Source organism: Streptomyces sp. AP-93 (assembly GCF_022808175.1).
In the GTDB taxonomy this organism is placed as follows: Bacteria; Actinomycetota; Actinomycetes; order Streptomycetales; family Streptomycetaceae; genus Streptomyces.
Window position 1 is genome coordinate 1 of record NZ_JALGBX010000007.1, and the last position, 56,613, is coordinate 56,613.

The window sequence follows — 56,613 nt, forward strand, 5'->3', positions numbered from 1 at the left end:
GCCAGAAGCAGCGCGGAGGACGTGCCGGAGATGTCCACCGCCCAGTGGACGTTGTAGGCCAGGGCCAGGATCTCGCCCAGCGCGGTCAGGATCGCCGACTCGTCGTTGTCAATCTTCTTCGACCACAGCGTCGCGCCGGTCTCGTCGACCACCGCTGCCCAGTGGTGGCCCTTGCCGGCGTCGATGCCGGCCCAGACCCGGGCCTGTCGCTCGTTCACTTGCCCCTCCTCGTTCGGCACAGCCTGCCCTTGGCCCGAGGAACACCCCGCTGTCATCTCCGTAATCAGCGACCGAAGCGCACATCTCAATCAGCAGTCAGGGCGCCCCGGAGAGCCGGACGGCCACTCCAGGGAAGCCACTGAAGGCAAGGACCCATAAGCCACATCCGGCCCTCCCGGGCCACCCAACAACTTACGGAGAGCCCATGCCCCGCACCGCCCTGCGCATCTGCCCCCTGTGTGAAGCCACTTGCGGCCTCACGCTCACCATCGAAGGCACCACCGTCACCGGGGCCCGGGGGGACCGCGACGACGTGTTCAGCCGCGGTTTCATCTGCCCCAAGGGTGCCGCCTTCGGTGGCCTCGACGCCGACCCCGACCGGCTGCGGACCCCCCTCGTGCGACGCGACGGCCGCCTCCGCGAGGCCACCTGGGAGAAGGCCTACCAGGCCATCGCCGATGCGGTCCCCGCCCTCGTGCGGGAGTACGGGCCCCAGTCCGTCGGCGTCGTCCTCGGCAATCCCAACGTCCACACCATGGCCGGCCAGCTCTACCCTCCGCTGCTCCTCAAGGCCCTCGGCACCCGCAACCTCTTCACTGCCAGCACCCTCGACCAGATGCCCAAACACGTCTCCAGCGGGCTGCTCTTCGGGGATCCCTTCGCCATCCCCGTCCCGGACCTCGACCGCACGGACTTCCTCCTGCTCCTGGGAGCGAACCCGGTCGAGTCCAACGGCTCCCTGTGCACCGCACCCGACTTCCCCGGCCGGCTCAAGGCGCTGCGCGCACGGGGCGGGACCCTCGTCGTCGTCGACCCGCGCCGCACCCGCACCGCCAAGCTCGCCGACCGCCACCTCGCGCCGCGCCCCGGCAGCGACGCGCTGCTGCTCGCCGCCCTGGCCCACACGCTGCTCGCCGAGGAGCTGACCGATCCGGGCGTGCTCGCGGAACACACGCAGGGAATCGGGGAACTCGCCGAAGCGCTCGGTAGTTTCACTCCTGAGGCCGTTTCTCCCTCCTGCGACCTCACGGCCGAAGAGATCCGCGACCTCGCCCGCGATCTCGCGGCCGCGCCGACCGCCGCCGTCTACGGGCGGATCGGCAGCTGCACCGTCGAGTACGGCACGCTCGCCAGCTGGCTGGTCGACGTGCTGAACATCCTGACCGGCAATCTCGACCGGCCGGGCGGGGCCCTGTTCCCGTTGTCCGCGACCGACCGCGCACCCCGGCCGGCCGGACCCGGCAAGGGCTTCAGCCTCGGGCGCTGGCACAGCCGGGTCAGCGGCCACCCCGAGGCCAAGGCCGAACTGCCCATGGCCGCGCTGGCGGAGGAGATCGAGACCCCGGGGAAGGGGCGGATCCGGGCCCTGGTCTCCATCGCGGCGAACCCCGTGCTGTCCGCCCCCGACGGCCGGCGCCTCGACGCGGCCCTGGCCGGGCTCGACTTCATGGTCAGCATCGATCCCTACCTCAACGAGACGTCACGCCACGCCCATGTCGTCCTGCCTCCCGCGCGGCCCTCGCAGAGCGCCCACTTCGACTTCTCCTTCAACACCTTCGCCATCCGCAACCAGGTCCGCTATTCACCGCCCGCCGTCCCGCTCGAAGACGGGCGCCTGGACGAGTGCGAGATCCACGCCCGTCTCGTACTCGCCGTCTCCGGCATGCACGGAACCGATCCGGTCGCCGTGGACGACCTGGCCATCGGGGCCACCCTCGCCAGGGAGTGCGCCGACCCGGACTCTCCCCTGCGCGGACAGGATCCGGCGCGCCTCGCCGGGCTGCTCGCGGGCGGCAGCGGCCCCGAGCGCCGCCTCGACCTGATGCTCCGGCTCGGCCCCTACGGAGACCGGTTCGGCGCGGCTCCGTCCCTGCCGGGAAGCGCCGCTACGGAGACCAGCGCGGGCCCGCCCGACGGCGCGGCGGTACCGGGCCCGGGCCCCGCCCCCGCCGCTGCCCCTGCCGCCGCTGCCCCTGCCCCCGGCGGCCTCGGGCTGGAGCTGCTGCGCGCGCACCCGCACGGAATCGACCTGGGCCCGCTGCAGTCCCGGCTCCCGGGCCTGCTGAGGACGCGCAGCGGCAGGATCGAGCTCCTGCCGGACCCGATCGCGGCCGAACTCCCCAGGCTGCGCAGGGCACTCGCCGACCGCCCCGCCGCCCTGGTGCTCGTGGGCCGCCGCCACCTGCGGTCCAACAACAGCTGGTTGCACAACGTTCCGGCCCTCACCGGAGGTTCCAACCGCTGCACCCTCCAGGTCCATCCGGACGACGCCGCCCGGCTCGGCCTCACCGACGGGCACCCGGCCCGGATCACCGCCGACGGCGGCAGCCTGGAGGTTCCCGTCGAGGTCACCGACACCGTCCGCGCCGGAGTCGTGAGCCTCCCGCACGGCTGGGGCCACGACCGCCCGGGCACCCGTCTCTCCGTGGCCGCGGCCGTGCCCGGAGCCAACGTCAACCAGCTCCTCGACGGCACCCGGCTCGACCCGCTCTCCGGTACGGCCGTGCTCAACGGCTTCCCCGTCGAACTGACACCCATCCCCTGAGCTGGGGTTTTGCTCGTATTGCTCACGCGTAGACGTCTTGTTGGCCCCCTGAGGAGGCACCTAGGTTCCCCCCATGCTGACCTTCCTCGGCTTCGCCATGATCGCGACCTTCCTGGTCCTGATCATGCTGAAGAAAATGTCGCCCATCGCGGCGCTCGTCCTCATCCCCGCACTCTTCTGCGTGTTCGCCGGACAGGGCGCGCAGCTCGGCGGCTACGTCATCGACGGAGTCGGCAAGCTCGCGCCGACCGCCGCCATGCTGATGTTCGCCATCGTCTACTTCGGCGTGATGATCGACGTCGGCCTCTTCGACCCGATCGTGCGCGGCATCCTGCGCTTCTGCAGGGCCGACCCGATGCGCGTCGTGGTCGGCACCGCCGTCCTCGCCGCCATCGTCTCGCTCGACGGCGACGGCTCGACCACCTTCATGATCACCGTTTCGGCGATGTACCCGCTCTACAAGCGCCTCGGCATGAGCCTGGTGGTGATGACCGGAGTCGCGGCCACCGCCAACGGCGTCATGAACACCCTGCCCTGGGGCGGCCCCACGGCCCGCGCCGCCACCGCGCTCAAGCTCGATGCCGCCGACATCTTCGTACCGATGATCCCCGCGCTCGCGGTGGGCCTGCTCTTCGTCTTCGCCCTGGCCTACGTCCTCGGCCTCAAGGAACGCCGCCGCCTCGGCCTGCTGACCCTCCCTGCCGACACCGAGCGGTCGGCGGACCCGGCCGAGGAACTCCTGGTCGCGGCCGGCAAGGGCCCGGCCGCCGCCGGGAGCACGCGCACCCCCTCCGCCGGCTCCGCCCCGACCGAGGCGTCCAACGGTTCCGAGACGTCCTCCGGCTCCGAGACGTCCACCGGTACCGCCGGCTCCGAGGCGTCCACCGGTGCCGAGGCGTCCACCGGCTCCGAGGCGTCCACCGGCTCCGAGGCGTCCACCCCGTCCATCCCGTCCGCCCGGTCCACGGGACCCACCCCGCCCGCCCCCTCCGAGGACGGCTTCCAGGGCCTCGACCCGCACCGCTCGACGCTGCGTCCCCGCCTCTACTGGTTCAACGCGGGCCTCACCGTCGCCCTGCTCACCGCCATGATCATGGAACTGCTCCCGATCCCGGTGCTCTTCCTCCTCGGGGCCGCCCTCGCCCTCACCGTCAACTTCCCCCACATGCCGGACCAGAAGGCCCGGATCGGCGCCCACGCCGAGAACGTCCTGAACGTCGCCGGAATGGTCTTCGCCGCCGCCGTCTTCACCGGCGTCCTCACCGGTACCGGCATGGTCAAGCACATGGCCGACTGGCTCGTCGGCGCCATCCCCGAGGGCATGGGCCCGCACATGGCCCTGGTCACCGGCCTGCTCAGCCTGCCCCTCACCTACTTCATGTCCAACGACGGCTTCTACTTCGGCGTCCTGCCGGTCCTCGCCGAGGCCGGCGCCGCCCACGGGGTCTCCCCGCTCGAAATCGCCCGCGCCTCCCTGGTCGGGCAGGCCCTGCACATGTCGAGCCCGCTCGTTCCGGCCGTCTACGTCCTCGTCGGCATGGCCAAGGTCGAGTTCGGCGACCACACCCGGTTCACCGTGAAATGGGCGGCCCTGACCTCCCTGGTGGTCCTGGCGGCAGGGATGCTTTTCGGCATCATCTGACCCCGTACGCCCCTGGCGCGCACAAAACTACCGACGCTAGTTTGTAGGGTGGTTGGCGACGTCGGGTCAGATACGGCGACCGCACGTCACGCGTCATCGTTCACAGGTACAGACGTTCAGACGTCCATAGGTCGACAGGTCCACGCGCCCGCGCGTGCTCGGGAGGATTGCCATGAAGGCCCACGACGGGATGTACATCGGCGGCGAGTGGCGGGCGGCCCTCGGCCGCGACCGCATCGAGGTCCTCAACCCGGCCGACGAGCGGCCCATCGCCTCGGTCCCGGCCGGAACGCCCGAGGACGTGGACGCGGCCGTACGCGCGGCCCGCGCGGCCTTCCCGGCCTGGGCGGCCACTGCTCCGGCCGAGCGGGCCGCCCTCATCGGGTCCCTGCGCGACGTGCTGGTCGCCCGCAAGGGGGAGATAGCCGAGACGATCACCGCTGAGCTGGGCTCGCCGCTGGGGTTCTCGGAGATGGTCCACGTCGGGGCGCCGATCGCCGTGGCCTCCTCCTACGCCGAGCTCGGGGCCTCGTACGCCTTCGAGGAGCGGATCGGGAACTCGACCGTACTGCTGGAGCCGGTCGGCGTCGTCGGGGCGATCACCCCCTGGAACTACCCGCTGCACCAGATCGTTGCCAAGGTGGCACCCGCTCTCGCCGCAGGCTGCACCCTCGTCCTCAAGCCCGCTGAGGACACCCCGCTGACCGCACAGCTCTTCGCCGAAGCCGTGCACGAGGCGGGGATCCCCGCCGGGGTCTTCAACCTGGTGACCGGCACCGGCCCGGTCGCCGGCCAGGCCCTGGCCGCGCACGAGGGAGTCGACCTCGTCTCCTTCACCGGATCCACCGCCGTCGGCAAGCAGATCGGCGCCACGGCCGGCGCCGCCGTCAAGCGGGTCGCCCTGGAACTGGGCGGAAAATCGGCCAATGTCATCCTGCCCGGCGCCGACCTCGCCAAGGCCGTCGCCGCGGGCGTGGGTCACGTCATGAACAACTCCGGCCAGAGCTGCAACGCGCTCACCCGCATGCTCGTCCACCGGGACGACTACGAGGAGGCGGTCTCCCTCGCGGCCGCCGCCGCGGGCAAGTACGCCTCCGGCGACCCCCTCGACCCGGGCACCCGCATCGGCCCGGTCGTCAGCGCGAAGCAGCGCGACCGCGTCCGCGGCTTCATCACCAAGGGCGTGGAAGAGGGCGCGCGCCTCGTCGCGGGCGGGCCCGAGGCGCCGCACGCGCAGGGGTACTTCATCGCCCCGACCGTGTTCGCCGACGTCACGCCCGACATGACCATCGCCCAGGAAGAGATCTTCGGCCCGGTGCTGTCGATCCTTTCCTACGGAGACCAGGACGAGGCCCTGGCCATCGCGAACGGCACCGACTACGGGCTGGGCGGGGCGGTCTGGGCGGCTGACGAGGAGACGGCGGTGGCCTTCGCCCGCCTGATGGACACCGGCCAGGTGGACATCAACGGCGGCCGCTTCAACCCGCTCGCGCCCTTCGGCGGGTACAAGAAGTCGGGCGTGGGCCGCGAACTGGGCCCGCACGGCCTCGCCGAGTACCTGCAGACCAAGTCCCTGCAGTTCTAGCCCGGCAGGCCCGCAGCCCGGCAGGCCCGCAGCCCGGCAGCCCGGCAGGCCCGCAGCCCGGCCGGCCCGTCGGTACGTAGCCCCACAGCCCCACGACCCCGCAACCCCGCACACACGGAGACGACGATCATGGTCCGCGCCGCCATCCTGCCCGCCGTCGGAGCCCCCCTGGAGATACGGGACATCGTGCTGCCCGAACCCGGCCCCGGCCAGGTCCGGGTGCGGCTCGCCGCCGCCGGGGTCTGCCACTCCGACCTCTCCCTCACCAACGGCACCATGCGGGTCCCCGTACCCGCCGTCCTCGGCCACGAGGGCGCGGGCACGGTCCTCGCCGTCGGCGAAGGGGTCACCCACGTCGCGCCCGGCGACGGGGTGGTGCTCAACTGGGCCCCGTCCTGCGGGCAGTGCCACCACTGCTCGATCGGCGAGGTATGGCTCTGCGCCAAGGCGCTCACCGGGGTCGGAGCGGTCTACGCCCACGATGCCCGGGGTGTCGAGCTGCACCCCGGGCTGAACGTGGCCGCCTTCGCCGAGGAGACGGTCGTCGCGGCCAACTGCGTCCTGCCCGCCCCCGCCGGGATCCCGCTCCCCGAGGCCGCACTGCTCGGCTGCGCGGTCCTCACCGGCTACGGAGCCGTCCACCACAGCGCCCAGGTACGCCCCGGCGAGTCGGTGGCCGTCTTCGGAGTCGGCGGCGTGGGTCTGGCCGCCCTCCAGGCGGCCCGGATCGCGACGGCCGGCCCGATCGTGGCCGTGGACGTCTCCCCGGACAAGGAGGAACTGGCCCGGGCGGCCGGCGCCACGGAGTTCCTGCTCGCCTCCGAGACCACCGCCAAGGACATCCGCGCCCTCACCGGCGGTCACGGCGCGGACGTGGCCGTCGAGTGCGCCGGCCGGGCCGCGAGCATCCGCGGCGCCTGGGAGTCCACCCGGCGCGGCGGCCGTACGACGGTCGTCGGCATCGGGGGCAAGGAGCAGCAGGTCGCCTTCAACGCCCTGGAGATCTTCCACTTCGCCCGCACCCTCACCGGCTGCGTCTACGGCAACAGCGACCCCGCCCGCGACCTCCCGGTGATCGCCGCCCACGTTCGCGCGGGCCGGCTCGACCTCGGAGCCCTGGTCACCGACCGGATCACCCTCGACGGCATCCCGGCGGCCTTCGACGCGATGCTGGCGGGCAAGGGCGGCCGGTCGCTGGTGATCTTCTAGCGGCCTGCCCGCCCGCCTGCCCGCCCGCCCGTCTGCCTGTCGCCCGTCCGTCCGGGAGGCCCGCGCCCTGCGGGCCTCCTTTCAGGCCGAGTTCGGCCGCGTCCGGCCGAGTTGGGCAGAATCAGGCGGCGTCAGGCAGCGGCAGGCAGCGGCAGGCGGCGTCACGCCGTCTCCCGCAGGGCCGCGTACTGGAGGGCCAGGCCGTCCAGCAGCGCCGCCAGGCCCGTCTCGAAGGCGCCCTCGTCCACCTCGCGCTGGCGCTCCGCCAGCAGGTGGGCCTGGCCCAGGTGCGGGTAGTCCGACGGGTCGTATGCCGTCTCGTCGTCCACGAAACCCCGGGCGAAGGAACCCACCGCCGAGCCGAGGATGAAGTACCGCATCAGCGCCCCGATCCGGGTCGCCTGCGCGGGCGGCCAGCCGGCCGCGGTCATCGCGCCGAAGACGGCGTCGGCCACCCGCAGTCCGGCGGGCCTGCGGCCCGGTCCGCGCGCCAGCACCGGCACGATGTTCGGATGGTCGGACAGCGCGGCCCGGTAGGAGTGTGCCCAGTCGCGCAGCGCGACCTGCCACTCCCGGCCGTCCCCCGCCGCGAACATCGACAGGTCGACCCGCGCGCTCACCGCGTCCGCGACCGCGTCCAGGATCTCGTCCTTCGTGCGGAAGTGGTTGTACAGCGAAGGCCCGCTGACCCCCAGCGCCGCCGCCAGCCGCCGCGTCGAGACGGCCTCCAGCCCCTCGCCGTCCACCAGCGCGCCCGCCGCCTCGACGATGAGCGATCTGCTGAGGAGGGGCTTGCGCGGTCTGGCCATGCGCCACATAGTAAGGCCTGCCGGATTTAAACTAGCGGTGGTAGTTAGCGCCCGACGTACCCGCTCACGCCCCCGCCGCCGCCCCCCGCCCGATCCCGCCCCGCCCGATCCCACCCCGCCCGGAGGTGCCCGGTGAATCTGGAACTCAGCGAGGAGCAGTCCGCCGTCCGCGATCTCGCCCGCGCGTTCACCGAGCGCGAGATCGCTCCGTACGCCGCCGAGTGGGACCGCGCCGAGAGCGTGGACCGGGCCGTCGTGAAGAAGCTCGGCTCCGTCGGCTTCCTCGGCCTGACCGTCCCCGAGGAGTACGGCGGCTCCGGCGGAGACCACCTCTCCTACGTCCTGGTCACCGAGGAACTCGGCCGCGGGGACTCCGCCGTGCGCGGCATCGTCTCCGTCTCCCTGGGCCTGGTCGCCAAGACCGTCGCCGCCTGGGGGAGCGAGGAGCAGAAGCGCGCCTGGCTGCCCCGCCTGTGCTCCGGCGAGGCCCTCGGCTGCTTCGGGCTCACCGAGCCCGGCACCGGCTCCGACGCCGCCGCCCTCACCACCCGCGCCCGGCGCGAGGGTGACGCGTACGTGATCAGCGGCAGCAAGATGTTCATCACCAACGGCACCTGGGCCGACGTGGTCCTGCTCTTCGCCCGCACGAACGAGGAGCCCGGCCACCGCGGAATCTCCGCGTTCCTCGTGCCCGCCGACGCCCCGGGCCTGACCCGCCGCGAGATCCACGGCAAGCTGGGCCTGCGCGGCCAGGCCACCGCCGAACTCGCCCTCGACGGCGTGCGCGTGCCCGCCTCCGCGATGCTCGGCCCCGAGGGGAAGGGCTTCTCCGTCGCCATGTCGGCCCTCGCCAAGGGCCGGATGTCCGTCGCCGCGGGCTGTGTCGGCATCGCCCAGGCCGCGCTGGACGCGGCCGTCTCCTACGCGGCCGAGCGCGAGCAGTTCGGCAAGCCGATCGCCCACCATCAGCTGGTCCAGGAGCTGATCGCCGACATCTCCGTCGACGTGGACGCGGCCCGGCTGCTGACCTGGCGGGTCGCCGATCTGATCGACCGCGGACTTCCCTTCGCCACCGAGTCCTCCACCGCCAAGCTCTTCGCCTCCGAGGCGGCCGTCCGCGCCGCGAGCAACGCCCTCCAGGTGCACGGCGGTTACGGCTACATCGACGAGTACCCGGCCGGCAAGCTGCTGCGCGACGCCCGCGTGATGACCCTGTACGAGGGCACCAGCCAGATCCAGAAGCTGCTCATCGGCCGTGCCCGTACAGGGGTTTCGGCATTCTGAGTACGTACGTGAGTACGCGCACGGATGTGCGGGCGCCCGGCCCGCCCGAAGCTGGACCCATGAACGAGACACAGGTCAAGCAGCAGAACACGGGGGCCTATTACGGCCAGGCCGTCGCCTCCTTCGGTGTCGCCATCGGCGCGGTCTCCCTGGGGATCTACAACATGGAGGCCGACGGCTGGGTCCGCGCCTTCCTCGGCATCGCGGTCCTCTACCTCACCACCTCGGCCTTCACCCTCGCCAAGGTGATCCGTGACCGCCAGGAGGTCACCCAGATCGTCAGCCGGGTCGACCAGGCCCGGATGGAGAAGATCATGACGAGCTACGACCCCTTCGCCACCCCGAAGCAGCCCGCCCCCCAGGATCGCTAAGCGCTTGCTCACCCTCCGGTAGGCTGTTCATTCCTACAAGTCGAAGAGGGTGAGCGAGCGATGGACAGCGTGGAGGAGATCGGCGGCTACCGGCCGTGGTCGGAGGTCACTCCCGACGCCGCGCGGCGGCTGCTCGTCGCCGCCGTGGAGGCCTTCGCGGAGCGCGGGTACCACGCCACCACCACGCGGGACATCGCGGGGCGGGCCGGCATGAGCCCGGCCGCGCTTTACATCCACTACAAGACCAAGGAAGAGCTGCTCCACCGGATCAGCCGGATCGGCCACGACAAGGCCCTGGAGATCCTGGACACCGCCGCCTCCGGCCCCGGCAGTGCCGCCGAGCGGCTCGACGCGGCCGTACGGTCCTTCGTGCGGTGGCACGCGGCGCATCACACCACCGCGCGCGTGGTCCAGTACGAGCTCGATGCTCTCGCTCCGGAGCACCGCTCCGACATCGTGGCCCTGCGCCGGCGGAGCGACGCGGCCATCCGCCGCATCCTCGCCGACGGCGTCGCGGCCGGGGAGTTCTTCGTCCCGGACGTCCCCGGTACCACGCTCGCCGTCCTGTCGCTCTGCATCGACGTGGCTCGCTGGTTCAGTGCGGACGGCCGCCGCACGCCCGACGAGGTCGGCGCGCTCTACGCCGGCCTCGTGCTCCGCATGGTGGGCGCGAGCCCCGACGAGGCCGCCGCCGCGCGAGCGGCGGGCGCCGCGCCTCGGAAGTAGTTCAGAAGTAGTAGCGGGACACCGACTCCGCCACGCACACGGGCTTCTCGCCGCCCTCGCGCTCGACGGTCACGGTGGCGGACACCTGGACGCCGCCGCCTGCCTCCACGACCTCGGTGATCAGCGCGGTCGCGCGCAGCCGCGACCCGACCGGCACCGGCGCCGGGAAACGCACCTTGTCGACCCCGTAGTTGATGCCCATCCGCATGCCCTCGACCCGCATGATCTGCGGCACCAGGCTCGGCAGCAGCGACAGCGTGAGGTATCCGTGCGCGATCGTGGAACCGAAGGGTCCGGACGCCGCCCGCTCCGGGTCCACGTGGATCCACTGGTGGTCCCCGGTGGCGTCCGCGAAGAGGTCGATCCGCTTCTGGTCCACCTCCAGCCAGTTGCTCGGGCCGAGCGGTGCGCCGATCCCGGCGGTGAGCTCCTCGGCGGACGTGAAGATCCTCGGCTCGGACATACCCGTACCTCTCCCTGGCGAATAAGCGCTTGCTCAGCATGCTGGCGCCGCCATGGATCTGTCAACGACTGTCAACAGCTGCCGGCGACTGCCGGCGACTGCCGGCGACTGCCAACGAACGCCGACGACGTGCCCGCCTCCGAATCCCGGCCCCGCCGATTACCCTCGGTGGTGTGCCGCAGATTCCCGAGAAGGTCCATGAGCTCACCGTCGGCCAGCTGTCCGCCCGCAGCGGCGCGGCCGTCTCCGCACTCCACTTCTACGAGGCCAAGGGCCTGATCAGCAGCCGCCGCACCTCCGGCAACCAGCGCCGCTACACCCGCGACGCGCTGCGCCGCGTGGCGTTCGTGCGGGCCGCCCAGCGCGTCGGCATCCCGCTCGCCAGCATTCGCGACGCACTGGCCCAACTCCCCGAAGGCCGCACCCCCAACCGCGAGGACTGGGCCCGGCTTTCCGAGAGCTGGCGTGCCGAGCTCGATCACCGCATAGCCCAACTCGGGCGCCTGCGCGATCATTTGACCGACTGCATCGGCTGCGGATGCCTCTCCCTGGAGAACTGCGCGCTCTCCAACCCGGACGACGTCTTCGGCGAACGCCTCACCGGTTCCCGGCTGTGACCTCCCGCGCGCGGGCCGCCGCCGCGACCAGTTCGGCGTTCGACCGCGCGGCCCGCCCGTCCGGCAGGTGCAGCACGTCTCCTACGCCGATCCGCGCCCCGGTGCCATACCGCGCGGCCAGCCGCAGCGCCGGCCAGGCCGCCGCCTCCCGCCCGAACAGCAGCACCGGCACCGGCGGCAGCCGGCGCAGCAGCTCGGCGACCGGCCCCGGGTCGGCGGAGCCCAGCTCGGCCACCAGCCGGACCCGCGCGGGGTCCCGTACCGGCCAGGCGAGAAACCGCGCAAGCGGCCCCGCCGCCCCGCCTACCCGAACCGCCCCGCCTACCGGGACTGCCCCGCCGACCGGGAGCGCCCCGCCTACCGGGAGCGCCCCGCCGACCGGGACTGCCCCGCCTACCGGGACTGCCCCGCCGACCGGGACTGCCCCGCCGACCGGGAGCGCCCCGCCGACCGGGAGCGCCCCGCCGACCGGGAGCGCCCCGCCCACCGGGACCGCCCCACCCACCCGGAGCGCCCCGCCGACCGGGACCGCCCCGCCCACCGGGACCTCCGCGTCCACCGCCGGCCCGCGCTCCAGCAGCGCCTCGGCGAGCTCCCGCGCTCCCGGCTCCGCGAACCGCACCACCGCCCGGTCGGGCAGCACCGTCCAGCTCCGCACCCGCGCCAGCCGCCCCGCGTGATCCGGCTCGGCCCCCGCGCCCACGGCCACGGAGACCGCCACCCCGCCGCCGGGCCCGGGACCGCCCCTGCCCCCGCCCCCGAGGCCCGCGTCGCGCAGGGCCTCCAGCAGCGGCCCGACCACCCGGGGCGAGAGGCTCTCGCGCCCGCACGGGGTGCGCGGATGGACCAGCACCTCCCGGGCCCCGGCGGCCACCGCCGCCAGTGCGGCGTCCACCAGGTCCTCGGGGCTCATCGGGACGGCCACGCCGTCGGCGGCGCCCCGGGAACCGTTCAGCGACACCACCAGAGTCGGCTCCACGCCGCCCCCGCTCACGCCGCCCCCGCCAGATCGGCCCCCTGCAGCGCCGTGTCCGCGAGCGCCGGTCTCGGCACCACGATTCCGCAGCCCGCGCACACCGGCCCGTCCCACGCCCACCCGGCGCCGCCCGAGGCCCCGGCGGGCCCGCCACCGGTCGCACCAGTCCCACCAGCCCCACCGGCCCCGTCCGCCCGGCGGCCCGGCCCCACGGCCGAAGCCCGGGCCGCCGCCGCGGCCGCCGGCGCCGGCCAGTGCAGCTCCCGGGCCCCGCACACCGGACACCCCGTCCCCGGCTCCGACTCCAGCGCCTCCACCAGCCGTCTGAGCACCTCGCCCAGCGCCCCCTGCGGCCGCACGCCCGGATCGGCGCACCGCACCACCGCGTCCCCGCTGCCGCTCCACGCCCACTCGGGCCGGCGCAGCCCGTCGTGCTTCTCGCGCCGCCGGCGCTCCGCGAACTGCCGTTCGTACTCCAGCCAGACCGCCCGCGCCTCCTCCAGCTCCTCCAGCGCGGCCACCAGCCGCGACGGGTCCGCCGCCCGGTCCTCGGGGCCGATGCCGTGCCGGTCGCACAGGTGCCACCAGGTCGCGCGGTGCCCGTACGGGGCGAACCGCTCCAGGCAGCGGCGCAGAGAATGGCGCCGCAGGGCCCTGTCGTTGCGTGCGTCGCGCACCTGATGGGCCAGACTCCGGAATCCCGCCATCACACCTTCACCTCCGCCGAGCGCCCAGCACCGGGCGCCGTGCCCGCCGCGCTGTGTTCCCCACAGGACCGGCGCCGTGTGCCCAACATGCCCGGCCCGGTGCGGGCGCATGCGGGGGCGGTCGAGGCGTGCGGGTGGCACATGGCCGGAACTCAGCGCCCCATGCGCCCCGCGACCACCACCAGCCGGGCCAGCTCCTCGTGGCAGATGTCGCTGTGCGCCCCCGAGGGGGCCCCGCCGCGCCGGACCACGGAGCCCGCGTCCACGCTCACGCAGCCCGCGGCGGGCAGGCCGCCCCGCAGCGCCGCGTCCAGCGTCAGCCGCGGGGTTCCCGGTACCCCCTGTACCCCGTCGTGCCCGATCGCGCCCCACCGCTCGTCGAAACCCAGCAGACCGGCCGAATCGCCGGCCATTCGGGAGGCCAGCGGATAGAACACCTTGAGGGAGGAGTCGTAGGGGGAGTGGCAGGCCGTCAGCGGCCCGTCGATCCTGCCCTGCAGTCCGCGCAGGGCGCCCCCGCGTCCCCGGTCGTGCGGCAGGCTGTCGGCGAACGCGTAGTGGGAGAAGGCCCCTTGGAGGATGGTCAGGGACTTCACGTTCCGCGCCCCGGACGGCAGCCCGCGCAGTGCGAAGGAGACCACCCGGCCGCCGAAGCTGTGCCCGATGAGGTGCACCCGCAGGGCCGGGCGGCGGCCGGCCAGCTCCGCCAGCAGCGGCCCGAGGCCGTGCTCGCCGACCACCCCGGCCCTCGCCTTCATCTGGTAGTACGTGGCCTGGCGCAGTACCTCCTTGGCGCCGTTCCACAGCGTCCGCATCCCGCCGCCGGCCGAGAAGCCGTGACCGGGGGAGTCCCCGGCGCCCGGCCGCTCCCCGGGGAACGTGGCGCCCGCCTCGGCCAGGGCCTCGGTGAACTCCCGGCACACCCGCAGGACGTCCCCGCTGAGGAAGTCCGGCACCTCGCGCGGGGCGAAGGCGGCCGCCAGATCGTCCCCGGTGCCCACCCCGTCCACCCCGGCCAGCTCCCGTACGAGCGCGCCGAACTCGGTGAAGTCCCCCTCCCGCGTGGGCCGTTCCTCGAGCAGCTCGGCGATCCGGTCCAGCTCCGCCGCCCGGCCCGGCCAGAAGGCGCCGAGGGCCTGCCGGGTGGCCGGATCCAGGGCCGTTCCGTGGCCCGGCTCCCCCGCACCCCCGACGCCCCCCGCGCCCGCGCCCGCACCCGCGCCCACGGTCCCTGCTCCGCCCAGCGCGACGCCACGCGCGTCGAAGTCGGGTATCGGCTCGTCCGAGAACCGGATCGAGGGCCACACCACCCCCACGTACCCCAGCCGCACCCCGGTCCCCACCAGATCCGCGAAGGGGGCGTAGAACCGGTCGAAGAGCCGGATCGCGGTGGACCGGTCGGAATTCCATCCGTGGGCGAAGACCAGCAGGTCCGTGGCCTCGATCCCGAAGACCGCCTCCCGCGCCCCCGGGCCCGCGTCGCCCTGCGCGTCGAAGGTCAGCTCCACGTACGGCCGGGCCCCGATCCCCACCGCCGTTCCCGTCGCTGCCGCAGGCACCGCCCCGCCGATGTGCACCATGACGCCCCCCTCCACGCCGTGTCTCCCTGCCCGCAGCATCCTGCGGAACAGGCCGCCCGGCCAGCCCCTGTGCACCAGCCGGTTCACGGGTACAGCAGGTACTCCTCCCGTACCGCCGCGAACCCCGCCAGGCCCGCCGCCCAGTCGCCCGCGATCTCTTCCACACCCGCCCCCGCGTCGACCATCCGCCGGACCCGGTCCGAGCCCGTCAGCCGGTCGATCCACTGGTCGGAGCGCCATGCGAAGCCGCTCCACACCCGCCGCGCGGTGACCAGCAGCCCGATCCCGGCCCGTACGGGATCGAAGGCCTCCCGGTCGTGGACGAGCAGCCGGACCCCGCCGCAGGTCTTGCCGGCGTGCTTGGAGAAGGACGGCGTGAAATAGGCCTCCCGGAACCACACCCCGGGCAGCTCCAGCGCGTTCGCCGCCTGTGCCCACCGCCGGTCCACCCCCTCCGCGCCGACCAGCTCGAAGGGGGTGGTGGTGCCGCGCCCCTCCGACAGGTTCGTCCCCTCGAACAGGCAGGTCCCGGCGTACGCCAGGGCCGTGCCGGGCGTCGGCATGTTCGGGCTCGGCGGCACCCAGGGCAGCCCGGTCTCCTCGAAGAAGGACTCCCGCCGCCACCCGGCCATCCGCACCACCTCCAGCCGCGGCGCGGAGCCGGCTCCGCGCAGGAACTCGCCCGCGAAGAGCCCGGCCAGCTCGCCCGCCGTCATCCCGTGCGCCAGCGCGATCGGCTCCCGGCCCACGAAGCTCGCGTACGGGCGCTGCAGGACGGGCCCGGCCGCCCGCCGGGCGCCGACCGGGTTGGGGCGGTCCAGCACCACCACCGCCTTGCCGGCGAGCGCGGCCGCGCGCATGCAGTCGTAGAGGGTCCAGATGTAGGTGTAGAAGCGGGCGCCGACGTCCTGGATGTCGAAGACGACGGTGTCGACGCCGGCCGCCGTGAAGACGTCGGCGAGCCGCTGCCCGCTCTTGTCGTACGTGTCGTACACGGGCAGCCCGGTCGCCGGATCCCGTCCAGCCCCCTCCGAACCGCCCGCCTGGGCCGTGCCCCGGAAGCCGTGCTCGGGGCCGAACACCGCGACCAGGTCCACGCGTCGGTCCGCGTGCAGTACGTCGACCAGGTGGCGGGCGTCAGCGGTGATCCCCGTCGGGTTGGTGACCACCCCGACCCGCTGCCCGGCCAGTACGGCGTACCCGTCCGCGGCGAGCCGCTCGAACCCGGTCCGCACCCGCCCGGCGGACACGCCCACCGCCTGCGTCCCCGGGGCTCCCGTCCCCGGGGCTCCCGCCCTCGCGGTTCCCGCCCCCGGGGCTCCCGCCCCCGGGGCTCCCGCCCCGGAGGCACCCACCTCCGCGGCCCCCACCCCAGAGGCTCCCACCCCCGAGGCTCCCACCCCCAGGGCGCCCGCGGCGCCCGCCGCCCCGGCCAGACCCAGCAACCCGCGTCGCGACAGCGTCATCGCGCCAAAGTAGGGCTCCGCACCCTTCCACCCGGACATACCGACTGGTTAGTCTGCCCGTGATCCGGCAGGCGGCGCAGCCCCACGGGGCGCCGAGGCACCCAAGGCACCACCACACGAAGGGCGGACCCGTGAACGCGTTCCAGGACCAGCGAGTCGTCGTCACCGGCGCGGGCGGCGGCATCGGAGCCGCCCTCGCCCACCGCTTCGCCGCCGAGGGGGCGACCGTCGCGGTCAACGACCTCGACCCCGCCAAGGCCGCCTCCGTCGCGGACGCGATCGGCGCCCGCGCCGTCGCGGTGCCCGGCGACGCCTCGGCCGTGGCCACGGACGCGCGCGAGGCGCTCGGCGGCGCCGTGGACGTCTACTGCGCCAACGCGGGCCTCGCCTCCGGCGGCGACGCCTTCGCCGACGAGGCCGTCTGGGAGGCGGCCTGGGACACCAACGTCATGGCCCACGTCCGCGCCGCCCGGCTGCTGCTGCCCGACTGGCTGGAGCGCGGGAGCGGCCGCTTCGTGTCCACGGTCTCGGCCGCCGGGCTGCTGACCATGATCGGAGCGGCCCCGTACAGTGTCACCAAGCACGGCGCGCTCGCCTTCGCGGAATGGCTCTCGCTGACCTACCGCCACCGCGGGCTGCAGGTCCACGCCATCTGTCCGCAGGGGGTGCGGACCGACATGCTCACCGCCGCCGGATCGGCGGGCGAGCTGGTCCTCGCGCCGACCGCGATCGAGCCGGAAGCGGTCGCGGACGCACTGTTCGACGGCATGGAGAAGGGCCGGTTCTTGATCCTCCCGCACCCCGAGGTCGCGGACTTCTACGCGTCCCGCGCCACCGACCCGGACCGCTGGCTGAGCGGCATGAACCACCTCCAGCGCAAGTGGGAGACCCGGTGACCGCAGACACGACGCCCCCGGCCCCGCCGCAGTCCGCGCCGCCGGCCTCCCGCTACGCCGCCAAGCCCTGGCTCGGCCTGCTCGCCCCGGTCCAGCGGGCCCCGATCGCGCCCCCGCCCAGCGTGCTGCACGCCTTCCGCGCCGCCGTCGCCCGCGCCCCCGGCCGCACCGCGCTCGCCTACTTCGACGGCCGCCTCACCTACTCCGAGGCCGACGCGCTCTCCGACTCCCTCGCCGGACACCTCGCCGCCCACGGCATCCGCCGCGGGGACCGGGTCGCGGTCATGCTCCAGAACACCCCGCACTTCGTGCTCGCCGTCCTGGCCGCCTGGAAGGCCGGGGCGGTCGTGGTCCCGCTCAACCCCATGTACAAGTCAGGCGAAGTCGGCCACATCCTGCGCGACTCCGGGGCCACCGCCCTGGTCTGCGAGGCCCGCGCCTGGTCCGCGTACCTGCGCGGGGCCGCGCGGGAGACCGCCGTGCGCACCGTCCTGACCGCCTGCGACCTGGACTTCCAGACCCGCGACGACGTACGGGTCCTCGCGCCGGGCCGCCCGGAACAGGCGGCCGACGCCGCCGATCTCCACGCCGTGGCCCGCCGGGGCCACCCCGCCCCGCCCGACCCGGAGCTCACGGCCGCCGACACCGCCCTCATCAGCTACACCTCCGGCACCAGCGGCACCCCCAAGGGCGCCATGAACCCCCACGGCGCGCTCACCCACAACGCCGTGCGCCAGGTGACCGGCCACCCCCTCCCCGAAGGCGCCGGCTACTTCGCGCTCGCCCCGCTCTTCCACATCACCGGCATGGTGTGCGAGCTCGCCGCCTGCTTCACCAACGCCGGCACCCTGGTCCTCGCGCACCGCTTCGACGCCGGAGCCGTCCTCGACGCCTTCCTCGAACACCGCCCCGCCTACACCGTGGGCCCGGCCACCGCCTTCATGGCGCTCGCCGCCCACCCCGGGGCCACCCCGGACCACTTCACCTCGTTCCAGGTCGTCTCCTCCGGCGGCGCCCCGCTGCCACCCGCCCTGGTCGAACGCCTGCGCGCCGCCTACGGCTTCTACCTGCGCAACGGCTACGGCCTCACCGAGTGCACCGCCCCCTGCGCCTCCGTGCCCGTGCACCGCGAAGCCCCCGTCGACCCGGCCTCGGGCACCCTCTCCGTGGGCGTGCCCGGCGCCGACACCCTCGTACGGATCCTCGACGAGAGCGGCGCCGAGGTCCCCTTCGGGGAGACCGGGGAGATAGCCGTACGCGGACCCCAGGTCGTACCCGGCTACTGGGGCCTGCCCGCCGACACCGCCAAGGCCTTCCCGGACGGCGAACTGCGCACCGGAGACGTCGGGTTCATGGATCCCGAGGGCTGGCTCTACGTGGTCGACCGCAAGAAGGACATGATCAACGCCTCCGGCTTCAAGGTCTGGCCGCGCGAGGTGGAGGACGTGCTCTACACCCACCCCGCCGTGCGCGAGGCGGCCGTCGTCGGCATCCCCGACCCCTACCGCGGGGAGAGCGTGAAGGCCTACGTCAGCCTGCGCCCCGGGGCCGCGGCCGACCCGGCCGAACTGTCCGCGTACTGCGCCGAGCGCCTCGCCGCGTACAAATACCCGCGCCGGGTGGAGATCCTGCCTGTCCTTCCGAAGACGACCAGTGGCAAGATCCTGCGACGGGAACTGCGGACACGCGACCACGGCTGAAAACGGCCGCACCGCGTCCGCGGCGAGCCGCACACGCGAGGAACACGAAAGGGAGGCGACAGCCATGGCCGCCAGGACCACGACGGAGACCGTCGGGGCGCACGAGGCCCCGGTACCGCGCCGGCTGCTCGCCGTCGCGACCAGGCTGTTCGCCGAGCGGGGCTATGAGCGGACCTCGGTCCAGGAGATCGTCGAGGCGGCCGGAGTCACCAAGGGCGCGCTCTACCACTACTTCGGATCCAAGGACGATCTGCTGCACGAGGTGTACGCGCGCATGCTGCGGCTCCAGCAGCAGCGGCTCGACGCGGTGGCCGGATCCGACGCGCCGGTGGAGGAGCGGCTGCGCGCCGCGGCCGCCGACGTGGTGGTCACCACGATCGAGAACCTGGACGACGCGGCGATCTTCTTCCGCTCCATGCACCAACTGAGCCCGGAGAAGTCCAAGCAGGTCAGGGCGGAGCGCCGGCGCTACCACGAGCGCTTCCGCGCCCTGGTCGAGGAGGGGCAGAGCACCGGGGTGTTCTCTAACGCCACCCCGGCCGACCTGGTGGTGGACTACCACTTCGGCTCCGTCCACCACCTGTCGACCTGGTACCGCGAGGACGGCCCGCTCACGCCGCAGCAGGTAGCCGACCACCTCGCGGACCTGCTGATGCGGGCGCTGCGCCCTTAGCGGGCACGGGCCGGACCGCGGTTGCGAGCGCGGTGTCGAGCGCGGGGTAGTCGGTGTAGCCCTCCGGCCCGGACACGTACATCAGGAACTCCGGCCGGAGCTCGTTGAGCTGGGCGCCGGTGCGCAGCCGCTCCACGAAGTCGGGGTTGGCGAGGAAGCCCCGCCCGAGCGCGACCAGGTCGGCGCCGCCGGCCAGCAGCGCCTCGCCGCGCGGCCTGCCGCCGTCGGAGGCGACCTCCTCGTGGGACAGCCGGGGGTTGGCGATCAGGGTGCCGGGCCAGGCCGCGCGGATCTTCCGGAAGAGGGGCTGGTCCGGGTCGGCGTGGACCAGGTGCAGGTAGACCGGCCCGACCTCCGCCAGGGCCTCGACCAGCGCCGGGTAGATCTCCTCGGTGTCGCCCTCCTCGACGCCGTTGACGTCGACTCCGGGGGAGATCCGTACGCCGACCCGCTCGGGGCCGATCGCCTCGGCGACGGCCCGTACCACCTCGGTGGTGAACCGGATCCGGCCCGCCACCGGCCCGCCCCACCCATCCGTGCGCCGGTTGGTGTTCCGCGCCAGGAACTGGTGGAGCAGGTGGCCGTTGGCGGAGTGCACCTCCACCCCGGCGAAGCCCGCCTCGACGGCATTGCGGGCGGCGTTCGCGAAGTCCGCGATGGTCGCCGCGATGTCCTCGGGCGTCATCTCCCGCGGGTCGACGGCCTCCCGGAGCCCGCCGGGGGTCTGCAGCGGTTCCGGGAAGCGCACCGCCGAGGGGGCGAGCGGGACGTGCCCGCTGGTGTCGGGGTGACCGACCCGGCCGCCGTGCTGCAGCTGGAGGAACATCCGCCCGCCGGCGGCGTGCACGGCGTCGGTGACGCGGCGCCAGCCGGCGATCTGGGCCGCGCTGTGGATGCCGGGGATGTTCGGGTAGGTCTGCCCGACGGCGCTCGGGGTGGTGCCCTCGGCGATGATCAGACCGGCCGAGGCGCGCTGGGCGTAGTAGGCGGCCATGAGGGTCCCGGGGACGCCGTCGGCCCCTGCCCGGTTGCGGGTCAGCGGCGCCATGACCAGGCGGCTGGGGAGCTCCAGGCCGCCGAGGCGGGCGGATTCGAAGAGAGGGGATGCGGTGGGTGCGGTGGGGGCCTGCTGTGTCTGCGTCATGCCGGTACCGTAAAACCTGACGCTGATGTCAGATTCAAGTCGGGCGGCTCAGGATGGAGTTGCTCAGGACGGAGTTCACATGCGGATCGGGGAGCTGGCGGCGCGCACCGGGGTCAGCGAGCGTTCGCTGCGCTATTACGAGACGCAGGGACTGCTGGTCTCCGACCGGACGCCGGGCGGCCACCGCGACTACACGGAGCGGGCGGTGGACCGGGTCATCCGGATCCAGGAGCTCTACGCGGCCGGACTGCACAGCGCGAAGATCGGGCAGATCCTGCCCTGCATGCGCGACACGGACGGCGGGCCGAACGTACGGGCCACCCCCGCGCTCGTCGCCGAGCTGACAGCGGAACGGGACCGGATCGACCGGCTGATCGCCGATCTGCTCCGGTCCCGCGAGGTGCTGGACGAGGTCATCGAGACGGCGGCGGGCCACCCCGCCACCGCCGTCGCCCCCACCGCCGCACCGACGCCCGCGGGGACGTCCTAGCCGAGCGGTGCGACCTCGCGGCCCCAGGTCTCCTTGGCGACCACGGCGAAGGAGATGTACCAGGCGACGCCCGCGGTGAAGAGGCCGAGGAAGCCGCCGGTGTGGCCCAAGGCCGTGCTCTGCGCCAGGTCGCCGAGGGCGAGGAACAGGAAGGTCATCGCCAGCGAGACGAACAGCACCCGGTGCGCGAGGTCCAGCTTCATGGCGGCGATCGACATGTACGCGGTGAAGATGAACCAGGCCACGAGGAACCAGCCGGTCGCCACGTGCGCCTGGCCGGCCGGCAGCGTCGGGACGACGAACTTCACGTAGCCGGCGAAGGACATCCAGAACGCGCCGTACGAGACGAACGCCGTGGTCCCGAAGGTGTTGCCGCGGCGGAACTCCATGACGCCCGCGACGAACTGCGCGAGGCCGCCGTAGAACAGCGCCAGCGGCAGGACGACGGCGCTGAGCGCGGCGTCCGAGATCAGCCCCGAGTTGAAGAGGCTGAGCACGAAGGTGGTGAGGGCGAACGCCGCCAGGCCGAGCGGGCCGGGGTTGGCGACCTTTGCCACCGGAGCCGCGGACGCGGTGACGGGGGAGGCCGTGGCGTGCGGCGCGGAGGCGGGGGCCAGGGTGGAGCTGGGCATGGCGAAGGGCACTTTCAGTGGGGGGACATCCCGAATATATCGGACTTCCCGAGTGGTCTGGACCACTAAAGGTCCGGTCCCGCGGGACCGAAGTCCCCCGCCATGCCCGCCACGCCCGCGGACGCTACCGGTACCGCTTCAGCTCCCGGTGCGCCAGCGAGCGCTGGTGCACCTCGTCCGGCCCGTCCGCCAGCCGCAGCGTCCGAGCCGCCGCCCACAGCTCGGCCAGCGGGAAGTCCTGGCTCACCCCGCCCGCGCCGTGCAGCTGCACCGCGTCGTCCAGGATCCGCACCACCGCCCGCGGGGTCGCGATCTTGATGGCCTGGATCTCGGTGTGCGCCCCCCGGTTGCCGGCCGTGTCCATCAGCCAGGCCGTCTTGAGCACCAGCAGCCGCAGCTGCTCCACGGTCACCCGGGCGTCCGCGATCCAGTTCTGTACGACGCCCTGCGCGGCCAGCTCCTTGCCGAAGGCGGTACGTCCCACCGCGCGCCGGCACATCAGCTCGATGGCCCGCTCCGCCATGCCGATGAGCCGCATGCAGTGGTGGATCCGCCCCGGCCCGAGGCGGGCCTGGGCGATGGCGAAGCCGCCGCCCTCCTCGCCGATCAGGTTCCCCGCCGGGACCCGGGCCCCGTCGAAGACGACCTCGGCGTGACCGCCGTGGTCGTGGTCCTCGTACCCGTACACCGTCATCGCGCGCCGGATCTCGACCCCCGGAGTGTCCCGGGGTACCAGGATCATGGACTGCTGGCGGCGCGGGTCGGCGCCCCCGGGGTCGGTCTTGCCCATGACGATGAAGATCTTGCAGTCCGGGTTCATGGCGCCGGAGATGAACCACTTGCGGCCCGTGATCACGTACTCGTCGCCACGCGCGGAACGCTCGATCCGGGTCTCGATGTTCGTGGCGTCCGAGGACGCCACCTCCGGCTCGGTCATCGCGAACGCGGACCGGATCTCCCCGGCCAGCAGCGGCTCCAGCCACTGCTTCTTCTGCTCCTCGTTCCCGAACTGCGCGAGCAGCTCCATGTTCCCGGTGTCCGGAGCCGCGCAGTTCGTCGCCGTCGGCGCCAGGTGCGGGCTGCGGCCGGTGATCTCGGCGAGCGGGGCGTACTGGAGGTTGGTCAGCCCGGCGCCGTACTCCGCGTCGGGCAAGAAGAGATTCCAGAGCCCCTGACGGCGCGCCTCGGCCTTCAGTTCACCGAACACGGCCGGGGTGTCCCAGGGCGAGGCCAGCCGCGCGCGCTGCTCGGCGGCGACGGGTTCCGCCGGGTAGACGTACTCCTCCATGAACGCGAGGAGCCGTCCGCGGAGTTCCTCGGTGCGGGCGTCGAATGCGAAATCCATGGGGTTCCTCAGCCTTCCTGGAGGGTGGTCAGACCGTGCTCGATGAAGACCGGGACGAGCTCGCCGATCCGGTCGAAGCCCGAGCCGACGGTCTGCCCGAGCGTGAAGCGGTAGTGGATGCCCTCGAGGATCACCGCGAGCTTGAACCAGGCGAAGGCCGTGTACCAGGCCACCTGCGAGGTGTCCCGGCCCGAGCGGGCCGCGTACCGCTCGATCAGCTCGGCGGGCGCCGGATGGCCGGGGGCGCCGCTGGTCGTGCTGACCGGGGAATCGGTCAGGCCCAGGTCGGAGCTGTACATCACCAGCAGCCCGAGGTCCGTCAGCGGATCGCCGAGGGTGGACATCTCCCAGTCCAGCACCGCCCGGATCTCATCGGTGCCGGACGGGGCTGCGCCGATCAGCACGTTGTCCAGCCGGAAGTCCCCGTGCACCACCGTGGGCGCGGGGGAGCCCGGCAGGGCGCGCCCGAGCGAGCCGTGCAGCTCGTCGATCCCGGCGAGCTCCCGCCCCCGGGACGCCGCGAGCTGCTTGCCCCAGCGGCGCAGCTGCCGGTCCAGGAAGCCCTCGGGCCGCCCGAAATCGCCCAGGCCCACGGCCTCCGGGTCCACCGCGTGCAGGTCGACCAGGGTGTCCACCAGGCCCAGCACGGCCCGCCGGGTCCGCTCGGGGCCGAGCGCCGCGAGCTGGCCGACCGTCCGGTACGGCACCCCCTCCACGTACTCCATCACGTAGAACGGCGCCCCCAGCACGGCCTCGTCCTCGCACAGCAGCAGCGGCTCGGGCACCGGCACCGCGGTGCCGTGCAGCGCCGCGATGACCCGGTGCTCGCGCCGCATGTCGTGCGCGGTCGCCAGTACGTGTCCCAGCGGCGGCCGGCGCACCACCCACCGGGAGCTCCCGTCGCCCACCTCGTACGTGAGGTTCGAGCGGCCGCCCTCGATCAGCCGGCCGGTCAGCGGCCCGGCCACGAGGCCCGGCCGCGCCCGGTCGAGATGACTCCGCAGCCGCTCCAGATCCAGGCCCCGCGGGCCGGAGGGGGCCGCGGCGGGACCGGGGGAGGGATCCGGGGAGGGGGCCGGGCCCGGGGCTGAGGTCATGGTGCGCGCCTCCGTACGGAGTTGACGACGACGGAACGATCGCGACCCATGATGCCGACCAGTCGGTATGTCGTCCAGTGCCCGAGCCGAAGAGACCTCCGCCCCGGCCCGCCCCCGTCCCCCGCCCCCGTCCCCCGCCCCCCGCCCGGTCAGGCGTGGCAGAGGATCGGCGTCCCGCCGTTCATCACCGTCATGTCCCGCAGCACCGCGAGGATGTCCAGCGGGACCCCCTCGGGCTCCCCCGCCAGTTCCGCGTAGGCCCGGTGCAGGTTGGCCACCAGCCGCTCGCTCTCCCGCCAGGCGGCGAACTCCCCGAGGTCGGCCCGCCGGGCCGCCTCCAGCGGGGTCAGCCCCTTCGTGCGGCCCTCCCGGGCCAGCTCGGCCACGTACCGCAGATAGCGCTCGGTGGCCTCGTACGCGCCGGGATCCGTCAGCGGCCCGTGTCCCGGGACGACCGTCTCCGCGCCGAGCGAGCGCAGCAGCTCCAGGGCGCGCAGCGAACCGGCCAGCGAGCCCATCGCCAGGAAGGGCGTGCCCTCCGCGAAGACCAGGTCGCCGGTGAAGACGATCCGCTGCTCGGGCAGCCACACGAGGGAATCGCCCGTCGTGTGCGCGACGCCCGGGTGCAGGACCCGCACCTCGGTCTCCCCGACGTGCAGCGTCATCCGGTCGCCGTACGTCAGATCGGGGGCGGTGATGTCCAGCGCCCCGAAGTCGTTCGCCGGCCAGATCAGCTCCAGCTGGCGCCCGGCGGCGAGCTGTTCGGAGCGCGCGTTCTCGTGCCCCAGGATCAGCGCCTCCGGGGCGAACACGCCGTTGCCGTAGGTGTGGTCCCCGTGGTGGTGGGTGTTGACCACGGTGCGGGGGAGCGGCGCCCCGGCGGACAGTACCGCCGCGCGCAGGGCCAGGGCCCGCCGCTCGGTGGCCGCCGTGTCGACGAGGAGCGTCCGGCCGCCGCCGGTCACGAAGCCGGCGTTGTTGAGGCACCAGCCGCCGTCGGGCTGCACGTAGGCGTACACCCCGGGCGCGGGCTGGACGAGGTACGGGTCTTCGGCGGGCATCCGTGCTCTCCCCGGGTCGCTGTGACGGGCCTTCGGCATCCTGCCAGTCACTGCGGCCCGGGGGAGAGGGAACTCCGCAATGGCCGTCAGAGGCCCTCAGGGCCCCCAGTGGCCCTCGGTAGCCCTCGGCGTCCCGTCAGTGGTCGTCGTAGTGGCCGTCGTGCTCCGCGTGCCGGTGCCCGTCGTGCAGGTAGTCGACGTGGTCCCCGTGCGGAACGGAGTCGTGACCGCAGTCCGTGCCGTGGGCGTGCTCGTGGGCGGTGTGCGGGGCGTGCCCGGCGGGCTCGCATTCGTCCCAGTGGCCGGAGTGCTCGCGGTGCAGATGGCCGTCGTGCGCGTAGTCGACGTGGTCGCCGTGCTCGACCACCCGGTGGCCGCAGTCCGGGCCGTGGGCATGGGCGTGCTCCTGCGCGGGGTGTTCCTGGTGCAGAGTCGTCATGAGGCCGACGCTAGTGCGGAACGCCCCGGACCGCCCCTTGTGCCGCTTGCGCGCCGGAGTGGCACCACAACGCGGACCATCGGTTCGTCGGCTCACACGATGAGCGCCATCGCGAACACGGCCAGGCCCACCGTGCACGCCGTCACGGCCAGCGCCGCACCCGCCGAGAGCCCGGCCGGCCGCGCCGCCGCCATCTCCCGCACCCGCCGGTGCGCCGCCCACAGGAACCCCAGCAAGAGCATCGCGATCACCGCGGCCCCGGCGACCGCCACCGGGGAGCCGCCGGTTCCGTACAGGGCCTGGCGCAGCGCCAGTACGGCCACCACCGCGCACGACAGGGTCGTACGCCGCCACGCGAGCCGGGTCCGCTCGGGCTGCAGCCCCGGGTCGCGGCCGCCGGGGCCCTCGTGGTCGGCGGCGTCGGCCGGGGTGCTCACCGGTCCTTGGTCCAGCCCAGCAGGACCACCACCATCATCGCCACCGCGACCAGCCCCACCCCCAGACTCAGCACCACCGGGAACCGGGACACGGGCAGGTCCTCGCCGCGCCGCATGGCACGGTCGCACTGCACCCAGTGGTTCACCGCGCGCAGCGCACAGGCCGCGCCCACCGCGAGCAGCGCGATGGCCATCCCCACGCGCACCGCCCACCGCAGGTCGGGCAGGAACTGGTCCACGGCGAACCCGCCGCCGATCAGGGCCAGGGCGGTCCTGATCCAGGCCAGGAAGGTCCGCTCGTTGGCCAGCGAGAAGCGGTAGTCGGGGGTCACGCCCTCGTCCCTCACCCGAGCCGGCGTGAACCACAGCCGCACGTCCTTGACGAAGTCGATCACGCGCCCAATCTACTGGCGCCCCGTGCTAGCGGCTCCCCGAGCGGAACTCCAGCAGCCTGCGGTACGCCTCCAGCCCGTCCGGCACCCACGGCCAGGAGCCGTCCGCGACCCGCCGCGCCACCTCCTGCGCGGGGAGCCACGCGTGCCAGGCCACCTCCGAGGCCTGCGGCCGGACGGGCAGCTCGCAGCGGACCTCGTGCACGTAGCTCCACCAGGCCCCGCCCGGCCCCTCGTACAGGAACTTGAACAGCGGCTCGGGCTGCTCCAGACCCGCCACCCCCAGCTCCTCCCCGGCCTCCCGCAGGGCCGCCGCGGCGTAGCTCTCGCCCGCGCCGACCACCCCGCCCACGAACATGTCGTAGTACGAGGGGAAGACCAGCTTCGAATCCGTCCGCCGGTGCGTGAAGATCCGCCCCTGCCCGTCCGTGGCCAGCACGAACACGCAGCGGTGGATCAGCCCGGCCGCGTACACCTCGCCCCGCGGGGCGCGCCCCGTCACCCGGTCCTTCCGGTCCACCACGTCCAGTACCTCGTCGGCCGCGCTCATGCCGTGATCCCTCCGCTCCTGTTGACTGGTTACCGCTCCGTAGCAAAGGATCGCCCCACCACCGACGGAGGACGGGTTCCACATGACGTACGACGCAGACGTGATCGTGATCGGGGCCGGGCTCGCGGGCCTCGTGGCCACCGCCGAGCTCGTCGACGCCGGCCGCAAGGTCATCCTGCTCGACCAGGAGCCCGAACAGTCCATGGGCGGCCAGGCCCACTGGTCCTTCGGCGGCCTGTTCTTCGTCGACTCGCCCGAGCAGCGCCGCATGCGGATCAAGGACACCCGCGAGCTGGCCCTCCAGGACTGGTCCGGCACCGCCGGCTTCGACCGCGAGGAGGACGCCTGGCCGCGCCGCTGGGCCGAGGCCTACGTGGACTTCGCGGCCGGCGAGAAGCGCCCCTGGCTGCACGCCCAGGGCGTCCGCTTCTTCCCCGTCGTCGGCTGGGCGGAGCGCGGCGGCTACGACGCGAACGGCCACGGCAACTCCGTCCCCCGCTTCCACATCACCTGGGGCACCGGCCCCGGCCTCGTGGAGCCCTTCGAGCGCCGCGTACGGGCCGGGGTGGCCCGCGGGCTGGTCCGGCTGAAGTTCCGTCACCGGGTCACCGGGCTCTCCCGTACCGCGGGCACCCTCGACACCGTGACCGGCGAGGTCCTGGCCCCCTCCGACGCCGTACGCGGCACCGCGAGCGGCCGCGAGGCCACCGGGGAGTTCTCCCTGCGCGCCCAGGCCGTGATCGTGACCAGCGGCGGCATCGGCGGCAACCACGACCTCGTACGGGCCCAGTGGCCGGCTCGCCTCGGCACTCCGCCCGCGCGGATGCTCTCCGGGGTCCCGGCCCACGTGGACGGCCTGATGCTGGGCATCGCGGAAGGGGCCGGCGCCAGCCACATCAACAAGGACCGGATGTGGCACTACACCGAGGGCATCGAGAACTGGAACCCGATCTGGGCCAAGCACGGCATCCGCATCCTGCCCGGCCCGTCCTCGCTCTGGCTGGACGCCACCGGCAAGCGGCTGCCCGTACCGCTGTTCCCGGGCTTCGACACCCTCGGCACGCTCGACCACATCATGAAGACCGGCCACGACCACACGTGGTTCGTCCTCAACCAGCGCATCATCGGCAAGGAGTTCGGGCTCTCCGGGTCCGAGCAGAACCCGGACCTGACGGGCAAGTCGGTCCGCGGGGTCATCGACCGGGCGCGCCAGGCGGTCCCCGGACCGGTGAAGGCCTTCATGGACAACGGCGCCGACTTCGTCGTCGAGAAGGACCTCTCCGCGCTGGTGCGCGGCATGAACGCGATCACCAAGGACGGACTCCTCGACGAGGAGACCGTCCGGCGCGAGATCGTCTCCCGCGACCGCGAGATCGCCAACCCCTTCACCAAGGACCTCCAGGTCACGGCGATCCACGGCGCCCGCAAGTACCTCGGCGACAAGCTGATCCGCACCGCCGCCCCGCACCGGATCCTGGATCCCGCGGCGGGCCCGCTGATCGCCGTCCGGCTCTCGATCCTGACCCGCAAGTCCCTGGGCGGCCTGGAGACCGACCTCTCCTCCCGCGTCCTGACCGCCACGGGAGAACCCCTCCCGGGCCTCTACGCGGCGGGCGAGGCGGCCGGCTTCGGCGGCGGCGGCGTCCACGGCTACCGGGCCCTGGAGGGCACCTTCCTCGGCGGCTGCATCTTCTCGGGCCGGGCGGCGGGCCGCGCGGCGTCCGCGGCCGTCTCCTGACCGCTGTCGCGGCCCCTGCCCCTGCCCCTGCCCCCTAGGTCAGGGGCAGGCGGGTCACCAAGCGGAACCGCTCCGCCACGACCGGGGTGTCGTCGTCGACCGTGAAGTGCGGGTCGCCGATGGCCTCCCGCATCTGCGGGCCGTGCCAGAACTCCTCGTGGCCGGAGCGCCATTCGGCCACGGACGTGAACCCCTCGCCCTCGTCCAGCGCGTGCTGGAGCCCCACGTCCGCCAGCCGCAGCACCTGTACGTCCGTCACCTCCAGGACACCCACCGGCCGCTCGGCGGAGTCCACGATCACCATCATCTCGCCCGCCACCGGCAGCGGGTCCCCCGCTGCCTCGTAGTCGGCGAGGACTCCCGTGGTCGTGGTCTTGGCGCCGCTCAGGACGGCCGCCACCAGCAGGTCGCGCAGGGGCCCCGGGAAGGCGAACTCGATGGGCGGGAGGTCTTCGTAGGCGGTCATGGACCCCACCCTACGTTCCTGCGGGCGACCGGGCCCGGGCAGGTGTGCGCCCTGCCGGCCACCCGCCGACAACCTGCCACGAACCGGAACAACCGCATCAACTCGCCGTACCGAACGACCAGTTGAAACGAGCCAGGCGGTGGACTGGACCTTGACGCGGAGCTGTGCGTACCGCTTTGCTGTGCGTGATCTTCCAGCCACACCGTCCAACCGCCCGCGTCCTGGAGGGAAACCCGCGGATGTCGCCGCCTCCGCCGCCCCTCGGCCGCGCCCGCAAGCGGGACGCCCAGCTCTTCGACCCCGCCCTCTGCGACAGCGAACTCGTCGACGTCCGCGCGCAGTTCACCCAGGGGCGCTGGGCCAAAGCCCGCAGCCTCCTCGTCGCCACCGGCGACGACTGGGACCGCCGTGGGCACCGCCTCGTCGTCCTCGCCGAAACCCCGGCCGCCACCGCCTGGGCACGCGAGTGGCTCCTCGCCGAACCGGAGAGCGCCGACGCCGTCACCCTCCTCGCCTGCGCGGCCGTCTTCGGCGCCCTGCGCCGCAAAGGCACCCCCGAGGCCGCCGAGGAGGCCTGCCGCCGCGCCGCGGCCCTGCTCCCGGCCGACCCCACCCCCTGGCTCGGCCTGCTCCTCCTCACCCGCGCCTTCGGCACCGAAGAGGAGTTCAGCCGCCACTTCGACCAGGTCCGGGCCCGCCACCGCGAACACCACCACGCCCACCACCTGATGGTCTCCCGACTGGCCGAACGGGCCCCCGCCGCCGGCCGCGACCCCCTCCACGAGGTCTACGACTTCGCCGCCTGGGCCGCCGAGGAATCTCCCGCCGACTCCCCGCTCGCGGTCCTCCCCGTCATCGCCCACGCCGAGCGCTACCGCGTCCTCGCCGCCGCGCAGGGCCACGGCCCGGACGCCGGAGTCGAGCACTGGTCCGGCCGCCGCGCCCGCCAGGTGCTGCGCTCCGCCTTCGACTGGTGGCTGGAGTGGGAGCGCGAGGACCACCCCCGCAACCGGGTGGACCTCAACTTCCTCGCCCACGCCAAGCTCTGCGAGGGCCGCCCCGCCGAGGCCGCCGCCCTCTTCCAGCGCATCGGCAGCCACGCCACCCAGGCCCCGTGGTCCTACCCGGACCTCGACCCGCACAAGGCCTTCCTCGCCGCACGCAGCGCCGCGCTCGGCACCGCCTGACCCAGACCGGCCGGCACCGCCCGGCCGGCGCCGCTCAGCACGTACCGCTCAGCAGTACCGCCCAGCCGCTCAGCCGCTCAGCCAGATCCGTCAGTCAGTACCCCTCAGTCAGTACAGCTCCGTCAGTACAGCTCAGCCAGTACCGCTCAGTCCCCACGCCGAAAGGACACCCCGCCATGCCGACGGGCAGATCCACCACGCTCACCGACCCGGCCGGCCAGGCCGAGATCCGTACGTACAAGGGCCAGGACCGCGCCCTGCGCGCCGACCGCCTCGGCACCGCCGGCCTGCTGCTCTCCGTCCTCGCCGCGAGCGCCCCCCTGATGGTCGTCGCGGGTGTCATGCCCACCACCTTCGGGGTCATGGGCATCGTCGGACAGCCCCTGCTGTTCGTGATCCTCGGCGCCGTCCTCGCCCTCTTCAGCGTCGGCTACGCCGAGATGAGCCGGCACGTCCACAACGCCGGCGCCTTCTACGCCTACATCGCGCGCGGACTCGGACCCACCGCCGGCGCCGGCGCCTCGCTCGTCGCCCTCATCGCCTACAGCGCCATGCAGGTCGGCGTCTACGGCATCCTCGGCTTCGAGATCTCCGGCCTCTTCGCGACCTACCTCGACACCGAACTCGCCTGGTGGATACCGGCCCTGGCGGCTGTCGCCCTGACCGGCGCCCTCGGCTGGCTCAAGATCGACCTCAACGCCAAGGTCCTCGGCGTCCTGCTGCTCATCGAGGTCCTCCTCGTCGTCGTCTTCGACGTCGCCGCCCTCGGCAAGCCCGGCCCCGAAGGCCTCTCCCTCCACGCCTTCAACCCCGAGACCCTCACCGGCGCGGGCCTCGGCACCGCACTCTGCTTCTGCATCGCCGCCTTCGTCGGCTTCGAGCAGTCCCCGGTGTACGCCGAGGAGACCAGCAAGCCGCACATCGTCGTCTCCCGGGTGATGTTTCTCGCCGTCGGGTTCGTCGCCCTCTTCTTCGCCCTCAGCGCCTGGGCCCTCAGCGTCGCCACCGGCCCCGGCGAGGTGGTCAAGGCCTCCGCCGAGGCCGGCCCCGGCCTGCTCTTCCAGCTCACCGAGAGCCGCCTGGGCGCCACCTTCACCGACGTCCTGCACATCCTGTTCGTGACCGGCATGTTCGCGGCGATGCTCAGCTTCCACAACGTCGTCTCCCGCTACGCCTTCGCCATGGGCCGCGAGGGCCTGCTCCCCGCCGCCTTCGGCCGCACCAACGCCGGCACCGGCGCGCCCGCCACCGGCTCGCTCCTGCAGACCGTGATCTCCGTCGCGGTCGTCCTGGCCTTCGCCTTCACCGACGACACGCCGGTCGGCGACCCCACCGTGCCCGTCCTGCACCTGTTCACCTGGATGGGCAGCGTCGGCGCCCTCGGCGTGACCCTCCTCATGGCCACCGCCTCCTTCGCGGTCATCGCCTTCTTCGTCCGCCGCGGCACCGCCGCCGCCCAGCTCTGGCGGCTCGGCGCGGCGGGCCTCGCCGGTCTCGCGCTGCTCGCCATCGCCGTCTACACGGTCAAGGACTTCGGCGTCCTGGTCGGCGCCGAGGAGGGCTCCGCGCTGAGCTGGGCCCTGCCCGGCATCATCGCCGCCGCCGCCGTCGTGGGCCTGGCGTACGGGCTCTTCCTGCGCTCCGCCCGCCCCGCGGTGCACGCCCGCATCGGCCTGGGCAACGAGGCCTTCCGCCTCGACCAGGCGGCGGAGTCGGAGTCGGCCGGGGCCGCGGTCCCGGGCCCGCGCGGCTGATCCGTACCGGACGTACGAAGAGGGGCCCCGCCGCGGCGGGGCCCCTCTTCATGCGTGCAGTTGGGCTCAGGCCTTCTTGACCACGCTGGACTTCAGCTGCATGGCCCCGAAGCCGTCGATCTTGCAGTCGATGTCGTGCCCGTCGACCCCGTCGATGAGCCGGATGTTGCGCACCTTGGTACCGGCCTTGATCCCCGAGGGGCTGCCCTTGACCTTGAGCGCCTTGACGACGGTCACGGTGTCGCCGTCGTTCAGCACGTTCCCGACGGCGTCCTTCACGACCTGCTCCCCGGCGTTCCCGCCGGTCTCGGCGTCGCCCTCGGCGGGCACCCACTCGTGCCCGCACTCGGGGCACACCACGAGCGCGTTCATCTCGTAGGTGTACTCACAGGAGCATTTCGGACAGGGGGGAAGGTTCTCGTTCACCGGCCCAGAATATCCCGAACCCGCGCGGAGCGGCCCGCCGCCCGATGCCCCCCAAACGCAGAAAACCCCACGTGAAGTGGGGTTTTCGCTTGGTGTCCGAGGGGGGACTTGAACCCCCACGCCCGATAAAGGGCACTAGCACCTCAAGCTAGCGCGTCTGCCATTCCGCCACCCGGACAAGGTGTCTGTCTCGCGTCCCTCGCGGGCCGTTCCGACGTGGAAAACATTACCAAACATTCCGGGGTCCTCGATCACACCCCCCGACGGCCGGGGATCGCCCTTGGGGGAAGCGGCCCGGGGCGCGAGGATGGAGTCAGTTCGGTACTGATCAGTGGGAGGAAGCAGCGTGAGCGAATCGGGCGCGGGCAGGACCGTCTCCGGCGAGGACGAGGTCGTCGACCTCTGCCGGGACCTCATCCGGATCGACACCAGCAACTACGGGGACCACTCGGGGCCCGGAGAGCGCAAGGCGGCCGAGTGGGTCGCGGAGCAGCTCGCCGAGGTCGGGCTGGAGCCGCAGATCTTCGAATCGCACAAGGGGCGCGCCTCGACCGTGGCGCGGATCGAGGGCGAGGACCCCTCACGGCCGGCGCTGCTGATCCACGGGCACACCGACGTGGTCCCGGCCAACGCCGCCGACTGGACCTACGACCCCTTCGCCGGCGAGATCGCCGACGGCTGCGTGTGGGGCCGCGGCGCGGTCGACATGAAGGACATGGACGCGATGACGCTGGCCGTCGTGCGCGACCGCATGCGCAGCGGCCGCAAGCCCCCGCGCGACATCGTGCTGGCCTTCCTCGCCGACGAGGAGGCGGGCGGTACCTACGGCGCCCGGCACCTCGTCGACAAGCACCCCGGCCTCTTCGAGGGGGTGACGGAGGCGATCGGCGAGGTCGGCGGCTTCTCCTTCACCGTCAACGAGAACCTGCGGCTGTACCTGGTGGAGACCGCTCAGAAGGGCATGCACTGGATGCGGCTCACCGTCGAGGGCACCGCCGGCCACGGGTCCATGACCAACAACGACAACGCCATCACCGAGCTCTGCGAGGCCGTGGGGCGCCTGGGCCGCCACACGTGGCCCGTACGCGTCACCAAGACCGTCCGGCACTTCCTGGACGAGCTGTCGGACGCGCTGGGCACCCCGCTGGACCCGGACGACATGGACGCCACGCTGGCCAAGCTCGGCGGCATCGCCAAGATGGTCGGCGCGACCCTGCGCAACTCCGCCGCCCCGACCATGCTCGGCGCCGGGTACAAGGTCAACGTCATCCCCGGCCAGGCCACCGCCCACGTGGACGGCCGCTTCCTGCCGGGCTACGAGGACGAGTTCTTCGCCGACCTCGACCGGATCCTCGGGCCGCGCGTGAAGCGGGAGGACGTCCACGCGGACAAGGCGCTGGAGACGGACTTCGACGGCAAGCTCGTGGACGCCATGCAGACCGCCCTGAAGGCGCACGACCCGATCGCGCGCGCGGTCCCGTACATGCTCTCCGGCGGTACGGACGCCAAGTCCTTCGACGACCTCGGCATCCGCTGCTTCGGCTTCGCTCCGCTCCAGCTTCCGCCGGAGCTCGACTTCGCCGGGATGTTCCACGGCGTGGACGAGCGGGTGCCGGTGGAGGGCCTGAAGTTCGGCGTACGGGTGCTCGACCGGTTCATCGACGAGTCCTGAGACGCGCGCGGGCGCTACGGGGGACGGAGACGGGCGTAGCTAACGCCCGGGAATCGGAAAGGTGTGCGGAATCCACTGAGAAGAGTGAATGCGCTCATACGCTCGTAGCCCCGGTGATCCCTCCTCGTTACAGGTGGTGCGGTCCGCGGCTGGGACCGCGCTTGCCTACTAGGAGGAACAATGTTCAAGAAGGTTGCCGCCGCTGCGGCTGTCACCGGTGGTCTGGTTCTCGCGGGTGCGGGCCTGGCTGTCGCCGACGCGGGTGCCCAGGGTGCGGCCATCGGCTCCCCCGGTGTCCTGTCCGGCAACGTCGTCCAGGTTCCGGTCCACGTTCCCGTGAACGTCTGCGGTAACACGATCTCCGTGATCGGCCTGCTGAACCCGGCTTTCGGCAACACCTGCGTCAACGCCTGACGTTTCTGAAGTTCTCGGCCCCGGAGCGCATTCCAGCGCTCCGGGGCTGCCGGGCTTTACGGGCCCGATGACGATCTTTTCGGCGTACCAGGCGGGGGAGCCTGTGCGGCCTGTGCGCCGACCGGGCGTGCACGTGTGTGGGCGTGCACGGAGCAAGCAAGCAAGCAGCACGCACCAGGGGGCGAAGTACAGATGCGACGACACGTTCAGGTCACCGGCAGGAAGACCTTGATCACCATGGCGGCCGCGGGGGGTCTGCTCGCGTTCGGCGGGGGCTACGCACACGCGGACTCCGGCGCTTCCGGCCGGGCCGCGCACTCACCGGGACTGCTGTCCGGGAACGCCCTCGAGGCACCCGTGGACGCGCCGCTGAACGCCTGCGGGAACACGGTGACGGTGGTGGGGGCCCTGAACCCGGCCTTCGCAAACCGCTGCGCGAACCTCCCAGGCAGGCCCGGACACCCGCAGCAACCGAACCAACCGCAGCAGCCAAACCACCCCGATCACCCGAACCACCCCGAACACCCGGGCAACCCGCACGAACCGTGCGACGAGGACACCGGCCCGGGGCACCCGGAACACCCGGGCGGTCCCGGGGGCGACGGCAATCCGGGTGGCCCTGGGGGCCCTGAGAGCCCCGGCGACCAGGGGAACCCGGGCGGTCCGGGCGACCACGGCAATCCGGGTGGTCGCGGCGGCGACGAGACTCCCGGTGGTCCCGGTGGTCCCGGGAATCCGGGCGGTCCCGGGGGTGATGGCAACCCCGGCGGCGACGGCAACCCCGGCGGTCCGGGTGCCGGGCAGCAGCAGCCCGGGGCTCCCGCCGGACCCGGCGCGGGTACCGGTACCGGGCCCGGAACCGGATCGGCGACGCCGGTGACGCACCCCGCCCACGGGGCCGGCACCGGTGGCAGTACCGGCTCCCCGGCCGGGGGGCTCGCCGCCACGGGCTCCGGTGACGTCCTCACCGCCGGAGTGCCCCTGGCCGCGGGCATGCTGCTGGCCGGCGCCGTGCTCTACCGCCGGGCGCGCAGCACGGCCTGACGGTTCCTCAGGACGCGGGCCCCGCCCCGGGGGTCCGCGTCACCAGGTCGCGCGGACCTGGCGGATGATCCGGCGGCGCAGTCGCACGCGGCGACTGCCGTCCCGAAGCAGGGTCAGCCGGTCGAGCTCCCAATGCCCGTACTCGGCGTGTTCTGTCAGCAGGCGGGTCGTTTCCTGACGTGGAACCCCGCGGGGCACGTACAAGTCGACAAATTCGTATTCCGGCATCGCATCTATTGTGCCGCGACAGCCCCGCTACGGATAGCGTCTGCACTATGTCTGATGCCGCTCTGCCCACTGTTGCCGAGGTACGCGCCGCCGCCGAGGCGGTCAAGGCCGCGCTCGACCGTCACCTCGCCGCGGTCGAGAGCAGGATCGGGGACGATGATCCGGACGTATACGCCGCGTTCAACGAACTCGCCGCCGCCGCCGAGGAGTACGACGAGCTCCTCTACGACCGCTACGACGAGGTCACCCCGTTCGAGATCCCCACTCCCGAGGACGGGCTCCCGTACACCGGCCCCGCCGAACCCGCCGCCTTCAGCGTGCTCATCCGCCGCGACTACGCCGTCGTCGAGCCGGCTCGCCTGATCGCCCAGGCCGAACGCGTCGTCGCGCACGACCGCGAGGCCGAACTCGACCACGACGGCGGCACCGCCGACGCGCTCGGCGTGCTCTTCGGCGAGTACGAGCCGGACGAAATCGCCTCCCGCGCCAAGGACTTCGGGCTGGAGGAGGGCGATTCCACGCTGTGGATGGCCGCTTCGGAGGAGATCGCGGAACCGGGGGAGTGGCTCGGTTCGCCCTTCGCGCACATCGATCCGCAGGACGTGATGCACCGGTTCGACGTCAGCTCGGTCTTCGACGAGGAAGACGACGAGGACGAGGACGCCGAGGGCGGTGAGGCGGCCGAGGCCGGTGAGCCGGCCGAGCGGGGTCTGACCCCGGCCTGACCCCGGCCCGCCCCATGGCCGGCCCCGCCCCGCGCGACACCTCGTAGGGAACGCACCGCGGCCCCCGTCCCACCCGGGACGGGGGCCGCGGTGCGTCCGTCAGCGGGGCTCCGCCGACGCCGACGCCACGAGCGCCCGCAGCAGACCCGTCAGCCGGGTCGTACGGGGCTTCGACGGTACTTCCGCGACCGCGCGCGGCAGCGCCTGGTCGACCCCGTGCACCACCGACAGGTGCCGCTCGGCCCGGCCGAAGGCCGTGTACACCCAGTCCCGCGACAGGGCCTGAGCCGCGTCACCGGGCAGGACGACGACCGCCGCCGGCCAGCGCGAGCCGACGGCCTGGTGCGCCGTCACGGCCCAGCCGTGCCGGACCTGCGACTCCACCCGCTCCTTCGGTACGACGATCCGCGCGCCCGTGGCTCCGGCCAGGTGCAGCCCCTGCGCGTCGGCCGACACCACGCGGGCCGGCAGCGCCCGCCCGGCGGTGGGCACGTGGACCACCCGGTCGCCGGGGTCGAAGCCGCCGAACCGGCCGGGGCCCGGGTTCAGCCGCTCCTTGAGGGCCGCGTTGAGCGCGCGGGTGCCCGCCGGGCCGCCGTGGCCCGGGGTGATCACCTGGACGGCGTCCGCCGGGATCCCGAAGGCGCGGGGCACCGACTCGGCGACCAGCTGCACGGTGCGGTGCACCGCCTCCCCGGCGTCGCGAACCGGGACGATGACGACCTCCTTGCCAGGGGCCTCGACCTGGTTCAGCTCCCCGACGCCGACCCCCGAGACCAGCTCGCCGATCGGGCCCGGGTCCGGGATCCGGGAGACGAGCTGCGGGCAGGCGCGGGCCGCGAGCACATCGGCGAAGACCCGGCCGGGACCGGCCGAGCCGAGCACAGCGGGGTCGCCGGACAGCACCAGGCGGGCCCCGTCGGGGATCGACTCCACCAGCGCGGCGGCCGTCTCCACGTCCAGCTGCGGGGCGTCCAGGACGATGAGCAGGTCCAGCGCGAACTGCCCGTCCGCGTCCCGCCCCGGGCCCTCGGCGCCGGCCAGCAGGCCCGCCACGGTGACGGCCCCCTCGGCCGGGGCGTGCGCGGCCAGGCAGGCCCGCAGGCCGAACTCCCGGGCGGCCGCGAGCAGTGCGCGGGGTTCGGCGCGGGCGGCCTCGCCGCCGGTGTGGGTGACCAGGCCGTGCCCGGCGGCGGCGCGGATCAGCTCGGCGCCGGTGCCGGTGGCGGCCTTGTCCCAGTCGGCGGGGTCCGTGAAGGTGTTGGCGAGCCGGGCCAGGCCCTCGGCGAGGCTCTCCTCGGCCATGGCGGAGCCCTCCAGGCCCACCAGGATCCGTACGGGCTGCTCTTCATCCTCGGTGGACTCCGCTACGGGCGGACCGACCGGCTCCTCGAAAGCCAGCGCGGCGCCTTCGCCGACGGCCGCCTCCAGGGCCTGCGCGGGGTCCGGTACGCCGTACTGGGCGAGGGCGGACTCCAGGGTGGGGGCCTCCAGCACGGTGTGGCCCTTGGCGGCGGCCTGCGCCAGCAGCCAGCCCACCAGGGCGGCGGCCCGCCGCTCGTCCCCGGGGCCGGTCTCCTCGGCGCCGAGCAGGGCGCGGGCGAACCCGTCGGCCTGCGTCGGGCGGACCCCCGCGACGGCCAGCAGCCGCCAGGGGGACTCCGCGAGCTGCTCGGCGGCGTCCTCGCCGAGCGCGGCGGCGGTCTGCGGGGCGAGGGCCTCGGGGGCTCCGCCCTTGGCCAGGACGGCACGGATCGCCTGGACGGCGTCGGGGGAGGGAGCGGCGTGGGCCTGCGGCGCGGGGGTGGCCGCGGGCGTGCGCGCCGGGGTGGGCGCGGGGGCGGGCTCCGGCCGGCGGGGCGCCGGGGGCGCGTCGAAGGCGGCGGGGGGTTTGCCGCCGCTCTCCACGGCCCGTACGGCGGCCAGCAGGTCGGCGGCCGTGCCGCTGAGCTTGGCGCCGGCCTCTACGGGGGCTTCGCGCTCCGCCTTGCGGCGGGCGATGCGTTCCCGCTCGATCTTCTGCGCGGCCAGTTCCGCCGCGGCTTCGCTGAGCTGGGGCTTGGCCTCGGCGGCCCCGTCGGCCGCTTCCGCTCCCGCTTCCGCTCCCGTTTCCGCTCCCGCTTCCGGTCCGGCTTCCGTGTCGCCGGTGGTGGGCCCTGCGGGGCCTTCCCCCACCCCGCCCCTTCCCGAAACCGGGGGCTCCGCCCCCGGACCCTCGTCGGCTTCGCCCTCGGGTTCCCCGGCTTCGCCGGAGGCGTCGACCGGGGCTTCGCCCTCCGGCTCCCGCGCCGCGGGCCCGGCTTCGGGCTCCGGCTCCCGTGCCGAGGGGCCGGCTTCGCCGGGAGCGGCACCGTCGGCCAGGGCCGCGTCCGCGTCGGCCGGGGCCTCCGTGGCGGCGGTGGGGGCGTCCGCGGTGGCGGCGGGCGTCGCCGGGTCCTCCGCGGCAGCGGCGTCGGCGGCGGTCTCGCTCACAAGGTGCTCCAGTCGTGATCGGGGTAGCGGTGGACGGGCGCCGAGACGTCGTCCAGCGCTTGGCGGATCTCCTCCGGAAGACTAAGGGCCTCCACCGACAGGGCCGCCCCGAGCTGCGCCGACGTGCGCGCGCCGACGATCGGCGCGGCCACCCCGGGGCGGTCCCGGACCCAGGCCAGGGCCACCTGGAGCGGGGTCACCGCCAGGCCGTGCGCGGCCGTCGCCACCGCGTCCACGATGCGGCTCGCCGGCTCGTCCAGGTACGGGTCCACGAAGGCCGCCAGGGTTTCCGACGCACCCCGGGAGTCCGCAGGGGTGCCGGACCGGTACTTGCCCGTCAGGACGCCGCGGCCCAGCGGGGAGGAGGGGAGGAGGGAGACCCCCAGGTCCAGCGCGGCCGGGACCACCTCCCGTTCCACGCCGCGCTGGAGCAGGGAGTACTCCATCTGTGTCGACGCCAGCCGGGTCCGTACCCCCGGCGCCGCGAGCTGCCAGGTCGCCGCCTTCGCGAGCTGCCAGCCGCTGAAGTTCGATACGCCCGCATACCGCGCCCGGCCGCTGCTCACCGCGATGTCCAGCGCCTGGAGGGTCTCCTCCAGCGGGGTCCAGGGGTCGAAGGCGTGCACCTGCCAGAGGTCGACGTAGTCGGTGTCGAGACGGGCCAGGGAGTCGTCCAGCGCGGCGAGGAGGTGGCCGCGCGAGGCGTCGAAACGGCGGTCCGGGTCCGCGACCCCGCCCGCCTTCGTCGCGATGACCAGATCCCGCCGCGGGACGACGGAACCGATCAACTGCCCGAGGAGGTACTCCGCCTCACCGCCCCCGTACACGTCCGCGGTGTCCACGAGCGTGCCGCCCGCGTTCCAGAACGCCTTCAACTGCGCGGCCGCTTCCGCCTCGTCCGGTCCGTCCGCCGACCGGCCCCAGGTCAGTGTGCCGAGACCGATCCGGGAGACGCGCAGTCCGGTGCGGCCGAGATGCCTCTGCTCCATGAGGGCTGAGACTACTGCGGCGCTGACGCGGGGCACCCGGGCGCGCTACAGTCCCCGCAGACCCACGTTACTGATCGGTAAACAGGCAAGGGGACCACACATGCGGCTCGGCATCAATCTCGGCTACTGGGGCGCTGGCATGGACGCCGACAACCTGGCCGTCGCGCAGGAGGCCGACCGCCTCGGCTACGACGTCTGCTGGGCCGCGGAGGCCTACGGCTCCGACGCGCCGACCGTGCTCGCCTGGGTCGCCGCCCAGACCGAGCGCATCGACGTCGGGTCCGCGATCCTGCAGATCCCGGCCCGTCAGCCCGCCATGACGGCCATGACCGCCGCCACCCTCGACTCCCTCACCAAGGGCCGCTTCCGGCTCGGGCTCGGGGTCTCCGGCCCCCAGGTCTCCGAGGGCTGGTACGGCGTGAAGTTCGACAAGCCGCTCGCGCGGACCCGCGAGTACGTGGAGATCGTCCGCAAGGCGATGACCCGCGAGCGGCTGTCCTACGAGGGCGAGCACTGGACGCTGCCGCTGCCCGGCGGGCCGGGCAAGCCGCTCAAGCTGACCGTGCACCCCGAGCGCGAGCACATCCCGCTCTACATCGCCGCGATCGGGCCGAAGAACCTGGAGCAGACCGGCGAGATCGCCGACGGCGCCCTGCTGATCTTCCCGGCCGCCGAGCACCTGGAGGCGACCGCCCTCACCCACATCCGGGCGGGCCGCGAGAAGGCCGGGCTGACGATGGACGGCTTCGACGTCTGCCCGACCGTGCCGCTGGCCCTCGGCGAGGACGTGGCCGGGCTCGCGGACATGTTCCGCCCGTACACCGCCCTGTACGTGGGCGGCATGGGCAGCCGCAAGCAGAACTTCTACAACCAGCTGGCCCAGCGCATGGGCTACGAGAAGGAAGCCGCCGAGATCCAGGACAAGTACCTGGCGGGCGACAAGCAGGGCGCGGCCGCCGCGGTCCCGCACTCGCTGATCGACTCCACCACCCTGCTGGGCCCGGTCGAGCGCATCGCCGACGGGATGCGGGCCTACGCGGAGGCCGGGGTCACCACCCTCACGCTCGCCCCGGCCGGCTTCACCCTGGAGGAGCGGACCGCCGCCCTGCGGGCCGGCGTCGAGGCCATGGAGCTGGCCGGACTGGCCTGAGCGACGTAGAGGAAGTCTGCGGCCGTGGTGGGGGCTCGGGGGGTCTTCCCCGCCACGGCCGACACCGGCAACAACGCGCCGGGCGGCCCGCGGGTTACGCGGAGCGGGCCATCCCGGGGCTTCGTTCATTCGGACGAGTAGCGCGCCCCGCGGGTTGCCCGCCGGGGCGCGCGGAGTTTGACTCGGTTCATGCTCTCTGCCCGCAGCCTGTTCCAGGAGATCGTCGAGAATGACGACTCCTTCCAGCTGTTCTGCTCCATCGCCGCCAGCGGGGAGTCCCAGGGCGGCTGGGAAAACGCCCGGATCGCGGCCCTGGTCCCCGACGGCATGCGCGACCTCGCGCCCAAGATCACCCGGCACGGCGCCGACGAGGACAAACACGGCCGGCTCTTCAACGCCCTGCTGCGCAAGCGCGGCCTGCCGCCCGTCCCGGTCCCGCCCGAGACCGACTACACGATGCTGCTGGAGCGGCGCGGCATCGGCCTCGCGCACGACAAGCTCCGCCGCGACGAACCCCTGACCGAGCGCGACATCGTCGTCTACCTCGCGCACAGCCGGGTCACCGAACAGCGCGCCGCCGACCAGATGGTCATGCTGGTCAAGTACTTCGGCGACCACCCCGAGGTCGGCAGGGCCATCCGCATGATCAGCCACGACGAGGACAACCACCTCGCCTACTGCCACGAGGAGTTGCTGCGCCTCGCCCGCGAGGGCCACGGGCCGGTCATCCACCGGGTCCTGCGCGAGAGCGCCCTCGCCGAGATCGCCGTCTACCGCGACGTCAGCCTCGCCGTCATGGACCACATGGGCCGGCTGCTGCGCTGGCCCGCCCCGAAGGCCGCCGTGCTCGCCGCCGGGATCCGCGGGATGTACGCGTACGAGCGGTTCAGCGGCTGGCACCGGATGATCGACCTGCGCATGCCGGAGCGGCGCGATGCCCTCGGCGGCGCCCCGACGCCCGAATTCGCCTGAGCCCGGGCCGGGCGGGTCCGGGCGAGCCATCCGCCGCCCGCCCCGCCCGCCCCGCCTAGAGCCAGCCGCGGCGCTTGAACATCCGGTGCAGGCCCACGCACACGACCGCCATCACCAGCACCACCAGCGGATAGCCCCAGCGCTGCTTGAGCTCCGGCATGTGCTCGAAGTTCATCCCGTAGATCCCCGCCACCATCGTCGGGACCGCCGCCATGGCCGCCCAGGCGGAGATCTTGCGCATGTCGTCGTTCTGCCGGACGCCCATCTGCGCCAGGTGCGCGGCCAGCGCGTCCGAGAGCAGTCGGTCCAGGCCCTCGATGTACTCGTTCGCCTTCGTCAGGTGGTCGGCGACGTCGCGGAAGAACGGCTGCGCGTGCTCGTGCACGAAGGGCACCGTCCCGAAGGCGAGCCGGTCCATCGGCTGCAGCAGCGGACTCGTGGCCCGGCGGAACTCCAGCACCTGCCGCTTGAACCCGTAGATCCGGGCGGCGGTGTTCTTGCTGTCCGCGGGATTCGGCGAGAACACCTCCGCCTCCAGCTCCTCCAGATCCGCCTGGAGCTCCGCGGCCACCTCGATGTAGTGGTCCACCACCGCGTCCGCGACCGCGTACAGCACCGCCGTCGGGCCGTGCCCCAGCACCTCGGGGTCCTGCTCCAGCCGGTGGCGTACGGCGGCCAGTGCGGCCCCCTCGCCGTGCCGGACCGTGACGACGAAGGAGTCGCCGATGAACACCATCAGCTCGCCCGTGCTCACCGTGTCCGAGGCGTCGTCGTACAGCACGGGCTTGAGCACCACGAAGAGCGAATCGTCGTAGACCTCCATCTTCGGCCGCTGGTGCGCGGTCAGCGCGTCCTCCACCGCCAGCGGGTGCAGCCCGAACTCCTGGCTGACGTGCTCGAATTCCTTCTCCGTGGGCTCGTACATGCCCACCCAGAGGAAGGCGTCGCCGGTGGCCCGCGCCTCGTCGAGGGCATCGGAGAAGTCGTCGGGCGCCTCGGAGCGGCGGCCTTCGCGGTACATGGCGCAGTCCACAATCACTCGCGCATTGTTCCCTGCCCGGGCCCCGACCGCACGCCGACGTCACCGCATACCCTTCTGCCATGGCCACGCTGATCCTCGTACGACACGGGCGGTCCACCGCCAACACCGCAGGGCTGCTCGCCGGATGGACCCCGGGGGTGACCCTCGACGAGCACGGAGCCGCACAGGCCGCCGCGCTGCCCGAGCGGCTCGCCGCCGTGCCCCTCGCCGCCGCCGTCACCAGCCCCCTGGAGCGGTGCGCCGAGACCCTGGCCCCGCTGCTCGCGGCCCGCCCCGGTCTCGCGCTGCACACCGACGAGCGGATCGGCGAGTGCCACTACGGCGACTGGTCGGGCCGCAAACTCTCCGAACTGTCCGAAGAACCGCTGATGCGCATCGTCCAGCAGCACCCCTCGGCCGCCGCCTTCCCCGGCGGCGAGTCCATGCGGGCCATGCAGGCCCGCGCCGTGGACGCCGTCCGCGACTGGAACGCGCGGATCGAGGAGGAGCACGGCACGGACGCCGTGTTCCTGATGTGCTCGCACGGCGACATCATCAAGTCCCTCGTCGCGGACGCCCTCGGCATGCACCTGGACCTCTTCCAGCGGATCCACGTCGACCCCTGCTCCGTCACCGCCATCCGCTACACACCGACCCGCCCCTTCCTCCTCCGGCTCGGCGACACCGGGGACTTCGCCTCCTTCGCACCCCGCGAAAGCGCCTCCCCGGACGCGGCGACGGCCCAGGACGCCGCGGAAGCGGGCGGCGAGGCCGTCGTGGGCGGTGGTGCGGGCGCGGTGTGATCGAACGGCGCAGTAGGGTGGACGGGCCAACCCATGGGCGCAGCCCTGCCCCTGCTGCCGACGCTTTGGAGACTGGACGTGCCCCGTCAGGTGTTCCTCTACGACCCACCGGACCGTTTCGTGGCCGGCACGGTCGGCCTGCCTGGACGCCGTACGTTCTTCCTGCAGGCCTCCACCGGCCCCCGCGTCACCTCCGTCTCCCTGGAGAAGACCCAGGTGGCGGCGCTCGCGGAGCGGATGGAAGAACTGCTGGACGAGGTCGTACGGCGCACCGGGGGCAACGCCCCCGTCCCGGCCGTGGCCCCCGCCGAGGCGACCGACACCGCACCCCTGGACGTCCCCGTCGAGGAGGAGTTCCGCGTCGGCACCATGGCTCTGGCCTGGGACGGCGAGGACCAGCGCATGATCGTCGAGGCGCAGGCCCTGGTGGAGCTCGACGCCGACTCGGAGGAGGACCTCGCCGAGGCGGAGGAGCGGCTGCTCCAGGACGAGGAGAACGGGCCGCCGATGCTGCGCGTCCGCCTCACCGGCGCCCAGGCCCGGGCCTTCACCAAGCGGGCCCTGGACGTGGTCAACGCGGGCCGGCCGCCCTGCCCGCTGTGCAGCCTCCCGCTGGACCCCGAAGGGCACGTCTGCCCGCGCCAGAACGGCTACCGGCGCCAGGCGTGAACGCCACGGGGGGAACGGCGGAACTGGAAGCACTGCTGGCCCACGGGGAACTCACCGTCGTCGGCCGGATCCGGGAGGCGTCCAACGCCGTCCTGCTGTGCAGGGTCACGCACGGGGGCGTGAGCACCGACTGCGTGTACAAACCGGTCAAGGGCGAGAGCCCGCTGTGGGACTTCCCCGACGGGAACCTCGCCCAGCGCGAGGTCGCCGCGTACCTGGTCTCCGAGGCCACCGGCTGGGGGCTGGTGCCCCCGACCGTGCTGCGCGACGGACCGTACGGCGAGGGCATGGTCCAGCAGTGGATCGAGACGGGGGAGTCCCCGGAGGCGGAACTGCTCGCGCTCGTGGACGGTGAGGAGGCGGGGGAGGGCTGGAAGCCCGTCGCCTTCGCCGAGGTCGGCGAGGGCCGCACCGCGCTCCTCGTGCACGCCGACGACGAACGGCTGCGCCGGATGTCCGTCCTCGACGTGGTGATCAACAACGGCGACCGCAAGGGCGGCCACCTGCTGCCCGCCCCCGACGGACGGCTCTACGGCATCGACCACGGAGTGACCTTCCACACCGAGGACAAACTGCGCACCCTGCTGTGGGGCTGGGCGGGGGAGCCGCTGACGGAGGAAGCGGGGTCCGTGCTGACCGCCCTGGAGGCCGGCCTGGCCGCCGGGCAGCCGCTGGCCACCCGACTGGCCGAACTGGTCACCACCGCCGAGCTGGCCGCCGTACGGGCCCGCGTGGCCCTGCTGCTGCGCACCGGGAGGCATCCGCAGCCTTCGGGGCAGTGGCCGGCGATCCCGTGGCCGCCCGTCTGACCGGGCCGGGGGCCGTACGGACCCGCACGCATAGAACCGGCCATGGCGCAAGAGTGCCGATCAAGACAACAGTGCAGGTCCGGTTAGTTTTCGGAACACCCGTCCGGTTAGTCTCGAGACATGCATGCCTGGCCCGCTTCTGAGGTCCCCGCCCTGCCTGGCAAGGGCCGCGACCTCCAGATCCACGACACCGCGACCCAAGGGACGATCACCCTCGCCCCCGGTCCCGTCGCCCGTATCTACGTCTGCGGGATCACCCCGTACGACGCGACGCACATCGGTCACGCGGCGACCTACAACGCGTTCGACCTCGTGCAGCGCGTGTGGCTCGACACCAAGCGGCAGGTCATCTACGTCCAGAACGTCACGGATGTCGACGATCCACTGCTGGAGCGGGCCCTGCGCGACAACCAGGACTGGACCGAGCTCGCCGAACGCGAGACCGCTCTCTTCCGCGAGGACATGACCGCCCTGCGGATGCTGCCCCCGCAGCACTACATCGGCGCCGTCGAGGCCATACCCGGCATCGTGCCGCTGGTCGAGCGGCTGCGGGACGCGGGCGCCGCCTACGAGCTGGACGGCGACGTCTACTTCTCGGTGGAGTCCGACCCGAACTTCGGCAAGGTGTCCAACCTGGACGCCGAGGCGATGCGGCTGCTGTCGGCCGAGCGGGGCGGCGACCCGGACCGGGCGGGCAAGAAGAACCCGCTCGACCCGATGCTGTGGATGGCGGCCCGCCCGGGCGAGCCGAGCTGGGACGGCGGCTCGCTGGGCCGCGGCCGGCCCGGCTGGCACATCGAATGCGTGGCCATCGCCCTGGACCACCTGGGAATGACCTTCGACATCCAGGGCGGCGGCTCCGACCTGGCCTTCCCGCACCACGAGATGGGCGCCTCGCACGCGCAGGTCCTGACGGGCGAGTTCCCGATGGCCAAGGCGTACGTACACGCCGGGATGGTCGCGCTGCACGGCGAGAAGATGTCGAAGTCCAAGGGCAACCTGGTCTTCGTATCGGCCCTGCGGCGGGCCGGAGTGGACCCGGCGGCGATCCGCCTGGCCCTGCTCTCGCACCACTACCGCGCGGACTGGGAGTGGACCGACGCGGTCCTCGCGGAGGCGGTGGCCCGCCTGGAGCGCTGGCGCGCGGCCGTCTCCCGCCCCGACGGCATCCCGGCGGACGACCTGGTCGAGGAGGTCCGCGAGGCCCTCTCCAACGACCTGGACGCGCCTGCTGCTCTCGCGGCGGTGGACCGCTGGGTGGAGCGTCAGCTCGTCTCCGACGGCGACGACGAGTCGGCGCCGGGCCTCGTGTCCCGCACCGTCGACGCCCTGCTGGGCGTGGCCCTGTAAGCAACCTGCGGCGCCGTGGCCGGGGGCTCCGCCCCCGGACCCCCGCTCCTCAAACGCCGGCGAGGCTGGATTTCGCCGGATGCGCCCGGAGGGGCTGGACGTGGCCCGTAGGGCAACTCCAGCCCCTCCGGCGTTTGAGGAGCGGGGTCCGGGGCGGAGCCCCGGGAAACGGCGAAAGGGCGGGGCGGGGAGAAATCCCCCGGCCCCGCCCCCACCACCGGGCTACGCCTCCGGAGGCGTCTCGCCCTCGTCCGGGGAGGCCGCCGGAGGGGCCGGGGGCTCGTCCCCCGACGGCTCCGGCCCCGGCCCCGGATCCGGCTTCCGCTTCGGCGGCCGGGTCAGCCCACCGGAGGTGTCCCGCAGGTACGAGCCGTCACCCGGCTCCGCGCCGGCGGACGGATCACGCCGCCGCAGGTACCGCTCGAACTCCCGGGCAATGGCATCGCCCGAAGCCTCCGGCAGGTCCGCCGTGTCCCGCGCCTCCTCCAGCGTCTGGACGTACTCCGCCACCTCGCTGTCCTCGGCCGCCAGTTGGTCCACGCCCAGCTGCCACGCCCGCGCGTCCTCGGGGAGTTCGCCCAGCGGGATCCGGATGTCGATCAGATCCTCCAGCCGGTTGAGCAGCGCGAGGGTCGCCTTCGGGTTCGGCGGCTGGGACACGTAGTGCGGCACCGCCGCCCACAGGGACACCGCCGGCACCCCGGCATGGGTGCAGGCCTCCTGGAGGATGCCCACGATCCCGGTCGGGCCCTCGTACTTGGTCTCCTCCAGGTCCATCGTCCGCGCCAGGTCCGCGTCCGAGGTCACCCCGCTGACCGGCACCGGGCGGGTGTGCGGGGTGTCGCCCAGCAGCGCCCCCAGGATGACGACCATCTCCACGCCGAGCTCGTGGGCGAAGCCCAGGATCTCGTTGCAGAACGAACGCCACCGCATGGACGGTTCGATGCCCCGCACCAGCACCAGGTCGCGCGGTTTGGTCCCGCCGATCCGGACCACCGACAACCGGGTCGTCGGCCACGTGATCTTCCGTACCCCGTTGTCCAGCCACACCGTCGGCCGGTTGACCTGGAAGTCGTAGTAGTCCTCGGCGTCCAGAGCCGCGAAGACCTCGCCCTTCCACTCCCGGTCCAGGTGTGCGACCGCACCGGAGGCCGCGTCACCCGCGTCGTTCCAGCCCTCGAACGCGGCCACCATGACCGGGTCGATCAGCTCGGGCACGCCCTCAAGCTCGATCACCCAGGTCTCCTTCCGAAGTTCCCTTGTGTACGTGGGTCAGCCTAAGCCTTGATGAGGCACCGGCCACAGCCCACGACAGAGGGGCGGTTCCCCCTGGAACCGCCCCTCTGCCCGTTCACGCCACCGCTTATGCCTTGCGCGCCAGCATCTCCTCGACCCGGCCGCGCACTTCGGCGCTGTCCAGACCGCGGACCGTCACCGTCGTACGGCGCCGCAGCACGTCGTCGGCCGTCTCGGCCCACTCGTTGTCGCGGGCGTAGGCGACCTGCGCCCAGATCTCCGGACCGTCCGGGTGGATCCGCTCGGCCAGCGCCGGGTCCTCGTTCGCGAGCCGCGCGATGTCGAAGGCCAGCGAGCCGTAGTGCGAGGCCAGGTGCCGCGCGGTCAGCGGGTCCATCCGGGAGCCCGGCTCGCGGTCCACGAGCAGCCGGTGCGCCACCGCGTTCGGGTTCGCGACACCGGGCAGCGCGATCCGGCGCACGAGTGACTTCACCGGCTCCATGTCCTCGGTCAGCGGGCTGCCCGGAAGCTTGGCCAGCTTGTCCATGACCACGCGGCCGATGTGCCGGTACGTGGTCCACTTGCCGCCGGCCACCGACAGCATGCCGCCCGCGCCCTCGGAGACGACCGTCTCGCGCTTGGCCTTCTCCACCCCGCCCGGGCCGCCGGGCAGCACGCGCAGGCCCGCGAAGGCGTACGTCATCAGCGAGCGGTCCAGATCGGCGTCCTTCACCGAGAAGGCCGCCTCGTCCAGGATCTGCTGGATGTCGCCCTCGGTGGCCCGCACGTCCGCCGGGTCGCCCTCGTACACCTCGTCGGTGGTGCCCAGCAGGAGCTGGTCCTCCCAGGGCAGGGCGAAGGTGATGCGGTACTTGTCGATCGGGGTGGCCATGGCGGCCTTCCACGGCGACTTGCGCTTCATCACGATGTGCGCGCCCTTGGAGAGGCGGATCGACGGCATGGAGTGCTTGTCCTCCATGCGCCGCAGGTGGTCCACCCACGGGCCGGTGGCGTTGAGCACCACGCGGGCGTCCACACCGAACTCGGTTCCGTCCAGGCGGTCCTTGAGCTCGGCGCCCGAGACCCGGCCGCGCGTCATGCGCAGCCCGGTGACCTCGGCGTGGTTCAGGACGACCGCGCCCGACTCGACGGCCGCGCGGACCGTCATGACGGCGACGCGCGAGTCGTTCATCTGGTGGTCGTAGTAGACGGCGACGGCCTTGAGGCCGTCCGTCTTCAGACCCGGGTTGTCGGCGGCGGCACGGGCCGGGGAAATGATCTTGCCCATGCCGTCGCCGAAGGCGGAGAGCGCCGAGTACGCGAACACGCCCGCGCCCAGCTTCGCCGCGCCCACCGGACCGCCCTTGTACACGGGGAGGTAGAAGGTGAGCGGGTTGACCAGGTGCGGGGCCACGTCCTTGGCCAGCACCCGGCGCTCGTGGTGGTTCTCGGCGACCAGCTTGACCGAACCGGTCTGCAGGTAGCGCAGGCCGCCGTGGACGAGCTTGGAGGAGGCCGAGGAGGTGGCGCCGGCGAAGTCGCCGGCGTCCACCATGGCGACCCGCAGACCCGACTGCGCGGCGTGCCAGGCCACCGAGGTGCCCAGGATGCCACCGCCGATGACCAGCAGGTCGTACGTGGCCTTCGCCAGCTGCTCACGGGTCTCGGCGCGGCTCGCGTTCGAGCCGGCGGTCGGGTGCGTACCCAGGGTGGGAACGCTCTGCAGGGTGCTCATATCCGTTGACTCCTACTTGCTCGTCGAATTGCGCCGGCCGTGCGGTCAGCTGGCGTCTTCGTCGTCGACCCAGCCCATGGAGCGCTCCACGGCCTTGAGCCAGCTCTTGTACTCGCGCTCCCGCTGCTCGGCGGGCATCCGCGGGGTCCACTCCGCCGCACGGCGCCAGTTGGCGCGCAGGGCGTCGGTGTCGGGCCAGAAGCCGACGGCCAGGCCGGCGGCGTAGGCGGCGCCGAGGCAGGTGGTCTCGGCGACCATCGGGCGCACGACGGGGGCGTCCACGAAGTCGGAGAGCGTCTGCATCAGCAGGTTGTTGGAGGTCATGCCGCCGTCGACCTTGAGGGCCGCGAGCTCGACGCCCGAGTCCTTGGTCATGGCGTCGGTGATCTCGCGCGTCTGCCAGGCGGTGGCCTCCAGGACGGCACGGGCGATGTGCGCCTTGGTGACGTACCGGGTGAGGCCGGCGATCACACCGCGGGCGTCGGAGCGCCAGTACGGGGCGAACAGGCCGGAGAAGGCGGGCACGAAGTAGGCGCCGCCGTTGTCCTCGACGGAGGAGGCCAGGGTCTCGATCTCGGCCGCCGTCTTGATCATGCCCATCTGGTCGCGCATCCACTGGACGAGCGAGCCGGTGACGGCGATGGAGCCCTCCAGCGCGTAGACCGGCTTCTGGTCGCCGATCTGGTAGCCGACGGTGGTCAGCAGGCCGCTGTAGGAGTTGATGATCTTGTCGCCGGTGTTCATCAGCATGAACGTGCCGGTGCCGTACGTGGACTTCGCCTCGCCCTCGGCGAAACAGGTCTGGCCGAACAGCGCGGCCTGCTGGTCGCCGAGCGCCGAGGCGACCGGGACGCCCGCGAGGACGCCCTCCTTGACGTGACCGTAGACCTCGGCGGAGGACTTGATCTCCGGGAGGACGTTCAGCGGCACGTCCATGGACTCGGCGATCTTCTCGTCCCAGGCCAGGGTGTGCAGGTTCATCAGCATGGTGCGCGAGGCGTTGGTGACGTCGGTGACGTGCACACCTCCCTGGGCGCCGCCGGTGAGGTTCCAGATGACCCAGGAGTCCATGGTCCCGAAGAGGATGTCCCCGGCCGCGGCGCGCTCGCGCAGGCCCTCGACGTTGTCGAGCAGCCAGCGCACCTTGGGTCCGGCGAAGTAGCTCGCCAACGGCAGGCCGGTCTCGCGGCGGAAGCGGTCCTGGCCGACGTTGCGGCCGAGCTCCTTGCACAGGGCGTCGGTGCGGGTGTCCTGCCAGACCAGCGCGTTGTGGACCGGCTCGCCGGTGTGGCGGTCCCACAGCAGGGTGGTCTCGCGCTGGTTGGTGATGCCGACGGCCTTGACGTCGGCGGAGGTGAAGCCCGGAAGGCCTTGGGCGGCCTTGGCCATGGCCCCGGCGACGACCTCCTGGACGTTGGTCCAGATCTCGGCGGCGTCGTGCTCCACCCAGCCCGGCTTCGGGAAGATCTGCTCGTGCTCCTTCTGGTCGACGGCGACGATGCGCCCGTCACGGTCGAAGACGATGCAGCGGGAGGAGGTGGTGCCCTGGTCGATCGCGGCGATGAAGGGGCCGGTGCTGCTGGTCATGGTGGCTGCTCCTGGCAGGTGTCGAAGTAGGCGGAATCAGAATGGCGGTGCGGAAGGTGCCGTGGTGCCGATTGCTGATCAGGCGAACGCGATGGTGTACAGACCGCCGGCGAGCGCGGCGCCCGCGAGGGGGCCGAGGACCGGGATCCAGGAGTAGCTCCAGTCCGAGCCGCCCTTGTTGGGCAGCGGCAGCAGGGAGTGGACGATGCGCGGGCCGAGGTCGCGGACCGGGTTGATGGCGTAGCCGGTCGGGCCGCCGAGCGAGAGGCCGATGCCGACCACCACGAACGAGGTGATCAGGACGCCGATGACGCCGAGGCCCTTGCCGTCGTCCTGCAGGCCCTGGGTGAGGATGGCCAGGACCAGGACGGCGGTGCCGATGATCTCGGTCGTCAGGTTCTGGACGACGTTGCGGATCTCGGGGCCCGTGGAGAAGATGCCGAGCACCGGACCGGCCACGTCGTGCGGGTGCGGGTCCTCGGGGCCGAGCTTGGCGTCGCGGATGTGCTCCGGGTCGGCAAGGTGCGCCTGGAACTGGCCGTAGTAGGCGAGCCACATCAGGACCGAGCCGATCATGGCGCCGAGCAGCTGGCCGGCGAAGTAGACCGGCACGTCGCCCCAGGCGCCGTCCTTGATCGCGATGCCGACGGTGACCGCCGGGTTGAGGTGCGCGCCGGACAGCGGCGCGGAGACGTAGGCGGCGATCAGGACGGCGAAGCCCCAGCCGAAGGTGATCGCGAGCCAGCCCGCGCCCCGAGCCTTGGAGCTCTTGAGCGTCAGGGCGGCGCACACGCCACCGCCGAGGAGGGTGAGCAGGGCGGTACCGATGGTCTCGCCGATGAAGATGTCGGAGCTGGACACCCGCGACTCCTTTGTCGTTCAGGGGTGGTGGCCGCCGGGTCCCTCCGGCGGTCCACGCACTCGGTGAGTGCTGCACCGGTCCTTGGCCTTGCCACACCCTAACGCGTATTGCCGGTAGGTGTTCGGCAATGCCGACCGATGAACGGCAGTTTTCCGCCCAGGTGAAGCGGGCGTCAAGGGTTGACCAGGCCAATGAGCCGGATTGTTACCGGTCGGTGTGATCGAACAAATCGCGCCAATAACTGATCATCAAACGCCAAAAACCACCCAAATGCCACTTTGGCGTGGCGCTTGGGTGGTCAGGCAGAGGGATGGGCGTCAGGCCAAGGTCAGAACCGGCCCGCACCGAGATCGCGCGAAACCGCCCGCGCGCAGTCCCGTACGGATGCCACCAGGGACGCCCGCGGCTCCCCGGACTCCCCGCACACCCGCTCCACGGCGCCCGCGACGGCCACCGCGCCGACCGGCATCCTGCGCCGGTCGTGGATGGGCGCCGCGATCGAGGCGATCCCGTCCCAGGTCTCCTCGACGTCGTCCGCCCAGCCCCGGGCCCGGATCAGAGCCAGTACCTCCTCGAAGGCGGCGCCGTCGGTGACCGTACGGGGGGTGAACGCCTCCCGCTCCACCTCCAGGACCTGCGTGTGCGCCACCGGGTCGTACGCGGACAGCACCTTGCCCAGGGCCGTGGAGTGCAGCGGCTGCATGGCGCCCACCTCCAGCACCTGACGGCTGTCGTCGGGCCGGAACACGTGGTGCATGATCAGCACCCCGCTCTTGTGCAGCACCCCCACGTACACGCTCTCCCCGCTCGCGCGGGCCAGATCGTCCGTCCACACCAGGGCGCGCGCCCGCAGCTCGTGGACGTCCAGATAGCTGTTGCCCAGGCGCAGCAGCTCCGCGCCGAGCTGGTAGCGGCCCGACGCCGGGTCCTGCTCCACGAAACCCTCGGCCTGCAGCGTGCGCAGGATCCCGTGCGCCGTGCCCTTGGCCAGGCCCAGCGAGGAAGCCACGTCCGAGAGCCCCAGCCGGCGCTCGCCGCCCGCCAGGAGCCGCAGCATCGCAGCGGCTCGTTCGAGCGACTGGATGTTCCGTGCCATCGCGCAGCCTCCTGCTGACGTAGTTCGACAATGCTGAACAGTATCGGTCGATGCCGACTTCGTGCATGACGAGGGGGAGCTCCGCGGGCGAGTCGTCCAGGACACCCCCGGCCGAAAGCCGCCATCCCCCGGGCACAGAATGCAGTCCGCCACGTGGGACGCCCTCACCGGGGCCGGTTGTGCACCGTTACCCTGGCCGCGTGCACCCTTGACACAGAGGGGGTGCAAAGCCGACAGCCGTCGCATCCCAGGGAGCTCAACCATGGCCTCGTTGCCGAACCCGCCCGCAGACACCCAGACCCGGGCCGACGCCCTCCGCCAGGCACTGGCGACCCGCGTGGTCGTCGCCGACGGAGCCATGGGAACCATGCTCCAGGCCCAGGACCCCACCCTGGACGACTTCGAACAGCTCGAAGGCTGCAACGAGGTCCTCAACGTCACCCGCCCCGACATCGTGGCCAACGTGCACCGCGAGTACTTCGAAGCCGGCGTCGACTGCGTCGAGACCAACACCTTCGGCACGAACTACGCCGCCCTCGCCGAGTACGACATCGCCGACCGCAACCACGAGCTGTCCGTCGCCGGCGCCCGGATCGCCCGCGAGATCGCCGACGAGTTCACCGCCTCCACCGGGCAGCAGCGCTGGGTCCTCGGCTCGATGGGCCCCGGCACCAAGCTGCCCACCCTGGGCCACATCGACTACGGAACCATCCGCGACGCCTACCAGATCAACGCCGAGGGCCTGATCACCGGCGGCGCCGACGCGCTCCTCGTGGAGACCACCCAGGACCTGCTGCAGACCAAGTCCTCCATCGTCGGCGCCCGCCGCGCCATGGAGGCCCTCGGCGTGAGCGTCCCGCTGATCTGCTCCGTGACCGTCGAAACCACCGGCACGATGCTGCTGGGCTCGGAGATCGGCGCCGCGCTGACCGCGCTGGAGCCCCTGGGCATCGACATGATCGGCCTGAACTGCGCCACCGGCCCCGCCGAGATGAGCGAGCACCTGCGCTACCTCGCGCGCAACTCCCGCATCCCCCTCTCCTGCATGCCCAACGCGGGCCTGCCGGTCCTCGGCAAGAACGGCGCCCACTACCCGCTGTCCGCGAGCGAGCTCGCCGACGCCCAGGAGACCTTCGTCCGCGAGTACGGCCTCTCCCTGGTCGGCGGCTGCTGCGGCACCACCCCCGAACACCTGCGCCAGGTCGTGGAGCGGGTCCGCGGGCTGAACCCGGCCGCCCGCGACCCGCGCCCCGAACCCGGCGCGTCCTCGCTCTACCAGACCGTCCCCTTCCGCCAGGACATCTCGTACATGGCGATCGGCGAGCGCACCAACGCGAACGGCTCGAAGAAGTTCCGCGAGGCCATGCTCGAAGCCCGCTGGGACGACTGCGTGGAGATGGTCCGCGACCAGATCCGCGAAGGCGCGCACATGCTCGACCTGTGCGTGGACTACGTCGGCCGCGACGGCGTCGCCGACATGCAGGAGCTCGCCGGACGCTTCGCGACCGCCTCCACCCTGCCCATCGTCCTGGACTCCACCGAGGTCCCCGTCCTGCGGGCCGGCCTGGAGAAGCTCGGCGGCCGCGCCGTCATCAACTCGGTGAACTACGAAGACGGCGACGGCCCCGAGTCCCGCTTCGCGAAGGTCACCCGCCTCGCCCAGGAGCACGGCGCCGCGCTCATCGCCCTGACCATCGACGAAGAGGGCCAGGCCCGCACCGTCGAACACAAGGTCGCCATCGCCGAGCGCCTCATCGACGACCTCACCGGGAACTGGGGCATCCTCGAGTCGGACATCCTCATCGACACCCTGACCTTCACCATCTGCACCGGCCAGGAAGAGTCCCGCAAGGACGGCATCGCCACGATCGAGTCGATCCGCGAGCTCAAGCGCCGCCACCCCGACGTCCAGACGACGCTCGGCCTCTCGAACATCTCCTTCGGCCTCAACCCCGCCGCCCGCGTCCTGCTGAACTCCGTCTTCCTCGACGAGTGCGTCAAGGCCGGCCTGGACTCCGCGATCGTCCACGCGTCCAAGATCCTGCCGATCGCACGGTTCGACGACGAGCAGGTCACCACCGCCCTCGACCTGATCTACGACCGGCGCGCCGAGGGCTACGACCCGCTGCAGAAGCTGATGGCCCTCTTCGAGGGAGTCAACACCAAGTCGATGAAGGCCGGCCGCGCCGAGGAACTCCTCGCCCTGCCCCTGGACGAGCGCCTCCAGCGCCGCATCATCGACGGCGAGAAGAACGGCCTGGACGCCGACCTCGACGAAGCCCTCCAGACCCGCCCGGCCCTCGACATCGTCAACGACACCCTCCTGGAGGGCATGAAGGTCGTCGGCGAACTCTTCGGCTCCGGCCAGATGCAGCTCCCCTTCGTGCTCCAGTCCGCCGAGGTCATGAAGACCGCGGTGGCCCACCTGGAACCGCACATGGAGAAGAGCGACGACGAAGGCAAGGGCACCATCGTCCTGGCCACCGTCCGCGGCGACGTCCACGACATCGGCAAGAACCTCGTCGACATCATCCTCACCAACAACGGCTACAACGTCGTCAACATCGGCATCAAGCAGCCGGTCTCCGCGATCCTCGAAGCCGCCCAGGAACACAAGGCCGACGTCATCGGCATGTCAGGCCTGCTGGTGAAGTCGACCGTCATCATGAAGGAGAACCTGGAGGAGCTGAACCAGCGCAAGCTGGCAGCCGACTACCCGGTCATCCTCGGCGGCGCCGCCCTCACCCGCGCCTACGTCGAACAGGACCTCCACGAGATCTACGAGGGCGAGGTCCGCTACGCCCGCGACGCCTTCGAGGGCCTGCGCCTCATGGACGCCCTCATCGCCGTCAAGCGCGGAGTCCCCGGCGCCTCCCTCCCCGAACTCAAGCAGCGCCGCGTCGCCAAGCGCACGGGAACATCAGCGGGCCCCCTCATCGAGGAGACCGAAGAGCCCGGCGGCCGCTCCGACACCTCCACCGACAACCCCGTGCCCACCCCGCCGTTCTGGGGCACCCGCGTCGTCAAGGGCATCCCGCTCAAGGACTACGCCTCCTGGCTCGACGAAGGCGCCCTCTTCAAGGGCCAGTGGGGCCTCAAGCAGGCCCGCGCCGGCGGAGCCACCTACGAGGAACTCGTCGAGAGCGAAGGCCG

Annotated in this window: 53 protein-coding genes and 1 tRNA gene (1 of these 54 only partly in view); 26 read left to right on the forward strand and 28 right to left on the reverse strand. The window is 72.8% G+C overall.

Going from position 1 to position 56,613, the window contains the following annotated elements:
* Positions 1-218: IS110 family transposase (locus MTF69_RS13375; protein WP_243333883.1), on the reverse strand; the 218-nt coding region annotated here is incomplete at its 3' end.
* Positions 219-424: 206 nt separating this feature from the next.
* Here MTF69_RS13375 and MTF69_RS13380 point away from each other — a divergent pair.
* From MTF69_RS13380 to MTF69_RS13395, 4 genes are all read left to right on the forward strand, one after another.
* Positions 425-2,764: a molybdopterin oxidoreductase family protein gene (locus MTF69_RS13380; protein ID WP_243333885.1), complete on the forward strand. Its 2,340-nt coding sequence runs from the start codon at positions 425-427 to the stop codon at positions 2,762-2,764.
* 73 nt (positions 2,765-2,837) lie between these two features.
* Positions 2,838-4,406 carry a CitMHS family transporter gene (locus MTF69_RS13385; protein ID WP_243333887.1) on the forward strand — a complete coding sequence of 523 codons (1,569 nt, stop codon included), beginning with the start codon at positions 2,838-2,840 and terminating at the stop codon, positions 4,404-4,406.
* 172 nt (positions 4,407-4,578) lie between these two features.
* Positions 4,579-5,991, forward strand: a complete 1,413-nt coding sequence (locus tag MTF69_RS13390) for an aldehyde dehydrogenase family protein (RefSeq protein WP_243333889.1) — start codon at positions 4,579-4,581, stop codon at positions 5,989-5,991.
* Positions 5,992-6,120: 129 nt separating this feature from the next.
* Positions 6,121-7,200 (forward strand): Zn-dependent alcohol dehydrogenase, encoded by a 1,080-nt coding sequence (locus tag MTF69_RS13395; RefSeq protein ID WP_243333892.1) that lies wholly within the window; start codon positions 6,121-6,123, stop codon positions 7,198-7,200.
* Positions 7,201-7,361: 161 nt separating this feature from the next.
* Here the strand turns inward: MTF69_RS13395 and MTF69_RS13400 are convergent, their stop codons facing one another.
* Positions 7,362-8,009: a TetR/AcrR family transcriptional regulator gene (locus MTF69_RS13400; RefSeq protein ID WP_243333894.1), complete on the reverse strand. Its 648-nt coding sequence runs from the start codon at positions 8,007-8,009 to the stop codon at positions 7,362-7,364.
* A gap of 132 nt (positions 8,010-8,141) precedes the next feature.
* On the opposite strand from MTF69_RS13400, the gene MTF69_RS13405 reads away from it, so the two are divergent.
* Genes MTF69_RS13405 through MTF69_RS13415 form a run of 3 tightly spaced genes read left to right on the forward strand, consistent with a single transcriptional unit; the run spans position 8,142 to position 10,390 of the window.
* Complete coding sequence (locus tag MTF69_RS13405) at positions 8,142-9,293, forward strand: acyl-CoA dehydrogenase family protein (RefSeq protein WP_243333897.1); 1,152 nt, start codon at positions 8,142-8,144, stop codon at positions 9,291-9,293.
* A 59-nt stretch (positions 9,294-9,352) separates the two neighbouring features.
* On the forward strand, positions 9,353-9,664 hold the full coding sequence (locus tag MTF69_RS13410; protein WP_243333905.1) for a YiaA/YiaB family inner membrane protein: 312 nt from the start codon (positions 9,353-9,355) through the stop codon (positions 9,662-9,664).
* Positions 9,665-9,724: 60 nt separating this feature from the next.
* Positions 9,725-10,390 (forward strand): TetR/AcrR family transcriptional regulator, encoded by a 666-nt coding sequence (locus MTF69_RS13415; RefSeq protein WP_243333907.1) that lies wholly within the window; start codon positions 9,725-9,727, stop codon positions 10,388-10,390.
* Between the two features lies 1 nt (position 10,391).
* Here MTF69_RS13415 and MTF69_RS13420 read toward each other — a convergent pair whose 3' ends face one another.
* Complete coding sequence (locus MTF69_RS13420) at positions 10,392-10,853, reverse strand: MaoC family dehydratase (protein ID WP_243333910.1); 462 nt, start codon at positions 10,851-10,853, stop codon at positions 10,392-10,394.
* A 173-nt stretch (positions 10,854-11,026) separates the two neighbouring features.
* Between MTF69_RS13420 and soxR the strand changes: the two genes are divergently transcribed.
* On the forward strand, positions 11,027-11,470 hold the full coding sequence (soxR, locus tag MTF69_RS13425) for a redox-sensitive transcriptional activator SoxR (RefSeq protein ID WP_243333912.1): 444 nt from the start codon (positions 11,027-11,029) through the stop codon (positions 11,468-11,470).
* Here soxR and MTF69_RS13430 read toward each other — a convergent pair.
* The 4 genes from MTF69_RS13430 to MTF69_RS13445 form a co-directional block, all read right to left on the reverse strand.
* A complete protein-coding gene (locus MTF69_RS13430) occupies positions 11,451-12,449 on the reverse strand; it encodes a 3-keto-5-aminohexanoate cleavage protein (RefSeq protein ID WP_243333921.1) in 999 nt (332 codons plus the stop codon). The genes soxR and MTF69_RS13430 overlap by 20 nt on opposite strands.
* Before the next feature lie 11 nt (positions 12,450-12,460).
* Positions 12,461-13,153, reverse strand: a complete 693-nt coding sequence (locus MTF69_RS13435) for a hypothetical protein (RefSeq protein WP_243333923.1) — start codon at positions 13,151-13,153, stop codon at positions 12,461-12,463.
* Positions 13,154-13,305: 152 nt separating this feature from the next.
* Entirely contained in the window at positions 13,306-14,748 is a 1,443-nt protein-coding gene (locus MTF69_RS13440; protein ID WP_243333925.1) for a serine-threonine protein kinase, read from the reverse strand.
* A gap of 68 nt (positions 14,749-14,816) precedes the next feature.
* Positions 14,817-16,199, reverse strand: a complete 1,383-nt coding sequence (locus tag MTF69_RS13445) for an exo-beta-N-acetylmuramidase NamZ domain-containing protein (RefSeq protein ID WP_243333927.1) — start codon at positions 16,197-16,199, stop codon at positions 14,817-14,819.
* A gap of 131 nt (positions 16,200-16,330) precedes the next feature.
* On the opposite strand from MTF69_RS13445, the gene MTF69_RS13450 reads away from it, so the two are divergent.
* The 3 genes from MTF69_RS13450 to MTF69_RS13460 all read left to right on the forward strand — a co-directional run bounded on the left by MTF69_RS13450 (position 16,331) and on the right by MTF69_RS13460 (position 19,468).
* Complete coding sequence (locus tag MTF69_RS13450; protein WP_243333929.1) at positions 16,331-17,095, forward strand: SDR family oxidoreductase; 765 nt, start codon at positions 16,331-16,333, stop codon at positions 17,093-17,095.
* Positions 17,092-18,795 carry a class I adenylate-forming enzyme family protein gene (locus MTF69_RS13455; protein WP_243333930.1) on the forward strand — a complete coding sequence of 568 codons (1,704 nt, stop codon included), beginning with the start codon at positions 17,092-17,094 and terminating at the stop codon, positions 18,793-18,795. The genes MTF69_RS13450 and MTF69_RS13455 overlap by 4 nt, the downstream gene beginning before the upstream one ends.
* A gap of 64 nt (positions 18,796-18,859) precedes the next feature.
* A complete protein-coding gene (locus tag MTF69_RS13460) occupies positions 18,860-19,468 on the forward strand; it encodes a TetR/AcrR family transcriptional regulator (RefSeq protein ID WP_243333932.1) in 609 nt (202 codons plus the stop codon).
* On the opposite strand, the gene MTF69_RS13465 is transcribed toward MTF69_RS13460, so the two are convergent.
* Positions 19,407-20,612 carry an alkene reductase gene (locus MTF69_RS13465; RefSeq protein ID WP_243333942.1) on the reverse strand — a complete coding sequence of 402 codons (1,206 nt, stop codon included), beginning with the start codon at positions 20,610-20,612 and terminating at the stop codon, positions 19,407-19,409. The genes MTF69_RS13460 and MTF69_RS13465 overlap by 62 nt on opposite strands.
* Positions 20,613-20,691: 79 nt before the next feature.
* Here MTF69_RS13465 and MTF69_RS13470 point away from each other — a divergent pair, with 79 nt between their 5' ends.
* Complete coding sequence (locus tag MTF69_RS13470) at positions 20,692-21,102, forward strand: MerR family transcriptional regulator (RefSeq protein WP_243333944.1); 411 nt, start codon at positions 20,692-20,694, stop codon at positions 21,100-21,102.
* Here the strand turns inward: MTF69_RS13470 and MTF69_RS13475 are convergent.
* The 8 genes from MTF69_RS13475 to MTF69_RS13510 all read right to left on the reverse strand — a co-directional run bounded on the left by MTF69_RS13475 (position 21,099) and on the right by MTF69_RS13510 (position 27,055).
* Entirely contained in the window at positions 21,099-21,734 is a 636-nt protein-coding gene (locus tag MTF69_RS13475) for an acetate uptake transporter (protein WP_243333946.1), read from the reverse strand. The genes MTF69_RS13470 and MTF69_RS13475 overlap by 4 nt on opposite strands.
* Positions 21,735-21,858: 124 nt before the next feature.
* Positions 21,859-23,079: an acyl-CoA dehydrogenase family protein gene (locus tag MTF69_RS13480; RefSeq protein WP_243333948.1), complete on the reverse strand. Its 1,221-nt coding sequence runs from the start codon at positions 23,077-23,079 to the stop codon at positions 21,859-21,861.
* A gap of 8 nt (positions 23,080-23,087) precedes the next feature.
* Complete coding sequence (locus tag MTF69_RS13485) at positions 23,088-24,176, reverse strand: phosphotransferase family protein (protein ID WP_243333950.1); 1,089 nt, start codon at positions 24,174-24,176, stop codon at positions 23,088-23,090.
* 149 nt (positions 24,177-24,325) lie between these two features.
* A complete protein-coding gene (locus tag MTF69_RS13490) occupies positions 24,326-25,237 on the reverse strand; it encodes an MBL fold metallo-hydrolase (protein WP_243333953.1) in 912 nt (303 codons plus the stop codon).
* Positions 25,238-25,373: 136 nt separating this feature from the next.
* On the reverse strand, positions 25,374-25,676 hold the full coding sequence (locus MTF69_RS13495; protein WP_243333954.1) for a hypothetical protein: 303 nt from the start codon (positions 25,674-25,676) through the stop codon (positions 25,374-25,376).
* A gap of 92 nt (positions 25,677-25,768) precedes the next feature.
* Entirely contained in the window at positions 25,769-26,113 is a 345-nt protein-coding gene (locus tag MTF69_RS13500; RefSeq protein WP_243333956.1) for a DUF202 domain-containing protein, read from the reverse strand.
* Complete coding sequence (locus tag MTF69_RS13505) at positions 26,110-26,508, reverse strand: DUF202 domain-containing protein (protein ID WP_243333958.1); 399 nt, start codon at positions 26,506-26,508, stop codon at positions 26,110-26,112. The genes MTF69_RS13500 and MTF69_RS13505 overlap by 4 nt, the downstream gene beginning before the upstream one ends.
* 25 nt (positions 26,509-26,533) lie before the next feature.
* Complete coding sequence (locus MTF69_RS13510) at positions 26,534-27,055, reverse strand: NUDIX hydrolase (RefSeq protein WP_243333960.1); 522 nt, start codon at positions 27,053-27,055, stop codon at positions 26,534-26,536.
* Between the two features lie 82 nt (positions 27,056-27,137).
* Here MTF69_RS13510 and MTF69_RS13515 point away from each other — a divergent pair, with 82 nt between their 5' ends.
* The gene (locus MTF69_RS13515) at positions 27,138-28,793 is read left to right on the forward strand and encodes an FAD-binding dehydrogenase (RefSeq protein ID WP_243333961.1); all 1,656 of its coding nucleotides are present in this window, start codon (positions 27,138-27,140) and stop codon (positions 28,791-28,793) included.
* A gap of 34 nt (positions 28,794-28,827) precedes the next feature.
* Here MTF69_RS13515 and MTF69_RS13520 read toward each other — a convergent pair whose 3' ends face one another.
* A complete protein-coding gene (locus MTF69_RS13520) occupies positions 28,828-29,259 on the reverse strand; it encodes an ASCH domain-containing protein (RefSeq protein ID WP_243333963.1) in 432 nt (143 codons plus the stop codon).
* Between the two features lie 239 nt (positions 29,260-29,498).
* Here MTF69_RS13520 and MTF69_RS13525 point away from each other — a divergent pair, with 239 nt between their 5' ends.
* Complete coding sequence (locus MTF69_RS13525; protein ID WP_243333964.1) at positions 29,499-30,446, forward strand: hypothetical protein; 948 nt, start codon at positions 29,499-29,501, stop codon at positions 30,444-30,446.
* 176 nt (positions 30,447-30,622) lie between these two features.
* Positions 30,623-32,200: an APC family permease gene (locus MTF69_RS13530; protein ID WP_243333966.1), complete on the forward strand. Its 1,578-nt coding sequence runs from the start codon at positions 30,623-30,625 to the stop codon at positions 32,198-32,200.
* Positions 32,201-32,266: 66 nt separating this feature from the next.
* Here the strand turns inward: MTF69_RS13530 and MTF69_RS13535 are convergent, their stop codons facing one another.
* Entirely contained in the window at positions 32,267-32,626 is a 360-nt protein-coding gene (locus tag MTF69_RS13535; protein ID WP_243333968.1) for a zinc ribbon domain-containing protein YjdM, read from the reverse strand.
* Between the two features lie 90 nt (positions 32,627-32,716).
* Positions 32,717-32,804 (reverse strand) — tRNA-Leu (locus MTF69_RS13540).
* A 168-nt stretch (positions 32,805-32,972) separates the two neighbouring features.
* Here MTF69_RS13540 and MTF69_RS13545 point away from each other — a divergent pair.
* From MTF69_RS13545 to MTF69_RS13555, 3 genes are all read left to right on the forward strand, one after another.
* On the forward strand, positions 32,973-34,298 hold the full coding sequence (locus MTF69_RS13545) for a M20/M25/M40 family metallo-hydrolase (RefSeq protein WP_243333970.1): 1,326 nt from the start codon (positions 32,973-32,975) through the stop codon (positions 34,296-34,298).
* A 180-nt stretch (positions 34,299-34,478) separates the two neighbouring features.
* Complete coding sequence (gene chpH, locus MTF69_RS13550; RefSeq protein ID WP_243333973.1) at positions 34,479-34,712, forward strand: chaplin ChpH; 234 nt, start codon at positions 34,479-34,481, stop codon at positions 34,710-34,712.
* Between the two features lie 192 nt (positions 34,713-34,904).
* A complete protein-coding gene (locus MTF69_RS13555; RefSeq protein WP_243333975.1) occupies positions 34,905-35,756 on the forward strand; it encodes a chaplin in 852 nt (283 codons plus the stop codon).
* 39 nt (positions 35,757-35,795) lie between these two features.
* On the opposite strand, the gene MTF69_RS13560 is transcribed toward MTF69_RS13555, so the two are convergent.
* Positions 35,796-35,984, reverse strand: coding sequence for a DUF5703 family protein (locus tag MTF69_RS13560; RefSeq protein ID WP_243333977.1), 189 nt, complete (start codon positions 35,982-35,984; stop codon positions 35,796-35,798).
* Between the two features lie 47 nt (positions 35,985-36,031).
* Here MTF69_RS13560 and MTF69_RS13565 point away from each other — a divergent pair, with 47 nt between their 5' ends.
* A complete protein-coding gene (locus tag MTF69_RS13565) occupies positions 36,032-36,709 on the forward strand; it encodes a hypothetical protein (RefSeq protein ID WP_243333978.1) in 678 nt (225 codons plus the stop codon).
* A 99-nt stretch (positions 36,710-36,808) separates the two neighbouring features.
* On the opposite strand, the gene MTF69_RS13570 is transcribed toward MTF69_RS13565, so the two are convergent.
* A complete protein-coding gene (locus tag MTF69_RS13570) occupies positions 36,809-39,181 on the reverse strand; it encodes a helix-hairpin-helix domain-containing protein (protein WP_374322967.1) in 2,373 nt (790 codons plus the stop codon).
* Positions 39,178-40,170: an aldo/keto reductase gene (locus MTF69_RS13575; protein WP_243333980.1), complete on the reverse strand. Its 993-nt coding sequence runs from the start codon at positions 40,168-40,170 to the stop codon at positions 39,178-39,180. Before MTF69_RS13575 ends, MTF69_RS13570 begins: the two co-directional genes overlap by 4 nt.
* A 100-nt stretch (positions 40,171-40,270) precedes the next feature.
* On the opposite strand from MTF69_RS13575, the gene MTF69_RS13580 reads away from it, so the two are divergent.
* Positions 40,271-41,320 carry an LLM class F420-dependent oxidoreductase gene (locus MTF69_RS13580; protein WP_243333982.1) on the forward strand — a complete coding sequence of 350 codons (1,050 nt, stop codon included), beginning with the start codon at positions 40,271-40,273 and terminating at the stop codon, positions 41,318-41,320.
* Positions 41,321-41,509: 189 nt separating this feature from the next.
* Positions 41,510-42,292, forward strand: a complete 783-nt coding sequence (locus MTF69_RS13585; protein WP_243333984.1) for a ferritin-like domain-containing protein — start codon at positions 41,510-41,512, stop codon at positions 42,290-42,292.
* 55 nt (positions 42,293-42,347) lie between these two features.
* Here MTF69_RS13585 and corA read toward each other — a convergent pair whose 3' ends face one another.
* Positions 42,348-43,331: a magnesium/cobalt transporter CorA gene (corA, locus tag MTF69_RS13590; protein WP_308401403.1), complete on the reverse strand. Its 984-nt coding sequence runs from the start codon at positions 43,329-43,331 to the stop codon at positions 42,348-42,350.
* A 62-nt stretch (positions 43,332-43,393) separates the two neighbouring features.
* Here corA and MTF69_RS13595 point away from each other — a divergent pair, with 62 nt between their 5' ends.
* The 4 genes from MTF69_RS13595 (at position 43,394) to mshC (ending at position 46,944) form a co-directional block, all read left to right on the forward strand.
* The gene (locus tag MTF69_RS13595) at positions 43,394-44,116 is read left to right on the forward strand and encodes a histidine phosphatase family protein (RefSeq protein WP_243333985.1); all 723 of its coding nucleotides are present in this window, start codon (positions 43,394-43,396) and stop codon (positions 44,114-44,116) included.
* A gap of 78 nt (positions 44,117-44,194) precedes the next feature.
* Positions 44,195-44,785, forward strand: a complete 591-nt coding sequence (locus tag MTF69_RS13600) for a DUF3090 domain-containing protein (RefSeq protein WP_243333987.1) — start codon at positions 44,195-44,197, stop codon at positions 44,783-44,785.
* Entirely contained in the window at positions 44,749-45,594 is an 846-nt protein-coding gene (locus MTF69_RS13605; protein ID WP_279345764.1) for an SCO1664 family protein, read from the forward strand. The genes MTF69_RS13600 and MTF69_RS13605 overlap by 37 nt, the downstream gene beginning before the upstream one ends.
* Before the next feature lie 120 nt (positions 45,595-45,714).
* Complete coding sequence (gene mshC, locus MTF69_RS13610; protein WP_243333992.1) at positions 45,715-46,944, forward strand: cysteine--1-D-myo-inosityl 2-amino-2-deoxy-alpha-D-glucopyranoside ligase; 1,230 nt, start codon at positions 45,715-45,717, stop codon at positions 46,942-46,944.
* A 222-nt stretch (positions 46,945-47,166) separates the two neighbouring features.
* Here mshC and MTF69_RS13615 read toward each other — a convergent pair whose 3' ends face one another.
* From MTF69_RS13615 to MTF69_RS13635, 5 genes are all read right to left on the reverse strand, one after another.
* Entirely contained in the window at positions 47,167-48,180 is a 1,014-nt protein-coding gene (locus tag MTF69_RS13615; protein ID WP_243333994.1) for a PAC2 family protein, read from the reverse strand.
* Positions 48,181-48,307: 127 nt separating this feature from the next.
* A complete protein-coding gene (locus MTF69_RS13620) occupies positions 48,308-49,915 on the reverse strand; it encodes a glycerol-3-phosphate dehydrogenase/oxidase (RefSeq protein ID WP_243333997.1) in 1,608 nt (535 codons plus the stop codon).
* A 45-nt stretch (positions 49,916-49,960) separates the two neighbouring features.
* Positions 49,961-51,502, reverse strand: coding sequence for a glycerol kinase GlpK (gene glpK / locus MTF69_RS13625; RefSeq protein WP_243333999.1), 1,542 nt, complete (start codon positions 51,500-51,502; stop codon positions 49,961-49,963).
* A gap of 78 nt (positions 51,503-51,580) precedes the next feature.
* Entirely contained in the window at positions 51,581-52,363 is a 783-nt protein-coding gene (locus tag MTF69_RS13630) for an MIP/aquaporin family protein (protein WP_243334001.1), read from the reverse strand.
* A gap of 329 nt (positions 52,364-52,692) precedes the next feature.
* The gene (locus tag MTF69_RS13635) at positions 52,693-53,460 is read right to left on the reverse strand and encodes an IclR family transcriptional regulator (protein WP_243334002.1); all 768 of its coding nucleotides are present in this window, start codon (positions 53,458-53,460) and stop codon (positions 52,693-52,695) included.
* A gap of 262 nt (positions 53,461-53,722) precedes the next feature.
* Between MTF69_RS13635 and metH the strand changes: the two genes are divergently transcribed.
* Positions 53,723-56,613: the 5' portion of a methionine synthase gene (gene metH / locus MTF69_RS13640; protein WP_243334004.1), read on the forward strand. It continues 628 nt past the right edge of the window; 2,891 of the gene's 3,519 nt are visible here — the first part of the coding sequence; its start codon is at positions 53,723-53,725; its stop codon lies off the right edge, out of view.

Coding starts and splice junctions, on each gene's coding strand:
- MTF69_RS13380 (WP_243333885.1), top strand. CDS start 425: ATGCCCCGCACCGCCCTGCGCATCTGCCCCCTGTGTGAAGCCACTTGC.
- MTF69_RS13385 (WP_243333887.1), top strand. CDS start 2,838: ATGCTGACCTTCCTCGGCTTCGCCATGATCGCGACCTTCCTGGTCCTG.
- MTF69_RS13390 (WP_243333889.1), top strand. CDS start 4,579: ATGAAGGCCCACGACGGGATGTACATCGGCGGCGAGTGGCGGGCGGCC.
- MTF69_RS13395 (WP_243333892.1), top strand. CDS start 6,121: ATGGTCCGCGCCGCCATCCTGCCCGCCGTCGGAGCCCCCCTGGAGATA.
- MTF69_RS13400 (WP_243333894.1), bottom strand. CDS start 8,009: ATGGCCAGACCGCGCAAGCCCCTCCTCAGCAGATCGCTCATCGTCGAG.
- MTF69_RS13410 (WP_243333905.1), top strand. CDS start 9,353: ATGAACGAGACACAGGTCAAGCAGCAGAACACGGGGGCCTATTACGGC.
- MTF69_RS13415 (WP_243333907.1), top strand. CDS start 9,725: ATGGACAGCGTGGAGGAGATCGGCGGCTACCGGCCGTGGTCGGAGGTC.
- MTF69_RS13420 (WP_243333910.1), bottom strand. CDS start 10,853: ATGTCCGAGCCGAGGATCTTCACGTCCGCCGAGGAGCTCACCGCCGGG.
- MTF69_RS13435 (WP_243333923.1), bottom strand. CDS start 13,153: ATGGCGGGATTCCGGAGTCTGGCCCATCAGGTGCGCGACGCACGCAAC.
- MTF69_RS13445 (WP_243333927.1), bottom strand. CDS start 16,199: ATGACGCTGTCGCGACGCGGGTTGCTGGGTCTGGCCGGGGCGGCGGGC.
- MTF69_RS13460 (WP_243333932.1), top strand. CDS start 18,860: ATGGCCGCCAGGACCACGACGGAGACCGTCGGGGCGCACGAGGCCCCG.
- MTF69_RS13465 (WP_243333942.1), bottom strand. CDS start 20,612: ATGACGCAGACACAGCAGGCCCCCACCGCACCCACCGCATCCCCTCTC.
- MTF69_RS13470 (WP_243333944.1), top strand. CDS start 20,692: ATGCGGATCGGGGAGCTGGCGGCGCGCACCGGGGTCAGCGAGCGTTCG.
- MTF69_RS13475 (WP_243333946.1), bottom strand. CDS start 21,734: ATGCCCAGCTCCACCCTGGCCCCCGCCTCCGCGCCGCACGCCACGGCC.
- MTF69_RS13480 (WP_243333948.1), bottom strand. CDS start 23,079: ATGGATTTCGCATTCGACGCCCGCACCGAGGAACTCCGCGGACGGCTC.
- MTF69_RS13485 (WP_243333950.1), bottom strand. CDS start 24,176: ATGACCTCAGCCCCGGGCCCGGCCCCCTCCCCGGATCCCTCCCCCGGT.
- MTF69_RS13490 (WP_243333953.1), bottom strand. CDS start 25,237: ATGCCCGCCGAAGACCCGTACCTCGTCCAGCCCGCGCCCGGGGTGTAC.
- MTF69_RS13495 (WP_243333954.1), bottom strand. CDS start 25,676: ATGACGACTCTGCACCAGGAACACCCCGCGCAGGAGCACGCCCATGCC.
- MTF69_RS13510 (WP_243333960.1), bottom strand. CDS start 27,055: ATGAGCGCGGCCGACGAGGTACTGGACGTGGTGGACCGGAAGGACCGG.
- MTF69_RS13515 (WP_243333961.1), top strand. CDS start 27,138: ATGACGTACGACGCAGACGTGATCGTGATCGGGGCCGGGCTCGCGGGC.
- MTF69_RS13520 (WP_243333963.1), bottom strand. CDS start 29,259: ATGACCGCCTACGAAGACCTCCCGCCCATCGAGTTCGCCTTCCCGGGG.
- MTF69_RS13525 (WP_243333964.1), top strand. CDS start 29,499: ATGTCGCCGCCTCCGCCGCCCCTCGGCCGCGCCCGCAAGCGGGACGCC.
- MTF69_RS13530 (WP_243333966.1), top strand. CDS start 30,623: ATGCCGACGGGCAGATCCACCACGCTCACCGACCCGGCCGGCCAGGCC.
- chpH (WP_243333973.1), top strand. CDS start 34,479: ATGTTCAAGAAGGTTGCCGCCGCTGCGGCTGTCACCGGTGGTCTGGTT.
- MTF69_RS13555 (WP_243333975.1), top strand. CDS start 34,905: ATGCGACGACACGTTCAGGTCACCGGCAGGAAGACCTTGATCACCATG.
- MTF69_RS13560 (WP_243333977.1), bottom strand. CDS start 35,984: ATGCCGGAATACGAATTTGTCGACTTGTACGTGCCCCGCGGGGTTCCA.
- MTF69_RS13565 (WP_243333978.1), top strand. CDS start 36,032: ATGTCTGATGCCGCTCTGCCCACTGTTGCCGAGGTACGCGCCGCCGCC.
- MTF69_RS13575 (WP_243333980.1), bottom strand. CDS start 40,170: ATGGAGCAGAGGCATCTCGGCCGCACCGGACTGCGCGTCTCCCGGATC.
- MTF69_RS13580 (WP_243333982.1), top strand. CDS start 40,271: ATGCGGCTCGGCATCAATCTCGGCTACTGGGGCGCTGGCATGGACGCC.
- MTF69_RS13585 (WP_243333984.1), top strand. CDS start 41,510: ATGCTCTCTGCCCGCAGCCTGTTCCAGGAGATCGTCGAGAATGACGAC.
- MTF69_RS13595 (WP_243333985.1), top strand. CDS start 43,394: ATGGCCACGCTGATCCTCGTACGACACGGGCGGTCCACCGCCAACACC.
- mshC (WP_243333992.1), top strand. CDS start 45,715: ATGCATGCCTGGCCCGCTTCTGAGGTCCCCGCCCTGCCTGGCAAGGGC.
- MTF69_RS13620 (WP_243333997.1), bottom strand. CDS start 49,915: ATGAGCACCCTGCAGAGCGTTCCCACCCTGGGTACGCACCCGACCGCC.
- glpK (WP_243333999.1), bottom strand. CDS start 51,502: ATGACCAGCAGCACCGGCCCCTTCATCGCCGCGATCGACCAGGGCACC.
- MTF69_RS13635 (WP_243334002.1), bottom strand. CDS start 53,460: ATGGCACGGAACATCCAGTCGCTCGAACGAGCCGCTGCGATGCTGCGG.